The sequence below is a fragment of the Curtobacterium sp. TC1 genome, from assembly GCF_019844075.1.
Taxonomy (GTDB): domain Bacteria; phylum Actinomycetota; class Actinomycetes; order Actinomycetales; family Microbacteriaceae; genus Curtobacterium.
In genome coordinates this window covers 1,994,430-2,049,225 of sequence record NZ_CP081964.1, presented here as the reverse complement: position 1 = coordinate 2,049,225, position 54,796 = coordinate 1,994,430, and the positions used below count along the sequence as shown (strand labels likewise).

63 protein-coding genes and 1 pseudogene are annotated in these 54,796 nt (G+C 68.4%); 26 read left to right on the top strand and 38 right to left on the bottom strand.

Annotation, left to right across the window (positions count from 1 at the left end; translation table 11 throughout):
• Positions 1 to 91: 91 nt before the first annotated feature.
• The 5 genes from KZI27_RS10820 to KZI27_RS10800 form a co-directional block, all read right to left on the bottom strand.
• Positions 92 to 1,042, bottom strand: a complete 951-nt coding sequence (locus KZI27_RS10820; RefSeq protein WP_181437404.1) for an AEC family transporter — start codon at positions 1,040 to 1,042, stop codon at positions 92 to 94.
• Between the two features lie 73 nt (positions 1,043 to 1,115).
• Positions 1,116 to 3,401, bottom strand: a complete 2,286-nt coding sequence (locus KZI27_RS10815; protein ID WP_261783864.1) for a beta-glucosidase — start codon at positions 3,399 to 3,401, stop codon at positions 1,116 to 1,118.
• The gene (locus KZI27_RS10810; protein WP_222657659.1) at positions 3,398 to 4,705 is read right to left on the bottom strand and encodes an MFS transporter; all 1,308 of its coding nucleotides are present in this window, start codon (positions 4,703 to 4,705) and stop codon (positions 3,398 to 3,400) included. Before KZI27_RS10810 ends, KZI27_RS10815 begins: the two co-directional genes overlap by 4 nt.
• A 106-nt stretch (positions 4,706 to 4,811) precedes the next feature.
• Positions 4,812 to 6,164 carry a TetR/AcrR family transcriptional regulator gene (locus KZI27_RS10805; RefSeq protein ID WP_222657658.1) on the bottom strand — a complete coding sequence of 451 codons (1,353 nt, stop codon included), beginning with the start codon at positions 6,162 to 6,164 and terminating at the stop codon, positions 4,812 to 4,814.
• Positions 6,161 to 7,030 (bottom strand): methylenetetrahydrofolate reductase, encoded by an 870-nt coding sequence (locus KZI27_RS10800; protein ID WP_222657657.1) that lies wholly within the window; start codon positions 7,028 to 7,030, stop codon positions 6,161 to 6,163. Before KZI27_RS10800 ends, KZI27_RS10805 begins: the two co-directional genes overlap by 4 nt.
• A gap of 83 nt (positions 7,031 to 7,113) precedes the next feature.
• Between KZI27_RS10800 and KZI27_RS10795 the strand changes: the two genes are divergently transcribed.
• From KZI27_RS10795 to KZI27_RS10785, 3 genes are all read left to right on the top strand, one after another.
• Positions 7,114 to 8,097 (top strand): zinc-binding alcohol dehydrogenase family protein, encoded by a 984-nt coding sequence (locus tag KZI27_RS10795; RefSeq protein WP_222657656.1) that lies wholly within the window; start codon positions 7,114 to 7,116, stop codon positions 8,095 to 8,097.
• Between the two features lie 273 nt (positions 8,098 to 8,370).
• A complete protein-coding gene (locus KZI27_RS10790) occupies positions 8,371 to 9,474 on the top strand; it encodes an NAD(P)-dependent alcohol dehydrogenase (RefSeq protein WP_111084102.1) in 1,104 nt (367 codons plus the stop codon).
• An 86-nt stretch (positions 9,475 to 9,560) separates the two neighbouring features.
• Positions 9,561 to 9,836 carry a hypothetical protein gene (locus KZI27_RS10785; protein ID WP_111084103.1) on the top strand — a complete coding sequence of 92 codons (276 nt, stop codon included), beginning with the start codon at positions 9,561 to 9,563 and terminating at the stop codon, positions 9,834 to 9,836.
• 108 nt (positions 9,837 to 9,944) lie between these two features.
• Here the strand turns inward: KZI27_RS10785 and KZI27_RS10780 are convergent, their stop codons facing one another.
• The 4 genes from KZI27_RS10780 to KZI27_RS10765 form a co-directional block, all read right to left on the bottom strand.
• A complete protein-coding gene (locus tag KZI27_RS10780; protein ID WP_222657655.1) occupies positions 9,945 to 10,583 on the bottom strand; it encodes an alpha/beta hydrolase in 639 nt (212 codons plus the stop codon).
• 272 nt (positions 10,584 to 10,855) lie between these two features.
• Positions 10,856 to 11,920, bottom strand: coding sequence for an LLM class flavin-dependent oxidoreductase (locus KZI27_RS10775; protein WP_222657654.1), 1,065 nt, complete (start codon positions 11,918 to 11,920; stop codon positions 10,856 to 10,858).
• 87 nt (positions 11,921 to 12,007) lie between these two features.
• Positions 12,008 to 12,583 carry an NADPH-dependent F420 reductase gene (locus KZI27_RS10770; protein WP_222657653.1) on the bottom strand — a complete coding sequence of 192 codons (576 nt, stop codon included), beginning with the start codon at positions 12,581 to 12,583 and terminating at the stop codon, positions 12,008 to 12,010.
• Between the two features lie 62 nt (positions 12,584 to 12,645).
• Positions 12,646 to 13,851, bottom strand: coding sequence for an alpha/beta fold hydrolase (locus KZI27_RS10765; protein ID WP_111084107.1), 1,206 nt, complete (start codon positions 13,849 to 13,851; stop codon positions 12,646 to 12,648).
• Between the two features lie 590 nt (positions 13,852 to 14,441).
• Here KZI27_RS10765 and KZI27_RS20265 point away from each other — a divergent pair.
• The 4 genes from KZI27_RS20265 (at position 14,442) to KZI27_RS10750 (ending at position 16,783) form a co-directional block, all read left to right on the top strand.
• Positions 14,442 to 14,762 (top strand): cation transporter, encoded by a 321-nt coding sequence (locus KZI27_RS20265; RefSeq protein ID WP_261783863.1) that lies wholly within the window; start codon positions 14,442 to 14,444, stop codon positions 14,760 to 14,762.
• Between the two features lie 129 nt (positions 14,763 to 14,891).
• Positions 14,892 to 15,305 (top strand): hypothetical protein, encoded by a 414-nt coding sequence (locus KZI27_RS20260; protein ID WP_261783862.1) that lies wholly within the window; start codon positions 14,892 to 14,894, stop codon positions 15,303 to 15,305.
• 443 nt (positions 15,306 to 15,748) lie between these two features.
• Positions 15,749 to 16,072: a M23 family metallopeptidase gene (locus KZI27_RS10755; RefSeq protein ID WP_111084189.1), complete on the top strand. Its 324-nt coding sequence runs from the start codon at positions 15,749 to 15,751 to the stop codon at positions 16,070 to 16,072.
• 21 nt (positions 16,073 to 16,093) lie between these two features.
• On the top strand, positions 16,094 to 16,783 hold the full coding sequence (locus KZI27_RS10750) for a DsbA family protein (protein ID WP_222657652.1): 690 nt from the start codon (positions 16,094 to 16,096) through the stop codon (positions 16,781 to 16,783).
• A gap of 219 nt (positions 16,784 to 17,002) precedes the next feature.
• On the opposite strand, the gene KZI27_RS10745 is transcribed toward KZI27_RS10750, so the two are convergent.
• The 3 genes from KZI27_RS10745 to KZI27_RS10735 form a co-directional block, all read right to left on the bottom strand.
• On the bottom strand, positions 17,003 to 17,521 hold the full coding sequence (locus tag KZI27_RS10745; RefSeq protein WP_222657651.1) for a hypothetical protein: 519 nt from the start codon (positions 17,519 to 17,521) through the stop codon (positions 17,003 to 17,005).
• A gap of 639 nt (positions 17,522 to 18,160) precedes the next feature.
• Entirely contained in the window at positions 18,161 to 18,892 is a 732-nt protein-coding gene (locus KZI27_RS10740; protein WP_222657650.1) for a GAF and ANTAR domain-containing protein, read from the bottom strand.
• A 15-nt stretch (positions 18,893 to 18,907) separates the two neighbouring features.
• Positions 18,908 to 19,615, bottom strand: coding sequence for a GAF and ANTAR domain-containing protein (locus KZI27_RS10735; protein WP_222657649.1), 708 nt, complete (start codon positions 19,613 to 19,615; stop codon positions 18,908 to 18,910).
• 554 nt (positions 19,616 to 20,169) lie between these two features.
• Between KZI27_RS10735 and KZI27_RS10730 the strand changes: the two genes are divergently transcribed.
• A complete protein-coding gene (locus KZI27_RS10730; RefSeq protein ID WP_222657648.1) occupies positions 20,170 to 20,715 on the top strand; it encodes a DMT family transporter in 546 nt (181 codons plus the stop codon).
• Positions 20,624 to 22,582 (top strand): carboxylesterase family protein, encoded by a 1,959-nt coding sequence (locus tag KZI27_RS10725; RefSeq protein ID WP_261783861.1) that lies wholly within the window; start codon positions 20,624 to 20,626, stop codon positions 22,580 to 22,582. The genes KZI27_RS10730 and KZI27_RS10725 overlap by 92 nt, the downstream gene beginning before the upstream one ends.
• A 74-nt stretch (positions 22,583 to 22,656) precedes the next feature.
• Here KZI27_RS10725 and KZI27_RS10720 read toward each other — a convergent pair whose 3' ends face one another.
• Positions 22,657 to 24,045, bottom strand: coding sequence for an MFS transporter (locus KZI27_RS10720; RefSeq protein WP_261783860.1), 1,389 nt, complete (start codon positions 24,043 to 24,045; stop codon positions 22,657 to 22,659).
• A gap of 75 nt (positions 24,046 to 24,120) precedes the next feature.
• A complete protein-coding gene (locus tag KZI27_RS10715) occupies positions 24,121 to 24,999 on the bottom strand; it encodes an NAD(P)H-binding protein (protein ID WP_222657645.1) in 879 nt (292 codons plus the stop codon).
• Positions 25,000 to 25,064: 65 nt separating this feature from the next.
• Here KZI27_RS10715 and KZI27_RS10710 point away from each other — a divergent pair, with 65 nt between their 5' ends.
• Both KZI27_RS10710 and KZI27_RS10705 read left to right on the top strand, forming a co-directional pair.
• Complete coding sequence (locus tag KZI27_RS10710; RefSeq protein ID WP_222657644.1) at positions 25,065 to 25,688, top strand: TetR/AcrR family transcriptional regulator; 624 nt, start codon at positions 25,065 to 25,067, stop codon at positions 25,686 to 25,688.
• Positions 25,689 to 26,581: 893 nt separating this feature from the next.
• A complete protein-coding gene (locus KZI27_RS10705) occupies positions 26,582 to 27,745 on the top strand; it encodes an MFS transporter (RefSeq protein ID WP_222657643.1) in 1,164 nt (387 codons plus the stop codon).
• Between the two features lie 694 nt (positions 27,746 to 28,439).
• On the opposite strand, the gene KZI27_RS10700 is transcribed toward KZI27_RS10705, so the two are convergent.
• Positions 28,440 to 28,955 (bottom strand): hypothetical protein, encoded by a 516-nt coding sequence (locus KZI27_RS10700; protein ID WP_222657642.1) that lies wholly within the window; start codon positions 28,953 to 28,955, stop codon positions 28,440 to 28,442.
• A 1,045-nt stretch (positions 28,956 to 30,000) separates the two neighbouring features.
• Between KZI27_RS10700 and KZI27_RS10695 the strand changes: the two genes are divergently transcribed.
• Complete coding sequence (locus tag KZI27_RS10695; protein ID WP_222657641.1) at positions 30,001 to 30,711, top strand: hypothetical protein; 711 nt, start codon at positions 30,001 to 30,003, stop codon at positions 30,709 to 30,711.
• Between the two features lie 262 nt (positions 30,712 to 30,973).
• Here KZI27_RS10695 and KZI27_RS20470 read toward each other — a convergent pair whose 3' ends face one another.
• Positions 30,974 to 31,168: a universal stress protein gene (locus KZI27_RS20470; protein WP_410004033.1), complete on the bottom strand. Its 195-nt coding sequence runs from the start codon at positions 31,166 to 31,168 to the stop codon at positions 30,974 to 30,976.
• Between the two features lie 255 nt (positions 31,169 to 31,423).
• Here KZI27_RS20470 and KZI27_RS10690 point away from each other — a divergent pair, with 255 nt between their 5' ends.
• Positions 31,424 to 31,717: a hypothetical protein gene (locus tag KZI27_RS10690; RefSeq protein WP_222657640.1), complete on the top strand. Its 294-nt coding sequence runs from the start codon at positions 31,424 to 31,426 to the stop codon at positions 31,715 to 31,717.
• 62 nt (positions 31,718 to 31,779) lie between these two features.
• Here KZI27_RS10690 and KZI27_RS10685 read toward each other — a convergent pair whose 3' ends face one another.
• The 6 genes from KZI27_RS10685 to KZI27_RS10660 all read right to left on the bottom strand — a co-directional run bounded on the left by KZI27_RS10685 (position 31,780) and on the right by KZI27_RS10660 (position 35,324).
• Entirely contained in the window at positions 31,780 to 31,947 is a 168-nt protein-coding gene (locus KZI27_RS10685; RefSeq protein ID WP_222657639.1) for a hypothetical protein, read from the bottom strand.
• Between the two features lie 522 nt (positions 31,948 to 32,469).
• On the bottom strand, positions 32,470 to 33,348 hold the full coding sequence (locus KZI27_RS10680; protein WP_222657638.1) for a DUF1963 domain-containing protein: 879 nt from the start codon (positions 33,346 to 33,348) through the stop codon (positions 32,470 to 32,472).
• Positions 33,349 to 33,394: 46 nt separating this feature from the next.
• A complete protein-coding gene (locus KZI27_RS10675; RefSeq protein WP_222657637.1) occupies positions 33,395 to 33,568 on the bottom strand; it encodes a hypothetical protein in 174 nt (57 codons plus the stop codon).
• 275 nt (positions 33,569 to 33,843) lie between these two features.
• On the bottom strand, positions 33,844 to 34,380 hold the full coding sequence (locus tag KZI27_RS10670; RefSeq protein ID WP_222657636.1) for a hypothetical protein: 537 nt from the start codon (positions 34,378 to 34,380) through the stop codon (positions 33,844 to 33,846).
• Positions 34,377 to 35,033: an SMI1/KNR4 family protein gene (locus KZI27_RS10665; RefSeq protein ID WP_222657635.1), complete on the bottom strand. Its 657-nt coding sequence runs from the start codon at positions 35,031 to 35,033 to the stop codon at positions 34,377 to 34,379. The genes KZI27_RS10670 and KZI27_RS10665 overlap by 4 nt, the downstream gene beginning before the upstream one ends.
• Before the next feature lie 63 nt (positions 35,034 to 35,096).
• Positions 35,097 to 35,324, bottom strand: coding sequence for a hypothetical protein (locus KZI27_RS10660; RefSeq protein ID WP_222657634.1), 228 nt, complete (start codon positions 35,322 to 35,324; stop codon positions 35,097 to 35,099).
• Positions 35,325 to 35,905: 581 nt separating this feature from the next.
• Here KZI27_RS10660 and KZI27_RS10655 point away from each other — a divergent pair.
• Entirely contained in the window at positions 35,906 to 36,196 is a 291-nt protein-coding gene (locus KZI27_RS10655; RefSeq protein ID WP_222657633.1) for a DsbA family protein, read from the top strand.
• On the opposite strand, the gene KZI27_RS10650 is transcribed toward KZI27_RS10655, so the two are convergent.
• The 8 genes from KZI27_RS10650 to KZI27_RS10615 form a co-directional block, all read right to left on the bottom strand.
• Entirely contained in the window at positions 36,193 to 36,411 is a 219-nt protein-coding gene (locus KZI27_RS10650; protein ID WP_222657632.1) for a DUF4190 domain-containing protein, read from the bottom strand. The genes KZI27_RS10655 and KZI27_RS10650 overlap by 4 nt on opposite strands.
• 80 nt (positions 36,412 to 36,491) lie before the next feature.
• Positions 36,492 to 36,641: a hypothetical protein gene (locus tag KZI27_RS10645; protein ID WP_222657631.1), complete on the bottom strand. Its 150-nt coding sequence runs from the start codon at positions 36,639 to 36,641 to the stop codon at positions 36,492 to 36,494.
• 28 nt (positions 36,642 to 36,669) lie between these two features.
• The gene (locus KZI27_RS10640; RefSeq protein ID WP_222657630.1) at positions 36,670 to 37,182 is read right to left on the bottom strand and encodes a hypothetical protein; all 513 of its coding nucleotides are present in this window, start codon (positions 37,180 to 37,182) and stop codon (positions 36,670 to 36,672) included.
• Positions 37,183 to 37,233: 51 nt separating this feature from the next.
• Positions 37,234 to 37,638, bottom strand: coding sequence for a hypothetical protein (locus KZI27_RS10635; protein ID WP_222657629.1), 405 nt, complete (start codon positions 37,636 to 37,638; stop codon positions 37,234 to 37,236).
• Positions 37,631 to 38,044 carry a hypothetical protein gene (locus KZI27_RS10630; protein WP_222657628.1) on the bottom strand — a complete coding sequence of 138 codons (414 nt, stop codon included), beginning with the start codon at positions 38,042 to 38,044 and terminating at the stop codon, positions 37,631 to 37,633. Before KZI27_RS10630 ends, KZI27_RS10635 begins: the two co-directional genes overlap by 8 nt.
• Before the next feature lie 31 nt (positions 38,045 to 38,075).
• Complete coding sequence (locus KZI27_RS10625) at positions 38,076 to 38,774, bottom strand: hypothetical protein (protein ID WP_222657627.1); 699 nt, start codon at positions 38,772 to 38,774, stop codon at positions 38,076 to 38,078.
• Positions 38,775 to 38,838: 64 nt separating this feature from the next.
• Complete coding sequence (locus tag KZI27_RS10620) at positions 38,839 to 39,555, bottom strand: hypothetical protein (protein ID WP_222657626.1); 717 nt, start codon at positions 39,553 to 39,555, stop codon at positions 38,839 to 38,841.
• 11 nt (positions 39,556 to 39,566) lie between these two features.
• Complete coding sequence (locus tag KZI27_RS10615; protein ID WP_222657625.1) at positions 39,567 to 40,058, bottom strand: hypothetical protein; 492 nt, start codon at positions 40,056 to 40,058, stop codon at positions 39,567 to 39,569.
• Positions 40,059 to 40,102: 44 nt separating this feature from the next.
• Here KZI27_RS10615 and KZI27_RS10610 point away from each other — a divergent pair, with 44 nt between their 5' ends.
• Both KZI27_RS10610 and KZI27_RS10605 read left to right on the top strand, forming a co-directional pair.
• Positions 40,103 to 40,534 (top strand): hypothetical protein, encoded by a 432-nt coding sequence (locus tag KZI27_RS10610; protein WP_222657624.1) that lies wholly within the window; start codon positions 40,103 to 40,105, stop codon positions 40,532 to 40,534.
• On the top strand, positions 40,531 to 40,767 hold the full coding sequence (locus KZI27_RS10605) for a hypothetical protein (RefSeq protein ID WP_222657623.1): 237 nt from the start codon (positions 40,531 to 40,533) through the stop codon (positions 40,765 to 40,767). Before KZI27_RS10610 ends, KZI27_RS10605 begins: the two co-directional genes overlap by 4 nt.
• 3 nt (positions 40,768 to 40,770) lie before the next feature.
• Here KZI27_RS10605 and KZI27_RS10600 read toward each other — a convergent pair whose 3' ends face one another.
• Positions 40,771 to 41,355, bottom strand: coding sequence for a hypothetical protein (locus KZI27_RS10600; protein WP_222657622.1), 585 nt, complete (start codon positions 41,353 to 41,355; stop codon positions 40,771 to 40,773).
• On the bottom strand, positions 41,352 to 41,534 hold the full coding sequence (locus tag KZI27_RS10595; protein WP_222657621.1) for a hypothetical protein: 183 nt from the start codon (positions 41,532 to 41,534) through the stop codon (positions 41,352 to 41,354). Before KZI27_RS10595 ends, KZI27_RS10600 begins: the two co-directional genes overlap by 4 nt.
• Positions 41,535 to 41,713: 179 nt before the next feature.
• Between KZI27_RS10595 and KZI27_RS10590 the strand changes: the two genes are divergently transcribed.
• The 3 genes from KZI27_RS10590 to KZI27_RS10580 all read left to right on the top strand — a co-directional run bounded on the left by KZI27_RS10590 (position 41,714) and on the right by KZI27_RS10580 (position 44,233).
• Positions 41,714 to 42,766 (top strand): contact-dependent growth inhibition system immunity protein, encoded by a 1,053-nt coding sequence (locus tag KZI27_RS10590; protein WP_222657620.1) that lies wholly within the window; start codon positions 41,714 to 41,716, stop codon positions 42,764 to 42,766.
• Positions 42,767 to 43,157: 391 nt separating this feature from the next.
• Positions 43,158 to 43,625, top strand: coding sequence for a phosphohydrolase (locus KZI27_RS10585; RefSeq protein ID WP_222657619.1), 468 nt, complete (start codon positions 43,158 to 43,160; stop codon positions 43,623 to 43,625).
• Positions 43,626 to 43,639: 14 nt separating this feature from the next.
• Positions 43,640 to 44,233 carry a hypothetical protein gene (locus KZI27_RS10580; protein WP_222657618.1) on the top strand — a complete coding sequence of 198 codons (594 nt, stop codon included), beginning with the start codon at positions 43,640 to 43,642 and terminating at the stop codon, positions 44,231 to 44,233.
• A 6-nt stretch (positions 44,234 to 44,239) separates the two neighbouring features.
• Here KZI27_RS10580 and KZI27_RS10575 read toward each other — a convergent pair whose 3' ends face one another.
• Positions 44,240 to 44,782, bottom strand: a complete 543-nt coding sequence (locus KZI27_RS10575; RefSeq protein ID WP_222657617.1) for a hypothetical protein — start codon at positions 44,780 to 44,782, stop codon at positions 44,240 to 44,242.
• A gap of 674 nt (positions 44,783 to 45,456) precedes the next feature.
• Between KZI27_RS10575 and KZI27_RS10570 the strand changes: the two genes are divergently transcribed.
• Together KZI27_RS10570 and KZI27_RS10565 are read left to right on the top strand one after the other, a co-directional pair.
• Positions 45,457 to 45,912, top strand: a complete 456-nt coding sequence (locus KZI27_RS10570) for a pyridoxamine 5'-phosphate oxidase family protein (protein ID WP_222657616.1) — start codon at positions 45,457 to 45,459, stop codon at positions 45,910 to 45,912.
• 596 nt (positions 45,913 to 46,508) lie between these two features.
• On the top strand, positions 46,509 to 47,048 hold the full coding sequence (locus KZI27_RS10565; RefSeq protein ID WP_222657615.1) for a hypothetical protein: 540 nt from the start codon (positions 46,509 to 46,511) through the stop codon (positions 47,046 to 47,048).
• 47 nt (positions 47,049 to 47,095) lie between these two features.
• Here the strand turns inward: KZI27_RS10565 and KZI27_RS10560 are convergent, their stop codons facing one another.
• From KZI27_RS10560 to KZI27_RS10550, 3 genes are all read right to left on the bottom strand, one after another.
• The gene (locus tag KZI27_RS10560) at positions 47,096 to 47,572 is read right to left on the bottom strand and encodes a hypothetical protein (protein ID WP_222657614.1); all 477 of its coding nucleotides are present in this window, start codon (positions 47,570 to 47,572) and stop codon (positions 47,096 to 47,098) included.
• Positions 47,569 to 48,783, bottom strand: coding sequence for a hypothetical protein (locus tag KZI27_RS10555; protein WP_222657613.1), 1,215 nt, complete (start codon positions 48,781 to 48,783; stop codon positions 47,569 to 47,571). The genes KZI27_RS10560 and KZI27_RS10555 overlap by 4 nt, the downstream gene beginning before the upstream one ends.
• Before the next feature lie 107 nt (positions 48,784 to 48,890).
• The gene (locus KZI27_RS10550) at positions 48,891 to 49,295 is read right to left on the bottom strand and encodes an SDR family NAD(P)-dependent oxidoreductase (RefSeq protein WP_261783859.1); all 405 of its coding nucleotides are present in this window, start codon (positions 49,293 to 49,295) and stop codon (positions 48,891 to 48,893) included.
• Positions 49,296 to 49,414: 119 nt separating this feature from the next.
• Between KZI27_RS10550 and KZI27_RS20370 the strand changes: the two are divergent.
• The 4 genes and pseudogenes from KZI27_RS20370 to KZI27_RS20240 form a co-directional block, all read left to right on the top strand.
• Positions 49,415 to 49,579, top strand: a pseudogene (locus KZI27_RS20370) (AAA family ATPase); the annotation flags it as partial.
• A gap of 373 nt (positions 49,580 to 49,952) precedes the next feature.
• Complete coding sequence (locus KZI27_RS20250; RefSeq protein ID WP_261783858.1) at positions 49,953 to 50,333, top strand: hypothetical protein; 381 nt, start codon at positions 49,953 to 49,955, stop codon at positions 50,331 to 50,333.
• A 129-nt stretch (positions 50,334 to 50,462) separates the two neighbouring features.
• Positions 50,463 to 50,744, top strand: a complete 282-nt coding sequence (locus tag KZI27_RS20245) for a hypothetical protein (RefSeq protein ID WP_261783857.1) — start codon at positions 50,463 to 50,465, stop codon at positions 50,742 to 50,744.
• A 152-nt stretch (positions 50,745 to 50,896) separates the two neighbouring features.
• On the top strand, positions 50,897 to 51,034 hold the full coding sequence (locus tag KZI27_RS20240; protein WP_261783856.1) for a hypothetical protein: 138 nt from the start codon (positions 50,897 to 50,899) through the stop codon (positions 51,032 to 51,034).
• A 397-nt stretch (positions 51,035 to 51,431) separates the two neighbouring features.
• Here KZI27_RS20240 and KZI27_RS10540 read toward each other — a convergent pair whose 3' ends face one another.
• On the bottom strand, positions 51,432 to 51,857 hold the full coding sequence (locus tag KZI27_RS10540) for a hypothetical protein (protein WP_222657612.1): 426 nt from the start codon (positions 51,855 to 51,857) through the stop codon (positions 51,432 to 51,434).
• A gap of 91 nt (positions 51,858 to 51,948) precedes the next feature.
• Positions 51,949 to 53,751, bottom strand: a complete 1,803-nt coding sequence (locus KZI27_RS10535) for a hypothetical protein (protein WP_222657611.1) — start codon at positions 53,749 to 53,751, stop codon at positions 51,949 to 51,951.
• A gap of 442 nt (positions 53,752 to 54,193) precedes the next feature.
• Between KZI27_RS10535 and KZI27_RS10530 the strand changes: the two genes are divergently transcribed.
• Positions 54,194 to 54,775 carry a hypothetical protein gene (locus tag KZI27_RS10530; protein WP_222657610.1) on the top strand — a complete coding sequence of 194 codons (582 nt, stop codon included), beginning with the start codon at positions 54,194 to 54,196 and terminating at the stop codon, positions 54,773 to 54,775.
• Positions 54,776 to 54,796: the final 21 nt, after the last annotated feature.

The following is a 54,796-nucleotide window of genomic DNA, read 5'->3' as shown; positions in this document are numbered from 1 at the left end:
GACGGCTCCACGTCCGGTGAATGCGCGGTCGGAGCGCGACGTGCCGCGAAGCCGACGGGACCGAAGACGTCGCTCCGGCTCAGGGCCCCGGTCAGCCGAGGAACGTCGCTGCTGCGAGTGCAACCGGGAAGGAAACCCCGGTGCTGACGAGCACGATCCGTCGAACGGTGCGGGCTCCGACCCCGAAGTCCGCTGCGATGGCGTAGATGTTCTGCGCGGTCGGGAGCGCCGCGATGACCACCAGAGCGAGGAGCGGGGTTCCCGAGAGGCCGAACAGGAGACCCGTGCCGAGTGTCAGCGCAGGCACGACGAGCACCTTCACGACGGTGGGCACGACGACGTCGGCCGTCGCCCGTGCTCGTCCGCTCCCGGACGGCTCCTCGACCGACCGCCGCCCGGCGAGGGACATGCCGAACGCGATCAACATGATCGGGATGGCGGCCTGCCCGACGAGGTCGACGGGCCGCAGGACCGGGTCGGGCACGGGCACACGGGCGAGGAGGACCGCGACCCCGACGACCGCTGAAACGATGATCGGGTTCCGGAAGGGTCGTCGGAGCACCGATCGTAACGGGGCACCGCGGTCCCTCGTCGTCTCGAGGACGATGAGCAGGGCCGGTGAGACGACCAGGACCTGGATGAGGATCATCGGTGCGATGAACGTCGCCGACCCGAGGACGGCCGTGGCGATCGGTACTCCGATGTTGCCCACGTTTGTGTAGATGCTCGTCCCGGCGAGCACCGCGACGTCGGCGAACCGCCGCCGGCCGCGGACGGCGAGCGCAGCAGTCGTGAGGAGCGCGCCGCAGACCAGGGGCAGCAGCGAAGCGAGCGTGAACGACGACACCAGGGTGTCAGGGTCTGCCCGCACCAGGATCGTGAAGTACAGCGCGGGAGTGGTGACGGCGAGTGTCAGGCGGTTGAGGACAGCCTCGGAGGAGGCCGGCACGACGTTCCCCCGGCGGATCGCGTAGCCGAGGACGAGCACCACCGCGACCGAGCCGTACCCGGTGGCGACCGACGCCGCGTTGGCGAGGTTCACCGTACCGTCCCCGTGCGCGGCCCCGCCGAAGCCGTGGCGTCGGCCATCCGAGGGCGGTCGCTGCCGCGTCCGGTCAACCGATCTCCCGGAGGAGGCGGTCGACGTCGGCGGCAACGAGCGGGACCCCGGGGAACTCGACGATGGTCGCGAGCGGGAACCCGACTGCCGAGTCGCGGCCGGCCTCGTCGGCGTACAGGTCGCCGATCCGTCCACCGAGCCCACCGCGCTCGTCGATCAACGCCGTCAGGCGGGGCCCGGCTTCCGGGTGGTCGAGCCACTCCGCGAAGGTGGACTCCGGGGTGAGCGGCACGACCACCGGGGTCCCCGGGACGAGGACCCGACGATCCAGCGCGAGCGCTGCCGAGGAACCCCCGACGTGCACCACGAGCGGCCCACCACCGAACACCCATGCGCCGACACCGGTGTGCCAGTGCCGCAGCGTCTCACGCCGGACCGGAACACGGACGTCCTTCGTCTCACCGACGTCGAGCCGCACCTTCGACCAGCCGCGCAGCTCGAGCGCGGGCACGGTCACATCGCCGGTCTCGTCGGTGACGTAGACCTGCACGACCTCGCTCCCCGCTCGTCCGCCCACGTTGCGCAGACGGACGACGACCTCGAACGCCGTGTCGTCCGCTTCGTCCCGGACGTCCACCCGCAGGTCTTCGTAGGCGAACTCCGTGTAGGAGAGTCCGTGCCCGAACGCGTGGTCCACCGCCACGTCGCGGGTCGCGTACCAGCGGTACCCGACGTGCACCCCCTCGGAGTAGCGCACCGTCCCGTGCTCTCCAGGGAACTCCGAGAACGAGGGGGTGTCCTCCAGCCGGACGGGGATGGTCTCCGCCAACTTGCCACCGGGGTTCGCGTCGCCGAGCAGCACGTCGGCGATCGTCTCGCCGTTCGCTTGTCCCGTCAGCCAGAACTCGACGATCGCGTTGACTGCTCCTCGCCATCCAGCTGTCGTCACGGCCGATCCGTTCGACAGGGATGCCACGACGGGCGTGTCGACGTCTCGGAGGCGTTCGAGAAGCTCGAGCTGGTCGGCGGGGAGGTCGATGTCCGTGCGGTCTCGCCCCTCGGCCTCGTACTCGCCCGGGAGCCCGAGGAAGAGCAGGACGACGTCCGCCCGCTGTGCCGCGGCAACGGCCGCGTCGAGGTCCTCCTCGGTGGTCGCGCCGCGCTCGAGCGAGTAGCCCGGGACGAACTCGACGAGGGCTTCCGCGGCGTGTGCGCGACGCGTGAGCTCCTCGACCGCGGTCACGACGCGGGTCGGGTTCACCCGTGAGCTGCCGGCTCCCTGGTACCGCGGAGCACGCGCGAGCTCCCCGAGGACGGCGACGCGCAACCCCGCGCGGAGCGCCACCGGCAGCACGCCGTCGTTCGTCAGGAGCACGGCCGACTCGGCTCCGGCGCGACGGGTCAGCTCGTGGTGTGCGGCCAGATCGGGCGCCGGAACGTCGCGACCGTCGCTCCGTGTTCGGTCCGCCAGGAGCCGCAGGCGTTGGATCGAAGCGTCGACAGTGGCTCCGTCCAGGGCACCGTCCGCGAGCGCCTCCGCGACCCGTGGGTCCTCCGGCCGACCGGGCATGCGGAGGTCCAGCCCCGCGGCGACGGCTGCGACCGGGTCGTGCACCGCGCCCCAGTCGGACACGACGACGCCGTCGAACCCCCACTCCTGCCGGAGGACGTCCGTGAGCAGCCAGCGGTTCTCGGACGCGAACACGCCGTTGATCCGGTTGTACGCCGACATCACCGACCACGGTGTCGACTCGACGACCGCGATCTGGAACGCTCTGAGGTAGATCTCGCGCAGTGTCCGCTCGTCGATCTCGGCGCTCACACGGAGTCGATCGGTCTCCTGGTTGTTCGCCGCGAAGTGCTTCAGGCACGCGGCGACGCCGACGCCCTGCAGTCCGTTCACCATCGCTCCGGCCATCACGCCGGCGAGCAGTGGGTCCTCCGACATGTACTCGAAGTTGCGCCCGCACAGCGGGCTGCGCTTGATGTTCAGGCCCGGTCCGAGGACGATGTCGACACCGGCGCCCCGGGCCTCGCGCCCGAGCGCTGCGCCCACCTGTTCGACGAGTTCGGGGTCCCACGACGACGCGAGGGTGACGGCCGGCGGGAAGCAGGTCGCCGGAGCGGACCGTTCGAGTCCCAGGTGATCGGGGTTCTCGTCGTCCTGGACTCGGAGTCCGTGCGGTCCGTCGGCGAGCCGCAGGCTCCGGACGCCGAGGGCCTCCGGTGTCGTCCAGTAGTCGGCGCCGGTCGTCAGCGCCGCACGGAGACGGTCGATCTCACCCGTCTCGGGCATTTCGGGAACGGCTGCGTCAGCACGGGCGGACATGGTGTCGGTCATCGGACCCCTCGGATGAACTGGATGAGCAGCGCGCCGGCGAGCGAGAGTGCCGCCGCGCACAGGTACAGGGACGTGTAGTTGCCTGAACCGCCGTCGGACGCGATGAGGAGGAGCGCCGGCGCGAGGAGCGGGGCGATGGTCTGCGGGATCGTGCTCGACAGGTTGAACACGCCCATCCCCTTCGCCGCAGCCACCGAGCTGTCCGGGAGGATCTCGGCCACGAGCGCGTAGTCGACCCCGAGGTAGAGGCCGTTGCCGAGCCCCGCGATGGCGATGCCCACGAGGAACATCTCGACGCTGGTCGAGAAGGCCACGACGAGCATCGCCGCGACGAACAGGAGCGACGCGAGGATCACGAACGGCTTGCGGCGGCCGATCCGGTCCGACAGCCAACCACCGCCGATGCTCGACACCGCGACACCGACCGCGAGCACGAACATCGCGAGGGTGAGGATCGGCGCGACGTCCTCGGTGGTGTACCCGAGGTGGTCGATGAGGAAGTACGTCTTGTAGGTCGTGAGCAGGTAGAGCGAGGTCCACGCCAGGAACCGGCCGGCCCACGCGAAGCCGAAGTCACGGTGCTGGAAGGGGTTGATCCAGAGCGCGGAGAAGACGGTGGAGAGCGTGAAGCAACCGACCTCGTCGCGGCTGCGCGGGTGTTCGCGGAGGGTGAGCACGAACGGGAGCACGAGCAGCGCGCCGACGACCGCCGGCCAGATGAACATCCCGGCCCCGTCGGTACCGACGATCTGGGCGAGGAAGGTCCCACCGACCACGCCGACCTGGCCGGTCATCCCCATGAAGCCCGAGACCCGACCGCGCAGCGCAGTGGGGACGCGCTCGGGCATGACGGCGATGAAGGCCGCGAGCGCCGCGTTGAACGCGACCTGCGCGAGGGCCCAACCGACGGCCACGAGGGCGATGTTCGGTGCGAACCCGATGGCGAAGACCGCTGCGCCGCCGATCACGAAGCCGGTGATGATGTAGGGCCGGCGTTGCCCGAACCGCGATGTCGAGCGATCGCTCATGGCGCCGAAGATCGGGTTCGCGAAGAGCGCGGCGGCTGCTCCGACACTTGCGACGAGAGCCAGCGAGCCGGCCTTGCCGTCGGGGTCGAGCTGTCCGACGCGGATCGCGAGGGTCACCGACGCGGGCGTCACGAGGGCGACGTAGATGCCGATCATCGCGGCGATGTACCGCGCGACGAACCAGCCGCCGATCTGTTGGCCGGTCAGTTGGATGTTCCGAGTGGGTGTGTCCAGGGCGCGGGATGCCGCTGCGGTGGGCACCGGGGAATCGATCATGGCTACTCCGTTGTGCGAACCGATGTGAGAGCGACCAACAGATAGGTCGACCGACCTGTACGTTAAGCCGTCCGTTCCGAGATTGCAACCACCCTCACGGAAGGGATCAGCGAGCGGCCGCGATCTCGGCCCGCACCAGGTCGGCGACCAGCTCGACACCGCCGACGAGGTCGACGGAGGGATCCCGCAGCCACTGCATCTGCAGGCCGTCGCTCGTGCCGACGAGGACCGTGACCGCGCGGTCGATCCGGCCCCGTGCAGACGGACCAGCGACGCCCCGAGCACGGAGGATGGCTTCGGTGAAGCCGTGCCGTACCCGTCGGTACCGCTCCTCGAAGAAGGCGTGCGCCGGGTGGTCCTCGGTGAGCGACTCCCCCGTCATGACCGAGAAGAACCGGACCAGCACCGGGTCGTCGACGTTGTGCCGCACGGCACGGAGCATCTCGTCGACGAAGTCGGTCTCCCCTGCGGCGATGGCAGCCATGTCGGGGCGGTGCTGCCCCGTCGGGTAGTGCGCCTCGAGCGCCGCGGCGAGCAGGCCTTCCTTGCTGCCGAAGTGGTGGTGGAGTGCGGACTGGACGACGCCGGCCGCCCGCGCGATCTGGTTGAGGGAGGTGCCTCGGTACCCGTTCGCCCCGAAGAGCTCGACCGCCGCGTCGAGCGCGGCCGCCCTGGTCAGCTCGCCCTGCTGGGCGATGCTCTCTGCGCGCGGTGACATCGTGCCCCTCCCGATCGGTTGCCGTCCGAGCGTACCGACCACCGGCGCACGACGCGCGCCGCCCCACGTCGGGGTTGTCAGCCGTCGCGTGCTTTCCGAGACGTACAGGTCGGCGAACCAGGCACGCGTGCCGATGTCCACCCAGATCCCGACCGCCCCGGACGGCGCGCCCCGGTGCAGCCGCACCGTGTCGACCGTGACGATGCCGTCGACCTCGACGGCCACGTGGTCGTCCGTCACCGAGACAGCGAGTCGGTGCCACTGTCCCGGACGGACGTCCGCCGGAGATTCGTGGGGCCCGTCCGGCCACCGCTCGCGGAGGACGTCGAACGACCAGTCCGGGTACGCGAAGTACTGCACCGCGTGACGGTCGCGCGGTGGTGGCGGCAGGAGACCGGTGCCGTTGCATGGTCGGATGTACACGCACTCGAAGGTGCCGACCGCATCGTCGATCCCGAACGCGATCCCGGCGAATCCTCGCGCGTACTCCGGCGCATCGGCGTGGGTCTCGGCCGCGACGGACACCTCGATCCGACCGGTCCGGAAGTGCACCGGGAGCGCGAGGAACGTCGGTTGGTCGATGTAGTCGACGCCGGGCACCCCGTCGCGTTCCACCGCCGCCGTCAGGCGCACCCGGAGGGCACCGGTCCCCTGGTGGACGTCGGGATCCACCCGGACCGACCGCGCCTGTGCACCGTCCGGGACGGAGTCGAGCGGGAAGGACCACCGGGCTGCACTCACGGCCGCACCGCGAGGTCGGTCGCCGCGCCGACCGTTCGCTGGTTCGCGACCCACCGTGCGGTCGCCGCCGCGTCACCGAGGGCGAAGACGTGGAGGCCGAGCGAGCCGTGGCGACTCTGGTCGAACCGGGCGCGGATCGAGTCGACGAAGCCGTCCGCTGCGACCACGCCGTCCGCGGTGACCTCGCGACCGGCGTACCGGGCGATCGACGCCGGCCCGTGGGTGCCCCTGAACTGCGACGCGAACTGCAGCACCGCCGCCGTCCGAGCGGGCCCGGGCACCCCGATCCGCACCGGCAGTTCGACGCCGCGTCCCCTGAGCCGCTCGATCCAGTCGAGCACCCCTGCAGCGTCCAGGGTGACCTGGGTGATCATCTCCCCGGCGACGCCCCGGGCGGAGAGTGCGCGGACCTTGCGGTCCAGAGCACGGTCGAGTTCCGCGGTCTCGACGTCGGGGTGCCCGTCCGGGTACCCGCCGATCCCGATGGTCGTGGGTCGGTACCGGGCCAGGACGTCGGAGTCGAGCACGTGGAGGGCTTGGTCGTACGGGCCCAGCGGGGTCCGTGGGTCCCCGCCGATGACGAAGAGCCGGCTGTCCGCCCCGACGGCACGGAGCGCCTCGAGGTAGGTGTCGAGCTCCCCCGACGAGACGAGGCGGCGAGCGGCCACGTGCGGCTCGGCGACGAAGCCGGCGCGGACGACCCCGGCCGCAGCGACGACGCGGTCTTCCATCGATTCACCGTCGACGAACCCGATGTTGACGACCGTGCCGGCCTCGAGGGCCCCCACCGCGACGAGTGATCGTGCCTGACCCGCGGTGACACCGATCGAGATGTCGGCGATACTGGTCGTCGTCGGCCAGGTCATGGCGTCTCCTTCATGTAGGTTCCGTGGAATCATCTTCCGTGTAATACTAATGGGCGACGGCGGTCACACGACGAGGAGGATCCATGACGGCGACGATGCGTGCAGTGGTGCTGGACGGTCCGGGCAACCCTGAGGCCCTCAGCATCCGGGACGTCCCGCGCCCTGAGCCACGGGACGGCCAGGTCCTGATCCGCGTCGAGGCGTTCGGACTCAACCGTTCGGAGCAGCACTTCCGCGAAGGCCTCGGATCGTTCGGCTCCTTCCCGCGCATCCCGGGCATCGAAGCGACCGGCACGGTGGAGTCGGCGCCCGGCGGGGAGTTCGAGCGCGGTACCAAGGTCGCCGCGCTGATGGGCGGGATGGGCCGCACGATCGACGGTGGCTACGCCGAGTACGTCGCCGTTCCGGCATCGATCGTCGTCCCGTTCACGAGCACCCTCGACTGGGCGACGCTCGGAGCGCTCCCCGAGATGATCCAGACCGCGCACGGCTCGCTCACGACGGGCATCGACGTCCACCCGGGCGACACCGTCCTGATCCGCGGCGGCACGTCGTCGGTCGGACTCGCATCCGCCGTGCTCGCGAAGCGACGGGGTGCGACCGTCGTCTCGACCACCCGTTCCGCCGAGCGGGCCGACGTCCTGCGCGACGCGGGCGTCGACCACGTCGTCGTGGACGACGGCACGATCGCCGACGCGGTCCGGGCCATCGCACCGGACGGCGTCGACGGTGCGATCGAGCTCGTGGGCACCGGCACCCTCCGTGACACGCTCCGCGCGGTGCGCACGCACGGGACCGTGTGCTTCACCGGGATGCTGTCCAACCAGTGGACGGTGCCCGAGTTCTACCCGATCGACTTCCTGCCGAACGGGGTCCGCCTGACGGCGTACTCGGGTGAGGCGAGCGACCTGCCCGCCGCGGTGTTGCAGGACGTCATCGACGCCGTCGACTCCGGGTCCCTGCGGATCCCGATCGGACGCGTCTACGCCTTCGACGAGATCGTCACCGCGCACCGCGACATGGACTCCGGAGCGGTACACGGCAAGCTCGTCGTCCAGACCCGCTGATCGAGTTCCGCGGGCACCGTCGCCCGGGAACCGCTCGACCTGCTGGTCGCGGCGAGCTCGACGACCGCGCTCGTCGGGTCGTCAGGTTCCGGCAGGACGACGCCGGTCCGTACCGTCAACCGCACGGTGCGGACGCACGCCGACGACTGACCGCACGCGAACGATTGACCGCACGCGAACGTCTTCATCTGGCGTAACATAGTTCCACGGAAGATTCGTCACGGATGACGCCGACGACTGACGCCGACGTGGAGTCGAAAGGGAAACCCCATCATGCAGATCACCGCCGCCGTTGCCCGCGAGCACGGCGAACCACTCTCCGTCGAACAGCTCGAGCTGGACGACCTGAAGCCCAACGAGGTCCGCGTGCGGATGGTCTCGGTGGGCGTCTGCCACACCGACGCGATCGTGCGCGACGGCATCTACCCGACCCCGCTCCCCGCGGTGCTCGGCCACGAGGGCGCCGGCGTCGTCGAGGAGGTCGGCTACGCCGTCCGCAGCGTCGTCCCCGGCGACCACGTCGTCCTCGGTGCCGCGTACTGCGGGTACTGCCGTCGTTGCCGTTCCGGTGAGATGGCCTACTGCGAGAACCTGTTCGCCGAGGACTTCGGCGGCCGCCGCCGCGACGGCAGCACCTCGCTGTCGAAGGACGGCGAGGTCATCTCGTCGCACTTCTTCGGACAGTCCGCCTTCGCCACCCACGCGAACGTGGTCGAGGAGAGCGTGATCAAGATCGACAGTGACGTCCCGCTCGAGCACCTCGGGCCGCTCGGGTGCGGTCTCAACACGGGTGCCGGGACGGTGCTCAACGAGCTGCAGCCGCCCGCGGGCAGCAGCATCATCGTGTTCGGCACCGGCGCCGTCGGCAGCGCAGCGGTCATGGCGGCCGGCGTCGCCGGGTGCACCACGATCATCGCGGTCGACATCGTCGACTCCCGACTCGAGATGACGAAGGAGCTCGGAGCGACCCACGCGATCAACTCGAAGACCGAGGACGTCGCGGCCCGGATCGCCGAGATCACCGACGGTCGCGGGGTTGACTTCGCCGTGGACACGACCGCCCGTGGCGAGATCCTGCGGACTGCGTCCGAAGCGCTCGGCGTCCGCGGGACGCTCGCCCTCGTGGGTGCTGCGAAGCCCGGCACCGAGGTGGCCTTCGAGATCGGGAACTCCCTGGTCAAGGGGTGGACCTTCAAGACGGTCGTGCAGGGCAGCTCGGTTCCGCAGGTCTTCATCCCGCACCTGATCGACCTGTGGCGCGAGGGCAGGTTCCCGTTCGAGAAGCTGATCGGCGAGTACGACCTCGAGCACATCAACGACGGGTTCGAGGACTCCCGCAACGGCAGCGTCATCAAGCCGGTCGTCGTCTTCCGCTGATCGCTCACCGCGAGGCGCCCCGTCCGGCTCGGGCGGGGCGCCTCGTCACGGCAGCACAGAGAACCATTCCATGGAAGAATCACGGGATGGAGCACGACGGACTGGCACTCGCCGCAGACGAAACCAACCACCACCAGCCGGCAGCGCCCGGGCTCGCCTCGGTGCACGTCCGGGCGCTCGTCACCTGGATCTCCATCTTCCCGATGGCGATGCTCGGCATGTTCGTCGAGTCGTTGGTGATCCCCTCGTGGCCCATCCCGGCGCGAGCGCTCGTCCTCACCGCGGTGGTCGTCCCGCTCGCGGTCTACGTGCTGGTCCCCCGGCTGCTCGTGCTCACCCGTCGCCTCTTCGCGCGGCGCTGACGGGTCCACCACCACGACGCACGTGCAGTCACCCTCGCGTCCACCGAGATGCGTCCGGCTCCCACCGTGCTGCGCCCTGCGGACCACCGAGCGGCGAAGGGTGTCGGTTCAGCCCACGGATGCGACGACGGTGCGCACGAAGGTCCGCACGTCGGCGACCTCCTGCGCGCTGATGCCGTGCGCGAGGCCCGGGTAGACGTGCGTCGCGGCCGAGACGTGCCGCTCGACCCAGTCGGTCGTGCGGACGACCGCGTCGGCGGTGATGACCGCATCGTCCGCGCCGCGTCCCCAGAACAGCCGGGGTCGGCCCGCCGCGAGTTCGTCGTCCCCCTCCTGTACGGCACCGAGCACGAACCCGCCGAGCACGACCGGCGCGACCACGCGCTCGGGCCGCGTGCGAAGCAGCTGCGTCGCCATCAGACCACCCTGCGAGAACCCGATCGGCAGCACACAGGTGCCCTCAGCGAGGTGCTCGTCGACCCACGCCCAGATCATCTCGGTCGCCTGCAGGACGGGAGCGGCCTCGGGGTTGCCGGGGGTCGAGATCGGGAACCACGCCGCACCCCCGTTCGGCGTGTCGACGGGTGCACGGAGTGAGGCCCACGGGAGGTCGAGGGCGAGGGCGTCGAGCAGACCGACCAGGTCGCGTTCGTTCGACCCGTAGCCGTGGAGGGCCAGGACGACCACGTCCGATCCCGAGAGTGACGCACCGGTGGCGACCGCCTTGAGCGTTCTGTTTGATGACACGTCACCATCCTAGTCGGTCGCTCCGCGACCACGGTCTTCCGGGAGACACTGCGCCGGCCCGGTACAGCGCCTCCCGTCCGTCGCACTCGACGGATCAGTGCGGTCCGCTCAGCCCGCCACGTGCCCCGCTGCGAGCGTGTGAAGACGTCGCCCTTCCGGGGCTCCCCCGGGTTCGAGGAGCAACCCCGTCGTCGACTCGTTCTGGGATCGTTCCCTTCCCCTCCGGGCGGGGAGCCCCTCAGGGGACGATCACCCACGTGCCGCTCAGTCGCTCACGCACGCACGGCGGAGGTCGCTCCGTCGTGCCGCAGTGCTGCGCGGACCGCCGGAGCGACCTCGGTCGCGAGCAACTCGATCGACCGGAGTGTGGCGTCCTGCGCGACCGATCCGAGCCCGACCTGCGCGAGGAATCGTTCGTGCCCGAGGACCTCGTGCTCCCACAGGATCTTGTCGACGATCTCCGCGGGGCTCCCGACCACGAGCGCGCCGCGCGGACCCGCCCACGCCTCGAATGCCGGCCGGTCGAGGCGTCCGACCCTCGGCATGTTCTGCCCGATGTACCCGGCGTACGGCTCGTGGAACTCGTCGCGCGCGCCCTGTGAGGTCGGGGCTGCGTGGAAGTGGCTCGTGACGCCCACACGCGCGGACGCGAGCGCTGCGGGACCCGCCTCCGCTGCGGACCGACGGTACAGCTCGGCGAGCGGTGCGAACCGATCGGGCGCACCGAGCACGGCCAGGTAGGTGGGCAGCCCGAGGCGACCGGAGCGGACCACGGACTGCGGCGTCCCGCCCACCGCCACCCAGACCGGCAGGTCGCCGACGGGTCGAGGGTGCACCGGTGCACTGTCGAGCGGCGCCCGCGTGGTCCCGGACCAGGTGACGTCCTCGTCCCGCCGAAGCGCCAACAACAGGTCGAGTCGGTCCTCGAAGTACTCGTCGTACCGCTCGAGGTCGAGTCCGAAGAGCGGGAAGGACTCCAGGTAGGCCCCGCGGCCGGCGGTGATCTCGGCACGCCCGTCGGACAGCAGGTCGACGGTGGCGAAGTCCTCGAACACCCGGACCGGGTCGGCGCTCGACAGCACGGTGACCGTGCTCGTCAGCTGCACGCGGGCGGTCTCGCGGGCGATCGCGGCGAGGACCACCGGCGGTGACGAGATCGCGAAGTCGGAGCGGTGGTGCTCCCCGACGCCCACGACGTCGAGGCCGGCCTGGTCGGCCGTTCGCGCCCACCGCAACACCTCCTCGAGCCGCTCGCGTGGCGCGACGGCGGAGCCGTCGGCGCGGCGCGTCCGTTCACCGAACGTGAAGATCCCGAACTCGAACCGTTCTCCGGACATGATCGCCTCTCCTGGATGGTGCGGAAACTGCGGACGGGAGGCGCGGTGCGGGCGTGCACCGTGCCTCCCGTCCGGAAGGGGGTCGCGTCAGCGGACCGCGGTGAAGCCGCCGGTCCAGGCGATCTGCTCGCCGATCGCGAGGCCCATCTGCAGGTAGCCGACGGACTCGAGCTGCGTGGCGCGGCTCAGGTCGCCGGCGTCCAGGACCTGGGCACCGCTGGCGGCGACGAGCTCGACGAAGGCCTGCTTCGCCTCGGCCGCCTCACCGGCCACGAGCACCGTGAGCGGAGCGTCCCCGACGGCACCCGCGGTCAGGGTGGCGGCGAAGTTGGTGTTGAAGGCCTTGAGGACGTGCGAGTTCTGCAGCAGTGCTGCGAGCTCGGTCGCGGCGTTGCCGGCCTCGATCGCGACGGGCGTGAAGTCGCTGAAGTCGACCGGGTTGGTGATGTCGACGACGGTCTTGCCGGCGAGGCGCTCGCGGCCCGATGCGGCGATCTCGGCCAGGGCCGGGTACGGCACGGCGAGCACGACGACGTCGCCCTCGATGGTGGCGGTGCCGAAGTCGCTGTGGGCGATGGTCTGCACGATGGCACCGCTGCGCTCGAAGAGTGCGGCGAGTGCGGAGCCCATGTTGCCGGTACCGACGATGCTGACGGTGCTCATGATTCCTTCTTCCGGTTGGTTGTTCCTACAAGCAATGACCGTACGCCCATTCGGGTGACGCGTCAACTACCTGCAGTGTCCCGTCCGGTCGGGACGGACAGTGGGACCCCCGCCGCGCCGGCGTACGTGCAGACGATCTCGGCACGTTCGTCTCCTGTGAAGCCTCGGTGTTCGTCGCCGACGGACTCGGCGAAGGCGTCTCCCGCGCGGAAGACGTGCTCCACGCCGGCGATGCTCTGGAGCGTGATCGACCCCGAGATCACGAACGCCGTGTTCGGGGCGTCGTGCCGGTGCCACGGCAGCGAGCTGTGCGGCGGGATGCTGTAACGCACCACCGTGAGCTGCGGACGTCCCGCCGGGTACGACTCGTACCGCGTCCCGTTCCACGCGGTGTCACTCCGGAGGCGGACAACACTCGCCGCTGCATCCGGATCCCGTATCTTGCTCGAGACCTCGACGAAGGAGCGAACACTGTCCGCGACCATTCCGGGCGCCGCGGCACCGGCGTCATGCCCCTGCCCTTCGAGTTCGACGAGCGATCCAGCGGGGATGAGGCCAGCAATCTGCTCGCTCGAGTGGCGAAGCCATGCGGCGCTCTCGGTACCGCGCAGCACCAGCGTCGGGACACGGATGTCGGCGAAGTCCGCCGGAACGACGGCGAGCGTGTCGAGTGCACGGAGTTCACGGGGCCACGTGTCGACGAGCGCGAGTTGGTCGCCCCACGTGGGCGACGCATGCGCCGCACGTATGGCGCGATCCGGAACGCCAACGACCTCCCGCCAGCCGGTCTCGAGCACCCGCTCGAAGTCACCATCCACGAGGGCGCGCTCCATGATGCCGACCGTGGGGCCACCGACCGGACCATCCAGTCGGAGACCGGGTTCGTAGAGAACGAGCGCTCCGAGTTCGGCACCCCGCGCCACCTCGGCCGCGACCGCGCCGCCGAACGAGTGACCGATCAGAACCGGTCGATCGCCGACTGCGGCGAGCACGGCTCGGACGTCTTGGATCTCCCGCTCGATGGAGTAGTCATCCGCATCACCGCTGCCCCCTCGACCGCGCCTGTCGAAGACAGTGACGCGGTACTGGTCGGCGAGGAGTTCGGCGACGTGCTGCCAGGCAGCGCCCACAGCCAAGCTTCCGTGGACCACGACGACGGGGTCTCCCGAACCGACCGTCCGGCAGGCCAGGATCGTGCCATCGTCCGAGATGACGGTCCAATCTTCCGCAGGCCGGGCTTGCGCTGCGATTGCCGCTTTTGATTCCATGGAACTATCTTAGCGTCTGATAACCAGGGTCTCTCGGAGCGCAAACGGTTCCAGCCCGGGAGCGGAGGGGCCTCCTCGACTGCCCACCCACGACCGGATGCCATCGGGACCCACTGCGGAGCCGACAGTCAGTTCCCCGAGCAGGCGAAATCGGAAGAGTTCGGCTCATCCGGTCCAGGGACTCGAAGCCTGGCGGGGTCTTGACGAACCCGCTGCGCCGAGACGACCGAAGATGACCGATGATCCACGGACACTCCCACACTGCGACGACGAACCGCACACGCCCCGTCGTGGCGATCGCGATCGCCAGCACGTTCGTCGTCGCTGAGATCGTCGCCGCGGTCGGGACCGGGTCCTCGCGCCGTTGGTCGACGTCCGCCACATGCTCACCGATGCGGGCAGCCCCGGGGTTGCCCTGCTCGCCGCGACACCGGCGATGCGACCGGCGGTCGCTCGCCGCACGTTGGGATCCGCCCGCGCCGAGGTGATCGCCGCCACCGCGCAAGCCACCGTGCTCCTCGTCGACGACCTGCTCGTGCTGGTCGAGGGCGTCCAGCGGCTGGCGACGCCGCAGGAGATCCCATCAGCGGTTGCTGCTGTTCGGCGCGATCGGCCCCGCGGGGAACATCGTGTCGATCCTCGTCCTCGCACCAAGACGGAACGCGAACCTGAACCTGCGGGCGGCGTTCCTCGACGTCGTCACCGACGTCCTCGGCTCGGCCGACATGATCCCTGCGGCGATCGTGATCGCCGTCATGGGGTGGAGTGGCGTCGATGCCATCGCGGTGATCCTGATCGCTGTGCTGATGCTGCCGCGCACCTTCGCGCTGCTCCGCGACGCGGTCGACGTGTTGCTGAATCCACCCCCGCCGCCCTCGACCTCGACCTCGACCTCGACGACGTCAGCGTGAAGCACTCCACGTTCCGGCTGGAACCGGAAATGCACTGTGAACACGAGCAGACACCGCGTGCATGCATTGTGCGGTTTGACAGCATCGGTGACGATGACTGTGGCCGTCTCGAACCGGTCACTTCTCGCCATGACGACTCTTCGCCTCCTCTCGCTGCGACTGCTGCGTGCGGTCACTGCAGTCGCGGCTGCCGTCTTGCTGCTGCTCGGCGCTGTCACGTTGCAGACCAACACGGCGCACACCGACACGCCCGTCACCGCACTCACGACGACGGTCGCCGACGGGGTGACGGCGATGCAGGCGGACCCGGGGACGGCGTACCTGGACGCCCACGACGGCTCCGCTGGGATGTTCTGTGCCCTGCCGGGGTTCGCGGCACTCGTGATCACCGCGGCGGTCACGCTGGCCCTCGCCTGCGCTGTCGCAACACGCAACCGGCCGCTGTTCACGCTGTCCGGACTCCTCGCCCGGAGCCGCCCACGGCGGGTGTTCGACCGCTGGTCGACGGTGTCGCTGACCCGCCTTGCTGTCTCGCGGATCTGATCCCCCTTCCGGACGTCCCCTCTGGGTCGTCAGCTGCGCCTGCCCGCGTTCGCCCGGAAGCCACTGATCGGGACCGTGACCTCTCTCCAGCTCGACTCGTCCCTGCCCATCTCGTATCCCACCCACCGCCGCGGCGGCGGCGGAGACCCAGGAAGCGGTCAGCGCTCCCTTGGGTACCGCGCAAACGCTGATCGTTGCCGCTTCCGCACTGGGATCGGCGCTGCAGCGTGACAGCTTCTCCGTCACCCGAACGTCCTGGTCGCAGTGATCTCGAGCTCGCCGTCCTCCGTGACCGGACCCTCAGCACCGAGGCCGCCTACCGGGAACCAGATCGACGCCGAGCAGCAGCGTGCGCGACAGCCGCAGTGGAAGCCGCCCAGGCAACGCGGACACGGCCGAGGCCGTCGACGACACCCGGCGCCGTGTCCGCGGCGGGGTCGACGATGCCGATCAGCTCCTACGGGTCGTTCCAGCCCTCCGGCAACCGGCTACACCCGGTTCTGGGCTACTACTCCATGCACGCCGGCGACGACTTCGGTGCCGCATGCGGCACCGGCCCGTACGCCGCAGCCGGCGTCACCCCCGACGACGCACACGTGTTCCCGGCCGGTGTCCTCGTCCGCCCAGGGCAACGCGTCACTGCGGGACAGAACATCGCCGAGGTCGGCAACGCCGGCCTCTCCGCCGGCTGCCACCTCCACTTCGAGGTCCGACAGAACGGCACCGCGACCCCGCCCACGCCCTTCCTCGACGCCCACGGCGTCTGACACGCAAGGAGCCCTGCCCCCATGACCCGAAGCACCCGCATTGGCATCATCTCCGGCGCTATCGCCGGTGTCGTCATCCTCATCGTCGTCATCGTCATCGCCGTCGTCCTGCGCCTCGCCACCGCACCTCCCGCGACGGGCACCCGCGACGTGACCACGTCCGACGTCACACCGCTGACTCGCGGTGACACGCATGTCCTCGGCGAACCCGGCGCCAGCGAGGTCACCGTGGTCGAGTTCCTCGACTTTGAGTGCGAAGCCTGCGGCGCGTTCTACCCCTATGTCGAGCAGCTGCGGAAGGACTACGCCGGCGAGGTCACCTTCGCGTTCCGCTACTTCCCCCTCCCCGGGCACGGGAACGCCCAGAACGCCGCCGCAGCCGTCGAGGCCGCGGCCCAACAGGACCAGCTCGAACCGATGTACCAGCGCATGTTCGAAACGCAAGCCGAGTGGGGTGAGCGCGGTAGCGACTCGCAAGCCGATCGGTTCCGCGGCTACGCGAAGGACCTCGGTCTCAATGTGACCCAGTACGACCGCGACGTCGCCAGCGGCAGGGTCGCAGACCGCATCCAACGCGACATCGACGACGGAACCGCACTCGGCATCCAGAGCACACCGTCCTTCTTCGTCGACGGGAAGCTCCTCCAGCTCACCAGCTACGACGACCTCGACACCGCGATCGCGGACGCGCTCGAACGGCGCAGCCGCTGATGCGCCGTTCGAGCGGAGACTCCCCACGGCGGAGCACACGCCGGTGGGAAACGGCCGCCGCTGGACCCGGTAGCAGCACTGGCCGTCACCGGGTGCACGAACGGGTCTGCTGCACGATTCGGTGTCGTCGTCACGCCACGAGGGCGAAGAGGCTCCGCATCGCGTCGTCGTCGCCGCCGGAAGCGACCCTGTCCGTCGATCCGATCATGCTGTGGCGGGTCAGTGCCTCCGCAGTCCCCGGCTCCGAGATTGCGATCCTCTGTCCGAGTGCAGGACGTGACCGGTCCTCATCGCGCAGAGGGAGAACTTGCCTTCACCGGTGTTGTGCTCGGCGATTTCGGTCGGCCACAGATGGTTCGGTGCCTCGGGCGTGAACACATGCCGGATGCAGCCGCTCTCGTCGGTCACGGTGCACAAGTCGTCGTAGACCGCCGGGCTGGGCTTCTTGACGTTCCTGCCGCGTTTCTTCCCCAACCCGCTCCACCAACGGTAGTCCGGAACGATCGTCCACGCCGTCCGGTCTGCCACGTGCTCGCCGGCGCCACGGGCCTCGTCCGCAAGGAGCCGGTACCCGAACTCGGGATCATCGCCGCGAGCTCGCTCACGAGCGCGGAGAGCCTTTCCCGGCAGGTTCGCCTGCGACAGGTACGCCGCCGCACGAGGGAGTACCTCGGCTTCCTGCTTGAGGAGCCGGTTCCGTCGCCGCAGCTGGCGGACTTCATCGGACTCGACACGCATCGCTCCGCGGCGCCCTCGTCCTCCACGGCGGTGCGGCGCAGCCACTTCGGCACCGTCATCGGGTGGACGCCGAACTCCGTGGCGATCTGCTCACTCGTCACTCGTGGCTCGCCGTTCCGAGCCACGCGCACGACATCGTCGCGGAACTCCGGCGGGTAGGGGTTGAGCACGAGTGCATCTCTCCGGGCCTACCCGCGATGCACGGACAGTTCAGATGTCACCTGTCCGTGCAGCAGACCCGACCCAGGCGCTGGAGCGGTAGCCATCGTGATGGGTGTCGCCCCTGAAGCTCTTGTACAAGGTGATCTTCAGCCACGGGTCGTCCCAGCGGACAGGGTTTCGGCAGCGTGGGTTTCGATGAACGCGACGGCGACCGCCAGGCGCGCCGGCATTGGCGTGTTGATCGGGGTGGTGAGACCGGTCGGGTACTCGTTCGGGTCGGCACCCGACCGGTGGCTCGGGGTACCCGATACCGGAACGTCGAGGGAACAACGCTGCGATGTCACGATGTCCTCTCGGTCGTCATCGGAATGGGGTGGTGTTCCGGCGACCAAGGGCTGGGGCAGCTGAGACGCAACCGTAGGTGGTCGGTTCCCGCTCACGCAAGACCAGCGTCGTGATCTGGAGAACCGCGCAGTGTCACGCGTCCTCGTTGACGGTGGGGATGACCGTCTCGCGGCGCACGACCGAACGCGCGAGGTCGGCGAGCCGGATCTGGTGCGAACGGGCGTAGCCGCGGAGCAGCTGGAACGCTGTGTCCATGTCGACGTGGTGCGTGTGGGAGACGAACCCCTTGGCCTGTTCGATGACGACGCGGCTGTTCAATGCCTGCTGCAGTTGCGCCTGCGCCAAGGTGGCGTGGTCGACGTTGCGCTGTTGCAGGATGCTGATCGTTGCGACGTCGGTGAGTGCCCGCGCCGCGATCGCGTCGTCTTCGTTGAGTGCGCCGGGTGTCTCGCGGAACAGGTTCATCGATCCGAGGACGGTGTCGCGCAGCCGCAGCGGGATGGAGTGCACGGAGGTGTAGCCGGCTTCCTGCGACGCTGCCGCGAACTGTGGCCACCGTCGACGCATCTCGTCGGCGTCCTGCACGGACACCGGTGACCCCGTCGTGAACGCCTCCACACACGGCCCCTCCCCGGCTTCGAGCTGCAGCAACCCGACGAGCGCGCTGCGCTCACTGGTGGAGACCACCACTTCCAGGTCCTGCGACTGGTTGACGAGCAAGATCCCGGCCGCAGTCGCGTCGAACAGATCGGTGGCGTTGTCGACGAGGGACTGCAACAGTTCGACGACGTCGTACTCGGCGACGAGTGTGTCGGTGAGGGTGACGAACGCGTCAACGAGTCGGTGCTCTCGAGTGTGTGCCAAGGTCTGCCTTCTTCCCTACGATCCTGCGTCGTGGTCGGTGAAGTCCACGACCCGGGCGACCACGTCAGCGGCCAGGTCACGGACAGAGCGGCCAGCTGCGTAGGCGTGGCCGCGGAGGATGAGCAGCGAATCATCGACGTCGGCGTCGGTCTGCGCTGCGAGCATGCCAGACGCCTGGTGTACTTCCCGACGCGAGTAGCGTCCGGCGTCCGTGACCGGACGACCGTCAGCATCTGACTCCGCGCGCTCCAGTGCCTGCCGGAGCACCCGCCGTGACACAGCTGCCGTCAACGCGACCGCACGGGCCTGGTGCTCAGCAAGCAGCGCGCCGGGTACGTCCGTGTACAGGTCGACAGCACCGATGTCGAGTGCGCCGAACCGCATCGGGAACGCGAACACCGCGCCGAGCCCAGCCGCTTGCAGCCCCTGCAGTGCAACCGGCCACCGCCTCGAGGCGGCACCCTGCACATCCTGGACGAGTACCGGGGATCCCGTCCGGATCGCCTCCCAGCACGGGCCTTCCCCGAGGTCCAGCTGGATCTCGTCCAACCGTGCGGCCGCGGCGTCGCTGGCGCAGATCGTCTCGGAGCCGAACGGGTTCCCCACCGTCGAGATAGCAACTCCCGTCACCGGCAGCATGTCCAGGAACGGCACGCAGAGGTCACCGTCGGTGTCCCTGCCGTGCAGGGCGGCGACGGCCGCTGCGAGATCGTCACCATCCATCAGCCGCACCCGTCCGGGGTGCAGGCAACAGCAACCGAACCTGCACAGCACCACCCCCGAGAGTTCCACCAGCGCGGGGTCCGGGCACTGAACGTTGCTCCGACCGTAGCGCCTTCCGCGCATCAGCGACAAGCGCGCGGAACACATCGTCTTCCCTGCGACGGTGCCGCATGGGTCGTACTGTGAGCAACAGCTGCCCCAGCCCCTGGCCGCCGGAGCCACCACACTCCGATGACGACCGGTGACGACGTGAGGACGACGCAGCAGACTCCGCACGAATCCCACCGCACCGAGTACCGGGCGGGCGCAACCCTGATCCCGTGCCCGCCCGGCTGTGGGGGTCGGAGGAACCTGATGAAACCGACGACCTACCGGCCGCCAGCCCGACCAGAACAGCTCCCCACCACACACGAGGCCTGGCGACAGCGGACAGGCCTCACCGATCCAGCAGTGATCGCCGTGCTCGTGGAACGCCGGCTCGCCGCGATCCCCGGCGAACGCCGCTACCCGATCGGCATAGTCGACGCGTGCAGTCCGTCAGGATCCACCGTGTCGTGACGATCCTCGCCAGCGTCTTCTTCGTTGCTGCGTGGTCGTCGGGCTTCCTGGTGGCGAAGTTCGCCACATCGGACGCATCGCCCCTCACCTTGCTGTTCTGGCGATTCCTCCCCCTCGCGCTCGGTCTCGGCCTCTGGGTGGGCGTTCGCGGCGGCTTCCGCGGTATCACCGGCCGTGACCCGCGCCGCCAGTCCGCGATCGGGCTGCTCGCGCAGCTCGGGTACTGCGTGTTCGTCTACGCCAGTGTCTTCCACGGCGTTGCCAGCGGCACGACAGCGCTCACTGACGCCGTCCAGCCGATCGTGATCGCCACGCTCGTCGGCCCCCTGCTGGGCGTCGCAGTCGGGTACGATCGAAGCTTCCCCGCTCGCCGTGCGGTTACCGCTTGCAGCGATGGGCTGCCTCATCGCAGCGACATTGCTGGATCGTCGGTTCCCGACGAACGTGTCCGTGACCGCCACACTGGCGGTACACGCCATCGCGACGACGGTCGCGCTCGTCGTGCTCTGCGCGATCACCCGGTCCTTCACGCCACCCGATGACGTTCGCTTCTGGCTGGCTACCCTGGTCGCCGCTGTCGGACCGACGCTCGCGGGCTACGCCGCCTACTGGTTCCTCCTGCGACGTGTCGGGGTGAGGGCACTGAACGGAATGCTGTTCCTGGTCGCACCCTCCACCGCCGTCGCCGGAGCGGTTCTCTTCGCCGAGACCCTGACCATCGCCACTTGGACGGGGTTCCTGCTCTGCACCGCTGGTGTCACCCTCGTCCTCGCCTGGGGATCGCAGCGGTCACGGAATCCTTCTCCGGGACGATCATCGCCCCGGACCAGGTGTCCGAGGAACTCCGGACAGGTCAGCAACGAGGAGTCGGGGTGTCGCGTCGGTATGCTCCGAAACGGAAGAAGGGTGCAGGCGTTGTCACAAGAGAACACACCGGAGGACACACTCATCACGGCGCCCGCAGGTGTCCTACGAGGTCAGGTGGTCGATAGCGGCGTCATCCGGATGCTGGGTGTGCCGTACGCGGAGGCACCCGTCGGTCCACGCCGATTCCAGCGCCCGGTTCGCCGGGCGCCGTGGAAAGGATCGCTCGACGCCACCGGTTACGGTCCGACCGCCCCACAGTCTGCCGCGACCGGTCCCCTCCGCGAGCTCCTCCCCCGACGCATCATCACTGGTGACGACTACCTCAACCTGAACCTCTGGGCGCCCACGATCGGTGACGGCCATCCGGTGATGGTCTTCGTGCACGGTGGCTCGTGGACGAGTGGTTCGGGCGCCGTCGGCGGCTACGACGGTACCCGTTTCGCACGAGATGGCGTGGTGCTCGTCACGATCAACTACCGGCTCGGTGCGGACGGCTTTGCCTGGTTCGGTGACGGACCGGCCAATCTCGCGCTCCTGGACCAGATCTGCGCGCTGGAATGGGTGCACGACAACATCGCGGCGTTCGGAGGCGACCCCGGGAACGTCACGGTGTTCGGTGAGTCCTCCGGGGCGATGAGCATCGGTGCGCTGCTGGCGATGCCGGCAGCACGAGGGCGTTTCCGGCGGGCGATTCTCGAGTCCGGGAGCACGTTCCACAGCATCAGTAGCGAATCCGCACGACTCGTGGCGAAGCGTATGAGCGAGATCCTGCATGTGCGCCCAACCCGAGAGGCACTCGCGGAGGTGCCGCTCGATGCGCTTTTGGACGCGCAGACGCAGTTGGCCGCCGAGGTCTCCAAACGTCCGCGCCGCTCGCTGTGGGGTGACGTCGCGGTGAACGGGCTGGTGTTCGAACCCGTCGTTGATGGGCGCTCGTTGCCGACTTCGCCGATCGAGGCGTTGCGAGCCGGCGCTGCAGCGGACGTCGATCTCCTGATCGGATGGAACAGGGAGGAAGCCAACATCGCTCTCGTCCTCGAGGGACCGGATCGCATGAGGAACTGGATGGTGCCGCTGGCAGCCGCCCGCACCAAGCTGCCACTCGGGAAAGGCACCCGAACGTACCGGCGAGCATTTCGTGGAGAGCGCGCGGCGGCAACCATCGGCGGAATCCTCACGGACTGGTTGTACCGGATCCCGGCGATCCGCACAGCAGAGGCACATCCCCGAACACACCTGTACGAGTTCGCATGGCGGTCTCCCGCCTTCGACGGACGGCTCGGCGCCTGCCATGGGGTCGAGCTCCCGTTCGTGTTCGACAATCTCGACCATGCGGACTGGGAAGAGCTCGTCGGAGCATCACCTCCACAGCACCTCGCCGACGACGTGCACGGTGCCTGGGTCCGTTTCGCCCGGACAGGGGACCCCGGGTGGGACCCCTATTCCAGCACCCAGCGCACCACGCACCGCTTCGACACTGCGGGCATCACCCTCACTGATCCCGATTCAACGAGACGAACGATCTGGGAAGACCGCCGCTGACCGCGTCAGGCTGCGTCCTCGACACTCCGCGATCACCCCCCCCGGACGGGTGCACCACGACACGGGATTCTCCCTCAGGCTGTTCTCCGAGTGCGAGGGACAGCGGTCGCGATGACGGCGAGGGCGATGAGCCCGGTCGCGACGAGGAAGGAGAGTCGGTACCCGCTGACGAGGTCTCCCGTCGTGTCGGTGCTGGCTGCGGCAATGGTGGCCAGGACCGCGATGCCGATCGCGCTGCCGACCTGTTGCCCGGAGGCGAAGAGCGCCCCTGCGATGCCGCGCTGATGTGGGGGCGCCTCTGCGGTGAGCGCGAGGGATGCGGCGGGCAGGGCGAGTCCCATTCCGGCTGCGGTGAGCAGGATGCCGGCCAACACATTGACGACGTAGCTGCCGGTCGCTGTCACCTGGGAGAGCCACAGCTGTCCCGCACCGACGAGCAACAGAGCCAGCAGAAGTTGCCGCCGGAATCCGAGGCGTGGCAGCACGCGGCGGGCCACCTGGGTGGAGACCACGAATGCGGTCAGGGTGGCAGGGACGAGGGCGAGGCCGGTCTGCAGTGCCGAGAACGCGAGCACGTGCTGTAGGTACATCGACACGAAGTACACGTAGCCGGCGAGCACCGCTCCGATCACCAAGATGGCGACGAGCGCAGCGGGTCGTCCGTCACCGCGCAGGAGCGAGAAGGGCAGCATCGGGTCGGCGATGCGCCGTTCGACGGCAACGAATGCGACCGCGAGCACCGCGGCCGCCACGAGGGCGATCCACGAGCTCGGACTGCCGAAGCCGTTCTGCTGGCCCTGGCTGACGCCGAGGATGAGCGCGGCGGTCGCACCGGTCGCTGTGAGCGCGCCCGGCAGGTCGAGCCGGATGCCGCTGTGGCCGGGGATCGCCGGCACACGCCAGAGGATGAGGGCGATGAGGACCAGGATGAGCGGCGGATTGATCAACAGCACCGACCGCCACCCGACGTACTGAGTGAGGACCCCGCCGAGAACGATGCCCGCGGACGCTCCCGCCGCCACGCTGCCCTGGAAGATGCCCATGGCTCGGATGCGCGCCCTCGGCTCAGGATGAGCATGGGCCAGTAGCGCGAGCGCGGCAGGCGCGATGAGCGCCGCACTGGCACCCTGCACCATCCGGGATGCGACGAGCACTCCACCGCCGGTCGCGAGGCCGCCGGAAAGGGAGGTGAGAGCGAAGAGCGCCAGGCCGCCGATGACGGCGCGGCGGTAGCCGATGAGGTCACCGAAGCGTCCGCCGACCAGGAGCAGTGCGCCGAAGGTCAGCGCATAGCCGGTGACGACCCACTGCAGGCCCGCCTCGGTGAAACCGAGATCGCGCTGCACGGTGGGCAGGGCGACGTTGACGATGGCGAAGTCGAGCTGCAGCACGAACTGGGCTGCAGCGGTGAGGGCGAGAACCCATCCGGAGGAGAGTCTTTCAGGCACAAGGGCTCCAGGCATGCGGGACGGGTCGGAGCTCCCGTCGCGCGATCGCGAGGGGAGCTCCGACGGAGGTGATGGGGATGCGGCGACGGTTCAGACGCTGAAGGCGGGCTTGAGCGTGTCCTCGACCCACTCACGGAAAGTCGTCGGGGTGGTGTTCTCACGGGTGCGGGCGACCGCGTTGTCGAGGCCGTTGTCCTTTGCGACGGCCATGTCGACCATCCCCGCCGCCATCGCCTCGGAGTAGCCGCGACCGAGGAAGCCGTCCTTCTGCTGCTGTGCCGGGACCTGCTGGAATCGGATCGGGGTGCCCAACACATCGGTGATGATCGCAGCCATGTCGTTGAAGGAGAGGTCCTCCGGGCCAAGCACGGGGACGTCTTCGCGGCCGGTCCAGGTCGGGCTCAGCAGCAGGCGTGTGGCCTCGGCGGCGATGTCGCGGGTAGCGACGGCGGGCAGCTTGAGGTCACCGCCGATCGGGGAGAAGAACGCGCCGGCGTTCTTCATCGCGCCGACCTGCCAGATCAGGTTGTCCACGAACGAGGGCATGACGAGTGCACGGAGGTGGACGCCGGTGCTCGCGATCAGGTCCTCCATCGCGTTCGACGCGGAGGCGTAGCCGGCGTAGATCTGCGTGCCGCGTCCGAGGGCGGAGACCGTGACCACACGCTTGACGCCATGGCGGACGATCGCGTCGGCGGCGGGGATGCTGAAGCCGACGTAGGCGTGGTAGACGCTCAGGGCTCGTTCGTCCGCTGGCACGAGCCAGAACACCGAGTCAGCACCCGCAAAAGCCCTGTCGACCACGGCGGCGTCGCGGTGCGAGCCCTCGATGACCTCGACCCTGTCGCGCAGCTCGGCCGAAAGCCGGCTGGCGTCGCGCACGATCACACGAACGGGCTCGTCTCCTTCCAAGAGCCCGGCGAGAACTTGACTTCCGATGAGGCCTGTTGGGGCGGTTACGACGATCATGGGTGGATACTCCTCGTTCACTAAGTAGACTCTACTGTACCGTTTACTTCAACGGAAGGCAACACATGGCGCGCCGCGGTAACGAGCTTCGCGAGCACATCCTCGCCGAGGCCAAGAACGTCTTCCTCGAGCTCGGGTTCGACCGCACGTCCATGGACCTCGTCGCCCAAAGGGCTCAGACCTCGAAACGGTCCCTGTACGCACACTTCGAAACGAAGGACGTACTCTTCGTCGCCGTGATCGGACGCATTCAGGAACTCTTCGACGGGCGGATGAAGACCCCAGAGCGCTACGCCGACGACCCTACGGAAGCGGCAGTCCTCTTCTGTGGACGATTCGCGCAGATGCTCACCTGGGCGCCCATCTTGCGGACCTGCCGACTCGGCATCGCCGAGGCAGAACGGCTCCCCGAGGCATCGTCGGGACTTTACGAAGCGTTCTTCGGCAGGGCACACGCACGCTTGTGCGCGTTCCTCGAGGAGCGATTCGCGTTGGACGGCGCGACGATGACACTGCTCGCCGATCAGGCATTGACCAGCGCCGTCCAGCCTTGGTTCACGCGCGCGCTGTTCGGACTGGAGGAACTGCGCGACGAGGTCCCCGATCAAACGACCATCACCACCGACGTCGAACTCGCCCCGCTCCGGGCGTCGATCGAGATCTTCATCCAGAACCACGTCGGCGCCTGAAGACCTCCGAGGGTCCAGCTGCTCGTCGACCGCGATGCGGTCTGACGTGGGCTGGTCCGGTGAATCCGCGGCGGTACGGGCATACCCGCAGGCTGCAGAGCGATCGGGAAGTCTCAGGAGGGGATCCTCTCTGCAGCGCCGGACGTGTGGGCGTGAGCGGTGAGGCCGTGGCCGGCGTCGACGAACTCGACCCGACCGTCGCGGAATCGCAACCGGGCATGGAAGAGCGCTGCGAACGCGGATGCGCGTTCGAAGTGGTCTCGGGTCGCGGTCTCCGCGGAATCGACGGCTTCGCCCGGGGGGCTCGTGGTGGAACACCTCGAGGCCGCCGAGCAGGTCCGCGGTGAGCACCCCAGAGGCGAGCCTTTGTCCATGACGCGGTCCAGAGTGACGTCGGACAGGGCTCCGGAGATCCCGCGCGCCGACCGTGCCGTCGTTGCGATCGTGGAGCCCGCGAGCACGGCGGGAGCAGCACGCATCGCTGCCCCACGATCTGTACTCACGACAGCGGGCCGGCGAAGGCGTGCGGAATGTCTGGGTCATTCCGCACACCATCGAGACAGCACCTGTAACCGAGCCTTCGGCCTCGGCGGCTCGTTCACGACCTGTACCAGCCGGCTCCGGTAGCGGATCGGCTACCGGGCTGGCATCGGGTGTCTCGAACGTGGGATTGCATCGCATCGGCTGCGGTGGTTCCGTTGATCGGAGAGAAGGGAACGCGCGTTCCTGCATGCGCTGCTGGCGGCGCATGCGAAGGAACCGGCGACAGTCGATCAGATGTCACGGCGTCGACATGGTTGGCTCTGTGTGTGTACGATCTGCACAGTCGGCGACTCCGCTGATGCGTGGGGAGCGTGCCTCCCGGGTGGGTGGGCTCCATTTGTGGAGCTCCCATGACCGTCGTCTACCGACGCCTGCTCGCTGACCGTCCTTTCACGATCGGTGTCGGAGCGGTTGCGCTATCGGCCGTGGCTCTCGGGATGGTTCCACTGTCGCTGATCTTGTCTTCCGGCGATTCCCTTGCCTGTCGGGCGGCCGCTGCTGGCGCATTCGGGTTGGCGAATGCCGTGGGCGTGCCGGTTCAGGGGGCGTTGATGTCTCGCGTCCCTGCGCGCTGGGTGGTGAGCATCGGCGCGGGTGTCAGCTGCTGCTTCATGCTCTTGGTGGTCGCATCCCCGTCGTCGACAACGCGGTCGCTCCTCCTTGCTGGGGCCGGGGTGTCGTTCCCGGCTCTGGCTGCAGCCCTTCGCGCATCCATCCCGCGCTCCTTCTCCGAGCCTGCGGAACGATCCGGTGCCTACGCGCTGCTCTCAGTCGCGTTCCAAGCGGGACTCGCGACGGGGCCGACGGTGGCAGGCCTGCTGGTGATCTCGGCACCTCGGCGCCTGACCTTCTTGGTCATCGCCGCGGTCATCGCGGCCGCAGGATTCCTGCTGGCAGTGACGATGGGCAGGACCGAATCTCCGCTGCCCGCCTCTTTGCCACTTCCGCTGGCTGGTGTGGCGACATTCGCTCGAATCCTCGCGATCGGTGCTCTCGTGAGCGTGGCGACGGGGTCGTTGACGGTGATCGTGCCGGCAGTCACGGATGCGGCCGGGAGGCAGGGACTGGCAGGACCGGTCTTGGCGTGCCTGGCGATCGGGGAAGCGGCTGGTGCGCTGCTCTATGGTGCGCGACCGGTTCCGGACATTCGGCGGGCGCGACTCCTCACCGCCCTGGCGCTCACCGCCAGCGGGTACGCGACGTTGGTGATCGTCGGCGACCGGGTTGTTCTCCTGGCCGCCATGGTGTTCGTGGTCGGGTGGCTGTCGAGTCCAGTGGCGATCATCCTGACCACCGCCCTCGACGTCGTTGTGCCGCCGCGCTTGATCGCCAGCGCGTACGGCCTCGTCGTCGTGGCTGCTGTCGGAGGCGCTGCGCTCGGGACGAGTGCCGCGGGGCTCGTCGTCGAGAGATCGGGTGGCGTCGCTGGTGCAGCGATCATCGCCACCGCGGTAGTCGCGATCGCAGGGGCGCTTTCTGTTCGACACATCGAGCGCAGAACGAAGTCGCAGTGAACCCCTGGCTGCCGAGATCGTGTTCGCGCGGGTCCGGGAAGGAGCAACGACGATTCGCAGGTACGTGCTGTGGAACGCCTCGGTAGCTCGTCGCATCCTGCGCGCTCACCACCAGGAGTGGGGCACGCTGTGGGAGCAGCAAGTGGCGCGTAGTCACCTTCGAGTCGGCCGACCAGCGGTCACGGTGCGCACAGTGCGCGGATTCACTGCCCGAGCGCACACTGATCACCGCGAAGGAGTTTCCAAGCCGACACGATCGCGCCATGGTCACCCACCCACCCAGCCAGCCTCGCAGCGCGCGAGATCGGCTCGCACGGGCGTGCGCGGTCGATGAGCGGGATGCCGGCACCCCTTGGCTTCGCCGGTGATCGAACCACAGCCCGGAGGTGACCGGCCCGAGCGCCACAGTGGTTGTCGGCCGAACATCGCAGGGGACGAAGAGAGCCCCGGCCGGACCTGACGGTCCTTCCGGGGCTCCTGCTGTGGGCGATACTGGGATCGAACCAGTGACCTCTTCCGTGTCAGGGAAATGCATCACCGGGGAACTCGTCCGCCGTTGCTGGCATCTGGCCGGAGTTCCGCGCCGGTGCGGGCTTCCGAGCTGAACCGACATCAACGGTGATGAACGGCTGTGCGTGCAGATTCGTGCCAAGAACCGTGCCAAGGTCTGCCAGTGGGACGATCTCGTCCGGCATCAGACCGGTGGGCGGCGACGGCCCGCGCGGACGTCCTGCCAGAAGTCGAGAGCCTGCTCTGACGTCCAGTAGTCGTCGAGCAGAGGGGCGTCACAGGGCATCATCCACCCGAGGACAGAGGCAGCTTGCCACGGCGAGAGGATCTCAGCCTGGCGAACGACGGCGGTCCAGGTCGGAGAGAGCGTCAGTCGGAGGACATCTCGAGGCTCGTCGCGCAGTGCGATGCGCTCGTACAACGACACGTCTCCGGTGTCGTCCCAGAGTTCAACGATGACGCCGTAGCCGACACCGAGGGAGAGCACCTGCGCTCGCCCGCGTACAGCGGCGTCTTCGGCGTCGGTGTCGCGACACTCGATGATGAGCAGTTCCCCGCCCGGACCGAGCGAGTGAGCGCGGAGCGCCTCGCGCAGGAGGAACCACGGCAGCTCGCGCCATTCAGTGCCCGACGCGCCGTCCAACGTGACGAGGACACCACCCCAGTGCTCGATCGTCTTTTCGGGGTGTACCTCGGTCAACGTGTCATCTCCGTTCCGGAACCCCGTCCTTGACGGACGTCGTTCTCGGAGCATCTATGCGCGGAGCGAGGCAACCCACGTCGATTCACCAGAACTCGATGACGCCTGCATCAGCGAGCAGCCGCAAGCACGCATCGGGCGCTCCGCACACCCGCTCGGTGAGACCCCTCGGGAGCGGTCGGTCGCCGAGCTGCGTTTCCGTCAGATACAGCGGCGGGACTCCTAGCCACCGCGATGGAAGCGACCCGTCGAAATGGGTGTCCTTCGGTGCTGCGTATAGCCGGTGCTGCGAAGCGGACATCCTGTGGGCAGCGACGCACCGCCGGATCTGCTCATAGTGCGCTCGCTCCGCGGCCTGAGCGGCCTCAGCAGTCCGGGCGGCGAAGTCTGCCCGAGTGGTCGCCTCGGGAACAACCACTTCACTGCGGTCGTCGCATCGTCCGCGACCGCGCAGTCTCTGCCACAGCTGATGATGAGCGTGGTCACCGGGACTCCAACCGCGGTCGTGAGGTTGATGGGTTCGGTTGCGAGCTCGGCTCCCGGGAAGCGCGAGAGTCCTGAGGTGAACCGAGAGAGGCGGGTCGTGCTGGACATGCCCTACACGATGCGGCGAAACCCGTGTCGATCCAGCCCCTGGCTTGCGAAGATCACGACTGACGCTCAACGCGTGGAGCGGTCTGACAAGTCAACCGGATCCGCAGCCTGCTGCGGAAGTAGGGCCCCTTTTCTTCTTCTTCTTAAGTTCTTGAACAGTGAAAGAGATCTGAAGAAGAAGAGAGGTACATCTGCCCTCCCAGCCCCTCGTACATACAGATCTCCTATCCATACCTCCTACCCCGCTCGGCGAGGGACGAGATGCAGCTGGCGATCCCCCGCCGATCGGCGACCCAGTGCGGATCCGGCTGCCTTCTGACCATGAAGTCGACGGGCAAGCCGGGTTCGCGGACCGGGCGGTGACCGCTGCGACTCCCCGCTCCCGATGTTTTCGCCGCATACATGTCGGTGAGGTCGTCAACAGGTCGGCCCAGACCATCAGGAGCCCCAGATGACCACCAGCACGAAGAACGTCCCCGTGGCCGAGACCATGACCCTCCGCGAGCTCGCCGACGCCGTCGGAGTCGCCATGGGGAGCGCCTACGCGTGGTCGTCGAAGGGCAAGCTGCCCGTCGGTACCTACCGGGACGAGACCGGGAAACTGCGCATCCCCCGCACCAGCGCCGAACCGTTCATCGAAGAACGTCGATCCGACAAGCGCCGGTTCTACGGCTACGGCATCGAACCCTTCCCGGACGACGTCGAGACCGTGGACCTCGCGTGGATCGCTGCGCAGCTGAACATCACACAGCGACGTGTCTGGGTGCTCAGCTCCGAGGGCGCACTTCCCGACTCGGCCCGCCGGATCGGTAACTCGATCCAGGTCCCGATCGACGACGCTCGCCAGTTCGTCGAGGAACGCCGCATCACCCGCCGCCGACCGTTCCCACGTCACCGCCAGCCGGATCGTTCCTCCGTCGGCCTGGGGTGGATCGCTGACGAGATCGGAGTGCCGCGCCGAGCGCTCTACTACATCATCAACGTCGTGCCGCTGCCGGACTCGGCGTACTACGTCGGCAACGAGTTCCGTGTGCCGAGACTCGACGCCGAGAGCTGGGTCCGTAGGTTCTGCGACGGACTCGACGACGACACAGCGACCGCCCGTCGAACGCGCCGAGTCTGGGAACGAGCACTGGGCTCCGCCTCGGCGCGAGAGGAGTGACCGAGTCTCCCTCAGGCCACTTCGTCGACGTAGGCCGGCTGGCTGTACGAACGTCCCTGCCACCGCACTTCGAGCGGCCACCAGCCGCCTCGTGTGACGACACCTCGCTCACCGCTGCGAACGAAGGACCGGCTCACGCCACCGTGGTCCTGGACGGCGACGACCAGCGAACCTGCCTGCACCATGTCTGCTCCTCCTCCGAACCGTCGTTCGGTTCAAGGGAGGTATGCGCGGACACCAGGCCTAGTGTGCGATTCACGCGTCAGAGGTCTTCAGCGGTCTCGTCAATGAGATCTGGCACCGCACACGTCGGGACGGGGCTGTGGTGCACCAGGTGCTCCGCCACAATCCCGAGGACTTTGCCCGCGACGGCCGACCGATGACGCCGTCCCGCGTCGATGAGAGCGGCGGCGGTTTCGCCCCGACGGAGCGCATCAGCAGAACCTTCCTGCCGCAGCCCCGCGCGAGCCCGCGATTCAGATTCGGGACGGCCTCGCAGTCGACGGACGCTGGATCACCTTGGGGTGGCCGAGGACCTGGCGGGGTACCCATCGGACCTGGAGGGCCTCATCGGCGCCCGGAACACGTCGATGCTCGCAGCAGCGGAGACCCGCGCGTCCATCGGGCAGATGAAGCAAGTGTTCGGCGCCGCGTCGGGGCAGCGCACACGGCAGATGTTGGACCAGGCGCCGCTGCCGGAATCCGCCCGTTGGTGCGGTTCGTGGTCTGCTCGACGCGGAGCGACTTCGTCCCGAACTTCGCCTTCCCGCTGTCGGAGTACGCCTGCCCTTCGAAGTACCCATTCACGCCGCAGTCGAGGGTGCTCACCATCGTCTCGAAGCTGCTGCACGTCATCAGGTTCGTGGTGGTGGGGCCTGATCCGGTGTTCCCGGTCATAGCTGCTGCGGCGGCTGCGAGCGCGGGGAGGTCGGTGCTGGCAGAGCACGTGGCTGCGCTGATGGTGGTGTCGGCGGTGGGCAGCGGATGTGTCGACGTTGCGACGTAGACCTTGCCGGTCGCGGAGCGTGCGGCGGCGATCCAGCCGGCGGGACAGGCTGCCGCTGTGCTTTAAGTACCGGCGGATGGAGTGAAGCAGACGGTCGCGCGTTCGAGGGATGGGTCGGAGACGCTGTCGTAGCCGATGTAGGGGCCGCCGTCGACGCGGATGAATTCCTCCGCGGTCGCGATGAAAGCGAGGTCTTTCTGCGCGTTGACGTTCTTCGCGTTCGCGAGCATCGCGGTGAAGGTGCCGCCGACGAGGAGGACCAGCTACACGGCGATGGCCGCGATGACCAACACCGGGTCGGTGGCGGCACGGTCAAGCCGGAAGAAGCGTCGCATGCCGGGAGACATGCGGCGGCGGCCGCGGTGGCACGCTGACTGGTGTGACTGGTGACGCTGATGAACGACGCAGGGCGGGACAAGCCCACCCCGCGACGTTCATCTGGGAAGCGCCTCGATAGGCGCTCCTGATCCGTCAGCTCGGCCGGTCGAACACTACCCGAGGGGCCCTCAGGAAGACGGGGCTGTCACGTCTGGGTGAGCATCTTCGTGATGCCGGCGCCGTTGGTGAAGAGGTACGCGGCTCCGCCGCCGAAGTTGAAGCCGAAGGATTGCTCCTCGAGCGACGCAACGAAGGTGCGCGCGTCCGCGGGTGTCTCGTCCGCTTGGATCCACTCAGGCGCCCCGCCGTACTGCCCGGCGACGGTGACTCCGGCTCGGGTTGCCGCGGCGGCTGCCTCCGTGGGTGACCCTGCCTCAAAGGTGCGGACGCCGAGGAGGAGCGGCTCCCCCCGAAGCGATGGCGTCGTCGGTCGGCGGTGTCGCGAGCTGGAGCGCACGCCCGGTGACGGCGATGACGGCGTTGCAGCCGGCGTCCGGGTCCCACGTTTCGCAGGAGCCGGGGTCGGTGTTGCACATGATGACCAGGAGCAGTCGTTCGTGGTCTTCGACCTGTGCGAGGAACTGCATCGTGGTGTGGTGCTCGGCGCAGGTCGGCCAGGTGAAGTCGGCCGGTGCTGCGGGACGTCCGCCGAGGCGGGATGCGGTGATGGACGCTTCGGCGGTGTGTGGGTGCGCGCCGAGGATGCTGACTGGGTGCATCTGCTGCCGTTCGATGGGAGCTGATGTGGTGGCGAGCTCGAGGGTGACGGTCTCCGGGGTTCCGGCGCGAATGGCGGTGACGAGCACAGCCGGGTCGTCGGTTGGAAGCGTCCAGGTCAGCATCGGCTGGGGTGGGAACTTCCCCTGCCCGGTGTACGGCTGCAGTCCGTTGTCGTTCGCGGTCAACATCCGGCGGAGCGGACCCTGCTGCAGGCGTGGGAAGCCGGCGGCAGCGGCTGCGGCGTTCACCTGAGCCACGACATCATCGAGCGCGCGGCGGCGTCTGGTGCCGCGGCCTCGGCTGGTGAGGAAGTGGATGAGGTGCGCGGCTACAGCGAACGGGGTCGTCCATGCGAGTGCGATGAGGTTCGCTTCGGTGACGTCGCGGTACTGCCAGGCGTTCTCGTAGACGCTGATGGCGATGAACGCGATGACCCCGAACAGGTAGGCCATCGCGTAGATGCCGTTCCAGGGGTTCTTCGTCGCAGATGCGCGGACCCGTGCGGCTTCCTCTGTTCCGGCTGTGACACTCACGAGCGTCTAGGCCTGGTGAGGGCGGCGATGATGAGGCCGACGAGGGTCAGCGTGACTGCGCCGGCAACGCCCATCCGTCGAGAGCGGCGTGGCTGCCGGTGACGGCGATGTTGACGGCGACGAGAGCGCCGGTAGTGACCCCGGCGATGGCGATGCTGAGCGCGCCAGCGACGTACCGGTTGATGGCTCGTCGTCTCCGCGCTGCACGGCTTCTGATCATGTCTTGCTCCCCCGGGGCTTGCACCGACATACGGTACCGGCAGATGCGGCCGAAGTCAGCTGGCCGGGCTGTTGAACGCGGTGACGAGAATGGCGGCGGTGTCGGCGTCGAGGGCCCATGGCTCGTCGAAGCGTGGGACGAGTCGTAGGCGCGCCGGCACCGCTTGGACGCTCGGGGGTGTCGGATAGCGTCCTCGACAACACGACTGGCGTCTGCTTCCGGATGGAAGGGGCGCCAGTTTTCTTGTGCGCCCAGCCGACGGCCAGGGTTTGCGGTCAGCTGCTGGCTGCTCGCTGCCAGTCGATGTTCGCGTCCGTGAGGTGCGGGTACACCTCGAGCATCCGGTCTGGTTCGACTTGCCACATGTCGTGGTCCCAGTCGCGGGTGCCATCGTCGTGGGTGTAGCCGGCGTACGTCTCGCGTCGGTCGGCGACGTTCGACGCAGCGATGTCAGCCCGGGTCCGCTCCGACAACCGTGTGAGGGCGCCTGCGTCGGCGAGCCAGGCGACGACGGAGTCCATGACGGCGCGTTTCGGGCCCGTCCCTTTCGTGTCGTCCATGAGCGCCGAGTACACCCGGCGGGGCATGATGAGCCAGCCGTTCGTCGGGAACGGCACCCCGCGGGCGTCCACCTCCCGGCCCCAGGAGCGTGCGTCGACGATCTCGCGGAGGAGGTACGTCTCACATGCACCGAAGGCGGCGAGGTCACGGCGGCTGAGCTCCGGGTACGGGATGGTGGCACGGCCGGAATCCCAGACGGATTGCTGGGGCTTCGCGTTCACCCACTTCCACCAGTCGCTGAGCCGGCTCACGTCGTGGTGATCCCGGTCGGGTGGAACAGCTTCGACTGCGGTCCCGACAGCGTCCAGTCCGGGTCGTCTTCGTCGTTCGACGGGGTGACCGCACCGGATGTGATGAGGGCGGTGACCTGCTCGAGGTACGACAGCAGCGACGGGGCGAGGACCTGGTGCTCGTCGTCGTCACGCCCGAAGGTGATGACCTGCCCGACTGTGCCAGCCGGTCCGGGGTTCAGGTCCACGCCGATGTGGTTCCCGCCGCCGTCGTGAGAGAGCGGGATCCATCCACGGGTGGAGTACTTCGGCTGCACGAAACCCTCAGGCGTGGAGGAAGCGAAGTCGTCCATGTCCTCCTCCGCTTCGAACCCCTCCCACTGGTCCCAGCTGAACAGGACGTCGTGCAGTGGCAGCAGCGGCAGACCGGTGAAGATCCCGGCGGCGAACCGCGGGTCGGCCGCCGAGTACTGGTGCTGCCCGTCGTGCAGGAGGTACAGCGCACGGACGTCGTCCGGAAGCTGCTGACCGAGGTGCGCTTCAGCGACGGTGAGATCCGCTTCGGTAGCCGGCGGGCGGAGCATCAGGTCGCCGACGATGCTGTCCGTCAGGCGGTGGAACGCTTCGTGCACGCGTGCGGTCACGTCGTCGGGCTGCGTCTCGTTGGAGTTCATCGGCCTACCGTATCGGCGGCGACCTGCCTGCTCAGCGTTCACGAACAGCGGTTGATGCGGCGGTCAGCGGAGGTGTTCGATGAGCCGGTCGATGTCCTCGTCAGCGTGGCCGTCGGCAGCGGTCAGCGCGTCGGCCATGATGCTGTCGAGGTCTCCGCGGCCGAGTGCCGCTACCTCGGTGGCAAGGAGCCGGAGACTGGCTCGCGTCTCCGCTTGGATGTCCGGCAGGTCGATGGCGACGGTGCGCAGCGGGCTACGGAGCGCCTGGGCGTGCTCGATGATGTGTTCCATTGCACGGACGGTATCGGCCTCCACCGACGCTTCCGGCATAGGTCCTCCCGTGCGGGCGCATCACGGCATCCGCGGGACGTGGAAGGGCCCGGCATGGGTGAGACGAAGAAGCAGCGGCGGGAGCAGGCGCGGGAGCACGCCCGCGCGAACCGAGAGCAGGTGAAGCGCCGGCACCGATGGTTCCTGCAGGGCAGCATCGGTGCAGGCATCCTCGCAGCGGCCGGGGCGACGCTGCTCATCGTGTCGTCGGTGAACGCGCCCGCACCCGCCGGCGCCATCTCGTTCCACGGTGAGGACAGCGCGGTTGCTCCGACGGTGAAGAACCCGACCGTGACGGTTGCACCGACGGCGGAGAAGCCGACGAAGGTGGACCTGTACATCGACTGGTCCTGCCCGGTCTGTAAGCAGTTCGAGACGGCGACGTCCGCGGATCTGCAGACCCTCGTCGAGTCGGAGCAGAGGACCCTCGCTGTGCACCCGGTCGCCATCCTCGACCGGTCTTACCTCGGGTCCCGGTTCTCCTCCCGCGCCGCGAACGCTGCAGCGTGCGTCGCTGACCACTCCCCTCGTCGTTCCTCGACGTGCAGCAGCAGATGTACGACAACCAGCCAGAGGAAGGCACCCGCGGGCTCACCACCGGCCGCATCCTCGAGCTCGTCCACGCCGGCGGCGCATCCGGCGCCGCCCTCGACTCCTGCATCCGCGACGAGACGTACAAGGGGTGGGTGCAGAAGTACACGGCGAAGGCCGTCGCCGACAAGGCGCTCGTCAACCCGTCCACCGGTGGTTTCGGGACCCCGACTGCACTCATCAACGGGAAGCGGTGGAACGGCGGCCGCGACTTCATCCGCTCCGTCGAAGACGCCGACTAGAAGTAGGGGTGGGGTACGACAAGGAGGCCGATCGTGCTGATGATGCCGACGACCAGTCCCGCGAGCGTGAGTTTGTGACCCCTGAGGTTGTTCTTGCGGGTGTCCCGGATCCCGATGATGCTGACGATGACACCGGCGATGGGAAGCAGGAACGCCAACACAAAGCCGACGATGCTGTACGTGCTGAAGTACGGCTTCGATGGAGTGGAGGTCATGGGCGTCCTTCGTCGGATGGTTGGGAGTCTGACGGAGCTACGGCTGCAGCGGAGAACGTTGAGCCATACAGCTGTCAGCGTCAACCTGATGCGGCGGAGCCGCGGTAACTGGTGACGTCTGCCTCGTTAGTGATGTTGAGGGCGAAGGCGGACATCACCAAGGTCAACCCGACGAGCACGGCGATGATGCAGGCGACGAGGATGACGGTACGGCGACTTTCCGGGGTCAACTCGACCCTTGCCGCAGGCGCCGGGCGGTCACTCGTCTTCTCCGCCGAAGTAGATCCACACGTCGGTGTTGCCCCACTGTTCGAGGCCGGCTTCGACGACTGCCGCGAGGGCGACGTCGGTCGAGCCGATGCCCCATCGGTTGGGGCGGGTGAGCACCAGCGTCGGTATGCCATCGGCGAGGATGGTGCGGAGAGCTGCTGCGGCGGTGACGTCCCCGATGACGGTGGCGGTGAGGTCGTCGAGGTGGAGGACGTCTCCGCCGTCGATGCCGGCGAACGACGCTGCGTCGCAGTCGTCGGCGATGGTGGCGAGGAGGTTCCGCTGCGACGTCGGGGCATGGACGAGGTGCCCGGATGCAGCGACGGCGGTGAGGGTGCGCTGCTGGTCGTCGTAGTCGATGCCGAACGTCGCCGACCACCGGTGGACGGTGTTCAGCGCGGCTGAGGCGGGGAGGGTGAACGTCGCCCGGCCGTCGAAGGAACCAGACCAGGACGCGGCCGCGTGGCGGAGGTCGGCGGCAGCGTCGGCAGAGTCGTACATGGAGAGGGGGTTCCTTCCGTGGTGAATTGGCGGCGGAGCCGGGAAGCGTTGCTACTTTGTGGCGTGGTAGACCGCTTGGACGACCGCTGCGTAGAGCAGGAACGCGGCGAGCCCGCCGGGGAACAGGGCGATGATGGCGGCGGGGACTGCCCACAGCTGGTGCAGCCAGGGGTGACCACCCGCCTTCGTGTGCGCCATCGCCTGGAACGAGGTTGCGGACACGAGCACAGCCCATGCCGCGGTCATGCAGATGATGGCCGGGGAGTAGTAGTCGCCGGAGAGCAGTGGGATGAGCAGCGGGAGGAGGAACATCACCGGCGCGACGATGAACCCCGCCCGTGCCGTCACCCGGAAGGCCTTCCGGCGCGTGTTCATCATGGCGATGGTGCGCTGCTCAGGTTCCGCTTCCGGCCAGGAGCCGGACGGGAAGGCGTCGTTAGTCGAGGGGTCAGGCACGGTCGGGTCCTTCCTTGAGTGATGACGGGCTGATGTTCGAGGCTCGGTCTCTCGTCGACGCGGCGTGCGCCTGGCTCAGCAGGGACGTGATCATCGCGCGCAAGCCGAACGAGAGCACGGCCCCTGGGAGCAGCGCGAAGATGGCGACCGGCACCGCCCACAGTTGGTGCGTGCCGGGGCTGCTGCCGGGCGGCGTGTTCGCCATCGCTGCGAACGAGGACGCTGAGATGAGCACGGCGAATGCGGCGGTCATGCAGATGACGACCCACGGCTGGTACTCGCCGGTGACCATCAGGTAGATGAGCGGCAGGAAGAACATCGCTGGAGCGGCGACGAAGCCGTAGCGTGAGACGAGCCGGTACCGGTCTCGGTTCGTTGCAGCGGTCGTTCGCTGGTGATCCGTCATCGTGTTCCCCCTGCCGGCCAGGTTACCGACGTCAGTAGGGGTGGCGGCTCCCGGAACGCTGCGGGTTCTTCGCCGACCGGTGACCGTCCATGCGCTTCGGGTTCCGCTTCGGCTGGTGCAGGGAATCCATCAGGTCCTGCACGCCGTAAGTCAGTTCCGTCTTCTGGCGAAGCGGGGTGATGAGTGTCGCGACGGCGGCGACCTGTCGGAACACGCCGGCGCTTCGCTCCTCGAGCGGCCGCTGGTACTCGGCGGCGAACATCACCCAGCAGGTCAGGGCGGGCATCAGCCGGTGGAGTGGCCCGGACCCGTCGCCGGTGGCGCCGACGCCCTTCCGGGCTTCCGTGGCGTACTCCTTCGAGTCCTGCACGATGAGGCGGGCGGTCTCGATAGTGGCGACGGTTCGCCGGGCGGCCGCCGTGCGGAGCGGCGTCGCGAGGTGCTCGGGGAGACCGGCGCTGATGTCCTTGAACGCTCGGGCGAGCCAGTCGTCGGCGATGTCCCACCGGTCAGCGTCGAGGTCGTCGGCGGTGTGCTCGACAAGGAGGTTCACCTGCTCCTGCCACGACGGCTGGTTCTGCAGATCGCGGGGTGTGTCGATGAGCAGCAGCGACAGGAGCCAGTAGACGGTGTGGGACATCGTCGGAGCGGGTCCGCTCTCGAACCCGGGCGGCATCTCCGCGCGGTAGAGCACCTTCGGCTCAGCGGTGTTCGTCTGCTGGTCGGTCATCGTCGCTCCTCGTCGTTCGCGCGGTCGTGATGGCTATGCGCGGATGGGTGGCGTTCCCGTGCGCTCAGTACATGCCGTCGGTGAGCGGTGACGGGTCGCGGCAGGCGGAACGACGACCGTCGGCGCGCTTCGGGTTGCTGCGCGGGAACGCGAGGGAGGTCAGCAGCCCATCGATGTTGTGGCTGATGGGCGTGGTGCGTCGCAGCGGCGTGAGTTCCGCTGCTGCGTTCGCAGCGGACCGGAGCACTTCCGGGTGCCGGTCGCCGGCGGGCCGGGCGTACTGGCTAGTGAACAGCGCCCACCCGTCGAGTGCCCAGTACAGCGACGTGAACGGTCCGCGCTCCTCGTCGGATGCGGATTCCGCGGCAACCTCGGCGGAGTGCATGACGGCGTGACGGGCCGCCTCGATGGCGTCCAGCGTCCGCAGGCGGGCGGCTGCGCGGACGGGGTTCGCCATCGTGCTGGGCAGTCCGGCGCTGATGTCCTTGAACGCTCGGGCTAGCCAGTCTTCCAGGATGTCCCAGCGGTCCTCGTCGAAACCGTCGGCCGTTTCGTCGGCGAGGATGCGCACGCTCATCTGCCACAGCCGCTGGTCCTGCACCTGCTGCGGGGTGACGAGCAGCGCCATCGACAGCCACCAGTAGACGACGTTGGACATCCCGGCGGCGGGGCCGTCTGCGAACCCGGGCGGCATCTCGAAGTCGAACTCGCCTGAGTTCAGGTGCTGACGGACGTGGGCGTCATTGGAGTGCGACGGGTTCTCGTCGGGGGCGGCGTTCACGGTGACTCCGTTCAGTGGGGTGCACCGACGGTATGCGCGGACGGGAACAGCAACGGCGCCTGCCGTTCCAGGAGGAACCGGTCAACGTCGGTCTCGATGAGCGGTGAGCCGTCGGGGCGCTTCGGGATGGTGAGGTCCGTGTACCAGTAGATGCGCCGCCCGCCCTTGTCGGTGTGCTGCTGCGCGGTGGCGCGGGCTTGCGCGCGGGTGAGCAGCCAGACGGTGTCACGTTCGAGGAGCACGAAGGCGAGCAGTTGCGCCGGGGTGTTGTGCGGGAAGTTCCACCCGATCGCCATCTTCCCGGTGCCGCCGGATGGTGTCGCCCGGTCGACGGTCTTCACCTGTACGGTCGTCGCCTCCTGCGCGCCGGGGGCGTACACGACGAGGTCGATACCGGCGTCGGTGGTCATTCGGGCTGAGTCGATGCCGAGTTTCAGCAGCTGGTACTGGACGAGGAGTTCCCCGCCAGCGCCGATGTGCAACGGGTTCCGGGTGAGCGCCATGCCCGGATCGTAGCGGGCCGTCGGCGACGCCCTACGCTGAAGCGGTGCTGTCCACCACTCGGAACCTCACCGTCCGTGACCTGCTGCAGTTCCACGAGAGGGACGTCGCGAGGTGGGTGGAGTCGTGTTCGGAGGAGGAGTTCGTCCGCGTGTGCGATGTCGCCGACTTCCTCAGCCTTCATGGTCCGGTGACCTCGTCGGGTGCGTCGATGATGCTGGCGAAGTGCGTCGCGTTGGCGGCGGTGTACATCCACAACGGTGCGCCGCGGGCGCTCGCCCGTGCGAAGCGGGACCCGAAAGCGGTCGTCCCGCCCATCGACTCGTCGTCGCCGTCCACGGACCTGCAGCTCGCCAGGTCATGGCCGCCGTACTTCGCTGTCGGTGACGACGCCATCGACTTCTGGGCGGAGCATCCAGAGCGGGTGCGGGCCCGGAAGGCGGCGTTCGCTGCTGAGCACGCTGGTGGCGCATCATGACCGACGAGAAGCTCGAGAACCTGGTCGCTCGGGTTGTTGCGGAGCGGGCGATGCCGATGCAAATGGTCGCACCGGTCCTCACTGCGTTGCACGCAGCCCAGGCGTCCGCGGGCGGCTCGGACGCTGAGCGGTACGGGTTGGAGAGCGCCGCACACGTCATCTCCGACACGTGGCCGACGACGTCGGCGCTCGGGGCGGACATCCTTGCGTATGTGCAAGGCCGCCGTCGGTGACCGCTACGGGTGGTAGCTGACCCAGCACCACCGGCCGCCGAAGTCGGTGCGGAGCGCGCCGAGGAGCTCCGGGACGAGGTCCCATCCATCGCCGGAGAGGACGATGCCGACCGGGCTGATGACGATGCTGCCGGATGTGTCCTGGTCGCCCATCAGTGCGCTCTTCCCACAGTTGAGGCAGGTCAGTAGCGGTTCCGGGCCCTCGAGCCATTCGTTGAACGCGGCCCAGAACGGGTCGTGCTCGAACTCCTTTCCGCAGTAGCGGCAGTTGGACGGGCTGGTGCTGTCCCCGAGGAACCAGACGCGGTGGTCCTCGTCGTGCGGGACGTGCACGTAGATGAACGACCACTGCGGGTTGTAGTCGGGCCGGTCGGACCCGTACGGTTCCGCGGTGAACGCCGGACCGATGAGGTCCGCCGGCAACGGCATCCCGATCTTGCTGGTGTTCGGTGGGACGGGGTCGATGGCGTCCGGGTGTGGGACCGCGAACTGTCGGTCGCGGATGAACGTCCGCAGTCGGCTGGCGACTGCTTCCGCGTCGGCAGGTGCGACGTCGAGGGCAAGGATCTGCTGCCGGTCATCGCTCACCGGTCGCCGGGCTCCCCCGCCGGGTCCTGCAGGTGGGTGGCTGCAAGGGCACGCTGTTGATAGCGGCGGTTCCCGTACGCGAGGAGGAACCCGACCAGGCCGAGCAGCGGCGACACCACCCAGAACACGAAGCGCATCGATGCGAACGCCGGGATGGCGCCGAGCCCGAGGAACATCATGCCGGTGCCCCGTCGAGACGCAGTTGGTCCTCCCGATTCTCGATGTGCACTCGACCCCCTTGGTTGTGTCGCGGCCGAGTCGCGGAACCCAGCCTGCCGCCGCTACGGTCGAGCACGGGGATACGGGCCGGCAGCGCCCCGGACGCCCTCGTTTTTGCACGACCGATGCTAACGGGGGCATGACGGCGATGACAGACGACAGGGCAGCAGCACCGACGCTACGGACGGGCACCACGCGCTTCACGGTAAACGACCGGGAGGTCCGGGCGCTCGCCGACGCCGCCCTGCGCGCCAACCGGGAACGCATCGACGTGTGGGTCGGACGCGGGATGGTGCGACCGATCCGGCTCACCTTCCGCCCCGAGCCGCACCGTGTCGTCGGGGTGGGCACCGCCTTCGGCGTGGAGGCACCGCTCGACACCGTCAGGGTCGTGCTCGCGGTGCGCGCCGGTGACCCGTGGCGGCACGACATCGTCGCGGTGTACCCGTCGTTCGACGGTGGCACGAGCGATCGCTTCCCCGCTCTCGACGGCTTCGTCGGCGCGTACTTCCACCGTTCGTGGGTGGACACCGAGATGGGGCCAGAGGACGTGATGGCCCACTTCCTCGCCACGGCCACACGGGACGAGGCGCTCGCGCTCGGGAGCGAACTCGACGACCTGCTCGGGAGCGACGACGACACGATCGCCGCGACCCTGGTCGCGCTCGACTGCAACCACGACCCGGCCGACGTCGGCGCGACGGACCGGGAGTGGTTGACGTGGATGCGGCGGCAGCTCGGTGTGCGGTCGGCCGAGCTGGCACCACCGGCATCGGCGGACCTCGGTCGTGCGGGCTGGCAGCGGTCGTCACGGCCGGTCCGGGGAGCGGGTCCCCGCGTCGCCGTCGTGCGGTTCGTGCTGCGGGCCGCGTCCTTCGACGGCAGGGCGAGCCGGTCGGAGTTCTGGTGGGCGCGCTCGCTCTGGGCCGCGGTCTGCGGGCTGCTCGTGACCACCGTCGCTGTCGTGCCGACGGCGGCCCGAGCGCCGTTCATGGTCGCGCTGCTCGTCTGGTTGGTCGTGACCCTGCTGCCGAACCTGAGCCTGCAGTGCCGTCGCCTGCACGACACGGACCGGAGCGGGTGGCTGCAGGTGGTCCAGGTCGTCCCGGTCGTCGGCGCCGTCACGCTCCTCGTCTGGAACCTGCTGGACAGCGAGCCTGGAGGCGGACGGTTCGACCGGGACGCCGAATGACGGTTGGTGCCGAGCCGCCCGGACGATACGCGAGCAACCGGCCGACCGGGGACATGGGGGCGTCCCCGAGTGGGCGACCGCTCGCGGTCTGGGGAGTGGCGACTCAGGAACTGGAACCTCCGCTGTGTCGGGCGCGACCGTCCGGGCCGCGGTAGCGGTGGTTGCTGCGCGTCCCGCTATTCACCAGCTGTCCGTGTCCGCTTCGGGCGTCACTTCGGACGTCCCGTCGGAGCGTCGGGCTCAGCAGGTGGTCACCGCGTTCGAGCGGACAACTCAGGACCAGGACGGCCAGCGGGTGTCCGTGTGGTGGCCTGACGAGTACGGGAGCGAGGTGTCCGGTGTCGTCGGGTCCGCGCGGTGGCCTGCCGGCCGGTCGTGCCACGCTGAGGCCATGACGGACATGGTGGAGCTCGCGCGGAACGTCGCGACCCGGGCGCACGCGGGACAGGTGGACAAGGTCGGCCGGCCGTACATCGAGCACCCCGCCGCGGTCGCGGCCCGACTGTCCACCGCTGACGAGCGTGTAGTCGGCTGGTTGCATGACGTCGTCGAGGACACGGACATCACCCTCGCCGAGCTCCGCGCGATGGGGTTCACCACCGAGCAGGTACTCGCGGTGGACGCGATGACGAAGCGCCGCGGTGAGACACTCGCCGAGTCGATGGTGCGGGTCATGGCTGACCCGGTCGCGCCGAGGGTGAAGCGCGCCGACGTCAGCCACAACGGAGACCCGGCCAGGCTCGCTCTGGTGGAGGACAACGCGACGCGCGCCCGACTGCAGACGAAGTACGAACGGACGGCCGGCCTGCTCGGGACGACGCTGAAGGACGTCCTCAGTGAGTTCGGCGTCCGCCGGTGACCAACGAGGAGTGGATGCAGCCGCCGGCTGTCCACCCAGCTCGTGGCGACGACCAGTTCGTCGGGGTGCCGGCGACGGTGGCGGACTTCTGGCAGTTCGCGCTCGGTGACCTGCGGATGAACAACGCCCGCGGCTACCTGGCGGAGTTCCTCGTCGCGAAAGCACTCGGCATGTCCGATGTGCACCGGGTGGAGTGGGACGCGTACGACCTGCTCGTCGATGACCGGATCCGAGTGGAGGTGAAGTCGTCGGCGTACCTGCAAGCCTGGGAGCAGCGGCAGCTGTCCCGCATCGAGTTCAGTGGCCTGCGCGGCACCCGGTACCACCCGCGGCACGGCGACGACCCGACCGGTCGACAGTTCAACGCGCACGTGTACGTCTTCTGCGTGCAGACGGCGCAGACCCATGACGAGTACCGGCCGCTCGACGTGGCGCAGTGGGACTTCCACGTCGCGTCGAAGGACGCGCTCGAGCGTGCACAGGTCGGCAGGAGCGTCGGCCTCGCGACCGTGCGACGCATCGCCAAACTCGCCGACGCGACCACCCTCCGGGACACTGTCCTCGCGGCGGCGGATGGGCAGCACGTCAATGACGAACCGTGGTGGTGACGGCGGCTACCTCCGGCCGAACAACCCACGCTTCTTCGGCGCGGGCTGCGGTGCCGGCGCTGATGGGTCCCGTTCGTGTTCGGCGAGGTGGTAGCCGACGGCGTCCTGCACTCCTTGGGTGACGTTCCCCAAACGGTCGGGTTCCCCGTCGATGGCTGGAGCGAACCAGAAGAGGTCACCGTTCTCGAACTTCCGGTACGTCGGCGACCCGAGCTCGTGCAGCGGTGAGTACACGTTGCTCTGCCGTTCGTAGAGGCGGCCGTCGGTGGTGCAGAAACTCACCGGCGCGAACCGCTTCCCACCGGCGTCAAGCTCCCAGCCGACGAGTTCATCACCACGCGGGCCCGGGACGGTGACCTGCTTCTTCATCGTCGGGACACCGGCGGCTGTGAGCGCCGCGGCAATCTCCCGGCCAAGAGCCAACGCCTGCTGCTCGAACGACGCCTTCGCAGCCGCGTCCGCGGCGGCCCGGTCACGCGCGGCAGTGTCGGCAGCGTCGGCAGCGTCGAGTTCCTCATGTGCACGACGTCGTGCTGCGTCGAAGTCCAAGGGTATGCGCTCACCGTATCGGCGGACGCGCCCCGATGTCCCGCGGTCGCGGTGTCCCGGCGTGAACTTCCCGGGACGCGAAGCGGCCCGCGGGTCCGGCGGTAGCCGCGAGGGCTGGAGCGAGATTCCAGGGAAGGGATCTCCGGACGGGACAGGTGAGATCAAGGAGGGGAAGAGCAGTCGGACGTGAGACAAGTGGAAAGCGAGAAGAGACACCTGCCCAACCGACCAGCCTGGACACCTGAGCGAGCACTTCTGAGCGAGTGATCGGGACAAGCTGACGTCCGCCCGCGACTTCGTCAAGGGCGAGCAGGCGCGACGTTCACGGACCGGCAGCCGGGGCGGGTCAGCGGGGCGGACTCTGTCCGGGTCCGCTGGCGCGTCACCGGCGTTGCCGGTGCGTGTTCGGAGTGTCCGCGTGACGTCTGCTTGTCCCGCTGTCCGCTTCGCTCCCAGCGGGTGGTGGCTGGTGCCGTCTCGACGTGGGCGTCTCGTCGGCGGGGCTCGCACGTTCCTCGCTCGGGCTCCCCTGCGGGTCGCGGGATTCGCTGGGGCTTGTCCCCCTGCGCCGACCTGCCATCGAGGAAGGCACGACGATGCAGACGACGAACCCGCCCGCGGGAGCACCAGACCACGGGGTGCCAGAGCGCCGGGGTCACTCTGACGGGACTCCGTTGGACGAACTGGTCTTCGTGCTGGATCCCGACCAGTGCTGGTGCCATCTGCGCAGCGAGCGAACAGCGCGCGTCGCGTCCCGAACCGACGAGTCGCTGAAGGTCATCCCGTTGAACTTCGTCGCCGAGGACCGGCGGCTGTTCTTCGCGACGTCGAGCAACGTGATCCTTGACGCCGTATACGGAGGACGCGAGATCGTCATGGAGATGGACGAGCACGACGGTTCGACAGCGTGGAGGGTCGTTGTGCGAGGCACAGTCCACATCCCCCACGCGAAACGTCACCGCTCGGCGGATGCGATCGATGCTCGCGACGCCGAAATGAGCCACCATCGTGCTGGAGCCGACCAGCATCACGGGGCGGCTCTTCAACCAAGCTGCTCCATGACCGCAGTCAGCGACGACGAACGGTCCGCACCACCGCTCATTCGGCCATCGCTGTCACCCCTGGAGTAGCGCACCTCGAGATAGTCGCAATTGCGCTCGGCGACGAGCATCGCGGCGACGACGCAAGGCGGTGCGAACCAGGACACGAGACGAGCGCACGACCGGACACGGGACACGGGACACGGGACACGGGACACGGGACATGCTTCCGCACGCTGGGTCGGAGGTCGGCCACCTGCCGTGGAAGTGAGAGAGGCCTACAGGGTGAATCGGCTGGCCTCACGGGCGGAATTGGGCCCATCTGGAGGGCGTCCTCGACTGTGACCTCCGCCCATTTTCGACGCCACGGCAGTGCCTTCGCGTCGTCCACTGATGGTGCCCTCAAGACGAAATCGGCTAGCCGACAACGATGTGCGCCGAGACCGACTCCGGAACCCGTGCTCGGCCTCGCAAGCGAGCGAGCCGGCGCCCTTTGACCCCGAGCAGTTGACGCGCAGAGCTGCCGGCTCATGTCAGGCGGTGATCCACAACGAGCGCGTTGGTCTCGTCACCTGAGTCGGCCACGCCCCGACGTCGTCGGGACCGATCTTCGTGAGCTCCCGAGAGCGGCAACGACCAGGCTCGCTGATGGCGCACCTGCACGCGCCACAGTTCACGGTCCGCGCATGTTCCGAGACGTGCAGACAGAAGAAGCCGCCCGTCGCCGGACAGGCCTGAAGGAAGCCTGCCGTGCGGTCGAACGAGTCGCGTTGTCGCTGTCCGAGAACGGCCCCCATGAGGAGCTCGCGTTCGAGGGCATCCGCCGCGCTCGTCGCGTCGAGCGGATCGCTGTCGAGGCAGACACCCGTTCCGCCATGGCGGCGGCGCAGCTGACCCTTGAACGCGCTCTGGCTCTCCTCCAAGTCGGCGCACAGCGGGGCATCGCCACCATCGAGTTCTTCATCGCGGTGGTGGTGAGCCTCGGCCCCGAGACGACCGCGCAATCGCCCTCCCCTTTCCTGCAAATGCATGAGGAGGGCAGAAGGCTGACGGCGGAACTCGCACCGCTCCTGCGCAACGCGGACAAAGCTGATCCGGTCGTTCGAGCACTGAACGCGGTCCAGCAGGAACTCTGGGCGACCGCTGCAACCGAAACAGCGGCCATCGCCATGACGCGGAGTCGCCTCAGGACGAGGCGCGCGGCCCTTCGGAGGATGCCTGGTTGAAGGTGATGGATGGGAGACCGGTCGGGGCGCAGAACGGCACAGCACCGTCAGACGAGGCGGGTCGCGTCCCCGCCGCCTCCGCCGTCATCGCCGTCACCGAGGAGGACATCGAGGTCGCCGCTTGTGAGGACGGGGATACCGAACAGGCCTGCCATCGCGCAAACCGCGTCGTCGTTGGAGATGATCGCCCAATCATCACCAAAGAGGCCTTCGTTCTCTTCACTCACGGCGTCCAGAGCGCAGGCTACGAGCATCGGGTCGGCGTTGCCCTTGCCGCTGTAGAGGTTGACCAGGCGCACGTCGTCGACGGCCACACGCTCCATGACTTCCTGGAGGCGCTGCAACACTCTTCCGGTCGTTCGGTACTCGAGCGCAACGAGGGACCCGGCGTCCTGGAAGAACCGAGCTTCGTACAACACCTCTGACGGGACACGACAGTTTTCGCGGATGAAGGACCTGGACCGCTCTTCCTCGCTGAGACGCGAGAGGACGTTGTTGTCGAGGAGGTATCGGTGACCCATCATTCGAGTGCTTCTCGGAAGTCGCGGATCTGGTGCGGCCTGATCTTATTCGCGCACGCGGCTCTGCAGAAATCGCCAGGCGAGACCTGCCCGGCGTCCAGTGCCCTGACCATACGGGCCGAGAACTCCCTGCCGTTGTAGGTACGGATACCGTTCACTGGCTTGGGTTGCTGTGCCCGACTGGGCGGCCGGGCGGCGAATTCTCGACCGAGGGCGTTCAGGTGGGCATTGGCAGTCGCCGGGGTTACGAGACGCAATCGCTGTGCTCGGACGACCAGGGCGCTCGGGGTCACCTTGAATCGATCCGCCTCGGTCTTCACATCCTCGAGCGTCTGCAGGTCGAGTGCGCGGACGGCAGCCTCTGGCATAAGGATCTCGCCGACGATGTCGTACTCTCGGCCGGGCCCGACGGCGGGACTCCGGCCGTCGTACGTCACAGGGGCGAAGATGCCCCGTGCGACGAGAACGGCGAGCAACGTCAGGGTGAAGAGCTGCCGGCCCTCGGGCTCCTGGTCGTCCCCGTGGTCCCCGCGTGCGAGGAAGATGTACGGAACCTTCTTGTCTTTCACGGTCAGCCCGCTGAACTTCACCTCGATGAGCTGTGGCATGAACCCGCGAACGCTGAGCGAGACGAGGACTTGCCGCGCTTCCAGTCGCTCGGTCATGATCTCGAGCGCGCGCTTCTTCGTCCGCGCCTGGGCGAGGGTGTCGCGTTCGAGCCCGAGAGCGTCGAGCAGCACTCGCGCATCTTCCGCCGCCGTCCCTCGCGAGTTCTTGAGCAGGCCCACGATCCGATTGTCTTCAAGCCCAGGATCGTGCTTCCGGAGCAGCATCTGCTTCCGGATGAGGTCCTTGATGATGAGCTCGACGTCCCTCACATCGATCGTCGTCCGCGAGTTGAGCGCGAACGTCTCCTTGCTCACACCCTGGAGGAGCTTGGCCGTCTTGGTCGCGATCTGCGCACGGACGTGATCGTGGGGAGCGAAGAACAGCGGGTACGGAATGTCTGCCTTCCGCGACAGCTCGACAAGGTCACTGAACGTAATCTGGGCACGATCGAGCGCTCGCCGGTAGGGGGCGCGGCCACTGACGACAGAGTTCTCGAAAAGGTCCTCGAACACCTGACGGTCGATCAAGGTCCGAGTGCCGTTCAGCGCCACGGCGATTTGACGGACCGTCCCGAACTGCTCGCCTCGAGGCTGCTCCGACGTCATTCATCGACGATCGCTCGTTCCTCGGCTGATCGCGACCCCGAGTTCGAGGCACGACCCGAACAGGAGCCGCGCCTCACTGTCGATGCCATCGCATGCCTCCGTCCTGCTCAGGTTGTGCACCAGCCGCCGCCCGACGGCGGCACCTCTCGGGTGACGTTCGCCCAGTCGTCGCTCAACAACCACGTGACTGCAGCAGCGAGCTGTCCGGCTGGGGCGATTGGAGGCACGTTCGTCTGCAGGTACGGGCCGAGCCGATCTCCGGCGTACAGCGACCGAAACCGTGCCTCGACGCTCGTCGCGACGGCTCCCGGTGCGACGGCATTGCATCGGATGCCAGCAGGTACGGAGAAGAACGTCGTGCTTCGCATGAAGCTGTTCACCGCGTGCTTCGACGTCGTGTACACGGTCCCGGCCGCAGAGCCCCGCAAGCCGGCTTCGGACGACACCATCGCAATGGTCCCCGCGCTTGCCCGGACCATCGTGGGAAGAACGGCGACGCCGTTGCGGTGCACGCCGACCTGGCATCGGTCCCCGCGGCGTCGCCCTCTGGCCGGAGCTCTCGGGTGGCGAGACGATCGACCTGCTCACCGCCCTGCGGGGCGGTGCGAACCGGGCACTCCGGGACCGCCTCGTGCGGGACTTCGACCTCGACACCCGGAAGCGCGCCCGCTCGTACTCGAAGGGCAACCGGCAGAAGGTCGCGTTGATCGCAGCGTTTGTCCGACCGGCGCAGCTCTACGTCCTCGACGAACCCGCCAGCGGGCTCGACCCGGTGATGGAGGAGTTGTTCCGGGACGAGGTGCGCCGCGTCCGCGCGGACGGCGCCACTGTCCTGCTGTCGAGCCACCTGCTCGCCGAGATCGAGGCACTCTGCGACCGCGTCACGATCGTGCGCGCCGGACGCGTCGTCGGGACGGGGACGCTCGCCGAGATGCGGCACCTGACGCGCAGCGCGGTGTCGGACCGGATCGACGCTCCAGCCGACCGGATTGCCGCACTCGAGGGCGTGCACGAGCTCGTCCGAACGGCGACAAGCTCCGCTTCGGTGCCGAGCCAGCGGCGGTCGCCGCGGTCCTCGCCGCCCTCGGCGGCCACCGGGTGGACGCTCTCACGATCGAACCCCCGTCGCTCGGGGAGCTGTTCCTCCGCCACTACGGCCGGGAGGCACGGTGAGCGTCATCGGGACCGCGCTCCGTCGGGAGCGGGTCAGGATCCCGGTCTGGGCGCTCGTCGCGGCGCTCCTCGCCGGTGCGACGGCAGCGGCGGTACCGCAGGCGTACGGCACGCTCACCGAGCGCCGGTCCCTGGTCGAGGTCATCACGGCGTCTCCGAGCCTGCTCGCGCTCCGCGGTGTGCCCGACGGCACCGGCGAGGGCGCCTACGCGTTCTTCGAGGTCTTCACGTGCCTCGGACTCACCGGCGCGACCTCGGCGCAGCGCTGCTGCCGGAGCGGCCTGGCCGAGCGACCGGGCGACTGCACTCGTCGCTCGGCTTGGCGTTCCGTCTCCACCGCGGCACAGTCGCGGCGTGGGCGGTCGGGGGTGCGCTGACGGGGCTGCTCGCTGGCGTCCTCGGCACCACGGCGATCGACGCGGTGCGCGGGGACCCGTCGGTCGTCCGGCTGCTCGGCACCCTCGTGCCAGGGGGGCCGCGGTGCGCTCCTCGAAGAGTTCGTCGCCGTGGTCGTAGGCATCTCGTCCGTCCTCGCCGCCGCCGCCGCCGCCGCCGCGAGCATCGGCGGCGTCCTCCGCGTCGTCGAGGACGACCGGACGGGTCGCACAGAGCTGCTGCTGGCGGCCCGGGCCGGACGGGTCCGGCACCTCGACGAGTGGGCGACGGTCGGGGCGGTCGGAGCGCTCGCCGTCGCGTCCACCACGGGCGTCGTCGGCGGGGTGGCCTTCCTCGTGACCGGCGCCGGACCCGACCGGTTCTGGTCCACCGTGATCGCTGCACTGGTCTAGCTGCCAGCAGCGCTCGTCCTCGCGGCTGTCGTCGCGGTGATCGCTGCGATGCTGCCGCGCGCGGTGTCCTGGGCGGGCTGGGTTGCCCTCGGTCTCGCGCTGGTCCTCGGGCAGTTCGGGGCCTGCTCCGGGTGCCGGGGCGGGCGCGGCAGGTGAGCCCGTTCACCCACACCCCCGGCGTCCCGGCGGAACTCGTCGACTGGTCGGCAGCCTGGTGGCTGCTGGCCGTCGCCGCGGTGCTCGGAACAGTGGCGCTCGTGCTCGCCCATCGACGAGAGGTCCGCTCGTGACGACGCGCGCCACACCGCCCCCAGTGGCAGTCCTAGCGGCGGCGCGACGGCACCAAGGAGATCGTGCGAGGCGGTCTCGATAGCTAAGGATTCACCGCACGAGCCGGAGCGTTGCTGCCGAAGTACCAGATAAGGATCGCGAACCGCGACGCGCTGGAAACGTCCCTCCAGACCGAGCGTGAAACTAACGACGCGCTTAGGGCAGAGCTTCGTCAGCTGAAGGAACACCTTCATCGCTACGCAACTGTCGTTTCGGAACTTGCTGCAGATCTCGCCGAAGCCCAGGCCCGTGTCGAAGCGCTTTCCTCGGTGCGGACACTGCGACCACGAGCGTGACGAACGGCATCCGCCCTGCCCTTGACGAGCATCGGACGCGCATGCCGAGAGAAAGGGTCGTCTACCTGGGGAGTGCGCGGCTCGCATCGACGAGCGCACGCGTCACGTCCTGCAGTTCCGGCGCGAGGAAGCGTCGGGGGACGCTGTGGTCAACGGTTCCGAGCGCCTGCTTCCCGTCATTGGCCATGTAGGTGACCGCGTGGACGACCGCATTCCGCTTCCGGGACGCGGGCCTGCCGGTGTTCACCACCCAATCCACCTGGTCCGCGCGTCCTGCCGCGGTGGCCAGTTTCTCGAGGTCGGCGATGGCGCCACCGAGTGTTTTTTTGGAGGGAGCGTCGGATGCAGCACCCACGTGGCTGTTGATCACGTCGCGGACCGCTGCATGCAGGCGGGCCGCGGCCCACGCGACACGACCGATGTCAGCGAGGAGAGCTTTGTCGCTCGGCATTTCCGCGATGTCAGGGGGAAGGCTGGGTTCACTCATGCTGAGAGTCGATCGGATCCGCAGTTCTGGCGTGAGTCGCCGCCAGCACAGGCGCCGTCGCGCCGACCGACTGCGACGGCGCACCGCACCCTCACCGCTCTCGCGTTGACGCGTCCTCGTCAGCCCAACTCGTGCCGGCATCCATACGATGCATGCGGGTAATCCAGTCCTGCGCGGGTCGACCTACCCGGGCCGGGCCGTCATCGTCAGCGACGTACCAGTTCAGAGCGATGTTCAACCCAGTCCCTGAAGTGTGCTCCGCGTAGCTACGAATGCTGTGGAGCGCCGCAGCGTTGAGCGGTAGGGCGTGATTGATGGCGTTGCGAACCCGTCGGTGACGCAGTTGCAGCACTCGGGTGTCTTCCTGCGCCTGCTCCATGAGACGCCGTTCCGCGGCCGGTTCGGTGCATACCTTCACGGCGGCCTCGAAATCGGCACGTTGCAGATCGCTCATCGGCAGCATTCGAAACTCCTCAAGATGCGCAACGACTGCGGATACGGACACTAGCCGAGCTCCGCGCTCGTACGTGATGACCTTCCGTTCGAGTTCGTCGTGCCTCTGACGCTCCTCCTCGTTCCACTGCCGATCGAACGGGGCGAGCAGGCCATCGGCGGTGGACCGTCGCGCTCGCCTCAGACCCTCATGGATGTTCAGCGCGTCGGCAAACACCTTGCCCGAGGTGCCCATCGCTGCAGCGAGTAGCTCCATCGCGTGGTCTTCCAGCGCCGTGGCAATACGCGGACTCACTTCACGGGCACCGTAGAACAACACATCGCGGTGGTTCGTCATTCGCGCTTCCCGCAGGGTCGTCAGCGCCTCTACGAGCGGCGCCGGCATCGGCCGAGACGACAGCGGAACGTTCAAGGTGTCGATGACCCCCGTGACGACCGTCGCGGTGTCACCCATTCCCCAGGTGTCTCGAATGTCGACGGGCTCGTGCAGATCGGGCATCCCTGTCGACATCCGTACCGCGTCGTCGAGCAGCACCACGCGTGAGCCGGTGTCGAGCCACGATGCGCCACCCGAGGTGATGACAACGCTGAGCACCGCTTCGACGCGGTTCTGTGCCTCCTCGAGAGCGCCGGCGATAGCACGCTGCCCCAGGTCGACTCGGACGAGCACAATCCGATTCTCCGGACGCAACGATGCCTCCAGGAGCGGGTCAAGCCAGAACGCGTCCGTGCGAATAGCGCGAAGCTCGTCGCGCTCAGGGAAGTCGTTCGGGCCACCGTCAAACGCGTTCGGGAGCGCCCAATCCGCTCGGAGGAACGTCAGAGGGCCGGCGACCATCCGCATCTCGGTGATCGCTCGCGTGTACGCCAACCAGACCACCACGTTGCCGGCCGGAGCTGTCCGCAGCGCCTGCAATGCAAGGTCGATCCGGTCTTGCTCGCTGAACGCCCGCGGGTGCTCGGGTGCGCCGCGACGACATAGATCCTCCTCGGGCGACACCAGCGCGTTCGCCGCTTCGGAAAGCGCGGACAAAGCGCCTCGGGCGGCTGGCCCGACCCGGGACGCGATCACATCTGCCAACCACCGCAACGACTCGGTCCGAGCGCCAGGTTGCTGCGCCGCGTCGCAGAGATCCCAGAACGCGTCGATGATGGTGGAGTCCCTGACCCACGCCTCGGTGAACCGATCCGTCAGCACGACGATGTCGTCACGGGTGCTCGCCGCGATGAGGTCACCCACCACTGCCGCGAGCGTATCCGTCAGTCGGGGCCCGATCCGAAGGAGCTGCGCACGCAACTCAACCCGCAGCGACTCGACCGTTCGCGTGGTCTGCCTACTTTTCCAACCTGATGGATCCGAGGCTCGCGCCCACGCTCCGATCTCGTGAACCGCGTCGCCAAGCGTGTACGGCAGCTCCGCTCCATGCGGCAACGGCAGCACTTGCGCGACCGTAAGCATCCACTCACTGACCGCCGGCCGGGTACCCATCCTCACTGGCTGCCTCCTGCCCTCGTTGACGACATCCGCTCTCGCTCGGTATAGGAAGACGTTGGCACGCCATGCTTATGCTGCCCGCTTTGACACCGTCTTGAAGGCGTTCCGCGGGATGTTCTCTGGTCCCCCGAGCACCCCGTGGTCGACCGGGGAACAGGTGACCTTCACCGACTGAGCTGCGCTCGTGTTACGGGGCTACTGGCAGGCGGTGGACTCGGCGTGCGGGTGGCAAGACGCGCTCCGAGCTCCGCACGAGTCGCCGCATGCGTGCATCTGACTTCCGAGCGGGCGCCGGCGTTTCCCGGCTCTCTGGGACGCTTGGCCCGACGTGGACTGGTCTCCCATCCGCGTGCGTGTCGCTGTCAGATGCTGCTGCAATGCTCCACGCATGGATGACGTCGTAACTCCTCAAGTCGCTCAACTCGCAACGCAACTCGCCGCCAGCGCGGCCCGCAACACGGCGACGGCAATCACTGACAAGATCGGGGCGCTCCGCGCGTCGAAGGACGCCGCCGCCCGTGCAGATGCGCTCGAGCAGATCGTCTCCGACCTCATCGCTGACAAGAACGAACTCACCCGAATCGCCCAGTCTTACCAGCATGAGCTCGTCGCGCAGCAGCTCACCCCTGGAGACGTCCGCTACATCGCTGACACTGTGGTGCCGTTACTTGTGCAGCTCGCTGAAGCGACAGAGAACGAAGCCGCCGGCGCCGCGATGAAGCAGCAGATCGAGACCTTCGCTCCGCTGCTCTCGGTCGAGACGGTCAACGTCCTGCAGCTGCTCGGCTTCAACTTCCGCCAAGGCGTCGGAAGTCCGCTCACCCGACGCGTTGGCGAGCTCATCGGAGGCGCGGTCGACGCGAAGGAGGAGCTGCAGCTCGAGCAGCTCCGTCATCAGCGCGCGGCGATGGAACTGTCGGTCGACCCCGATGCGTACGCGCGGTTTCGAGAGATGTTCCCCGGCAGCTAGGCGGCCTCGCACAGCGCTGCG

Bases quoted from the DNA above. Each gene is read 5' to 3' on its own strand.
- KZI27_RS10560 (WP_222657614.1), bottom strand. From the start codon at position 47,572: ATGATGGGTCACCGATACCTCCTCGACAACAACGTCCTCTCGCGTCTC.
- KZI27_RS10755 (WP_111084189.1), top strand. From the start codon at position 15,749: ATGCCGATCAGCTCCTACGGGTCGTTCCAGCCCTCCGGCAACCGGCTA.
- KZI27_RS10565 (WP_222657615.1), top strand. From the start codon at position 46,509: ATGTTCCGAGACGTGCAGACAGAAGAAGCCGCCCGTCGCCGGACAGGC.
- KZI27_RS10790 (WP_111084102.1), top strand. From the start codon at position 8,371: ATGCAGATCACCGCCGCCGTTGCCCGCGAGCACGGCGAACCACTCTCC.
- KZI27_RS10650 (WP_222657632.1), bottom strand. From the start codon at position 36,411: ATGACCTCCACTCCATCGAAGCCGTACTTCAGCACGTACAGCATCGTC.
- KZI27_RS10715 (WP_222657645.1), bottom strand. From the start codon at position 24,999: ATGATCGTCGTAACCGCCCCAACAGGCCTCATCGGAAGTCAAGTTCTC.
- KZI27_RS10580 (WP_222657618.1), top strand. From the start codon at position 43,640: ATGCAGCCGCCGGCTGTCCACCCAGCTCGTGGCGACGACCAGTTCGTC.
- KZI27_RS10710 (WP_222657644.1), top strand. From the start codon at position 25,065: ATGGCGCGCCGCGGTAACGAGCTTCGCGAGCACATCCTCGCCGAGGCC.
- KZI27_RS10810 (WP_222657659.1), bottom strand. From the start codon at position 4,705: ATGATCGATTCCCCGGTGCCCACCGCAGCGGCATCCCGCGCCCTGGAC.
- KZI27_RS10745 (WP_222657651.1), bottom strand. From the start codon at position 17,521: ATGCGTGTCGAGTCCGATGAAGTCCGCCAGCTGCGGCGACGGAACCGG.
- KZI27_RS10590 (WP_222657620.1), top strand. From the start codon at position 41,714: ATGACGGCGATGACAGACGACAGGGCAGCAGCACCGACGCTACGGACG.
- KZI27_RS10530 (WP_222657610.1), top strand. From the start codon at position 54,194: ATGGATGACGTCGTAACTCCTCAAGTCGCTCAACTCGCAACGCAACTC.
- KZI27_RS10765 (WP_111084107.1), bottom strand. From the start codon at position 13,851: ATGGAATCAAAAGCGGCAATCGCAGCGCAAGCCCGGCCTGCGGAAGAT.
- KZI27_RS10615 (WP_222657625.1), bottom strand. From the start codon at position 40,058: ATGGCGCTCACCCGGAACCCGTTGCACATCGGCGCTGGCGGGGAACTC.
- KZI27_RS10595 (WP_222657621.1), bottom strand. From the start codon at position 41,534: ATGATGTTCCTCGGGCTCGGCGCCATCCCGGCGTTCGCATCGATGCGC.
- KZI27_RS10625 (WP_222657627.1), bottom strand. From the start codon at position 38,774: ATGACCGACCAGCAGACGAACACCGCTGAGCCGAAGGTGCTCTACCGC.
- KZI27_RS10750 (WP_222657652.1), top strand. From the start codon at position 16,094: ATGACCCGAAGCACCCGCATTGGCATCATCTCCGGCGCTATCGCCGGT.
- KZI27_RS10770 (WP_222657653.1), bottom strand. From the start codon at position 12,583: ATGAGCACCGTCAGCATCGTCGGTACCGGCAACATGGGCTCCGCACTC.
- KZI27_RS10785 (WP_111084103.1), top strand. From the start codon at position 9,561: ATGGAGCACGACGGACTGGCACTCGCCGCAGACGAAACCAACCACCAC.
- KZI27_RS10660 (WP_222657634.1), bottom strand. From the start codon at position 35,324: ATGGAACACATCATCGAGCACGCCCAGGCGCTCCGTAGCCCGCTGCGC.
- KZI27_RS10605 (WP_222657623.1), top strand. From the start codon at position 40,531: ATGACCGACGAGAAGCTCGAGAACCTGGTCGCTCGGGTTGTTGCGGAG.
- KZI27_RS10775 (WP_222657654.1), bottom strand. From the start codon at position 11,920: ATGTCCGGAGAACGGTTCGAGTTCGGGATCTTCACGTTCGGTGAACGG.
- KZI27_RS10675 (WP_222657637.1), bottom strand. From the start codon at position 33,568: ATGATCAGAAGCCGTGCAGCGCGGAGACGACGAGCCATCAACCGGTAC.
- KZI27_RS10815 (WP_261783864.1), bottom strand. From the start codon at position 3,401: ATGACCGACACCATGTCCGCCCGTGCTGACGCAGCCGTTCCCGAAATG.
- KZI27_RS10540 (WP_222657612.1), bottom strand. From the start codon at position 51,857: ATGAGTGAACCCAGCCTTCCCCCTGACATCGCGGAAATGCCGAGCGAC.
- KZI27_RS10585 (WP_222657619.1), top strand. From the start codon at position 43,158: ATGACGGACATGGTGGAGCTCGCGCGGAACGTCGCGACCCGGGCGCAC.
- KZI27_RS10720 (WP_261783860.1), bottom strand. From the start codon at position 24,045: ATGCCTGGAGCCCTTGTGCCTGAAAGACTCTCCTCCGGATGGGTTCTC.
- KZI27_RS10665 (WP_222657635.1), bottom strand. From the start codon at position 35,033: ATGAACTCCAACGAGACGCAGCCCGACGACGTGACCGCACGCGTGCAC.
- KZI27_RS10630 (WP_222657628.1), bottom strand. From the start codon at position 38,044: ATGACGGATCACCAGCGAACGACCGCTGCAACGAACCGAGACCGGTAC.
- KZI27_RS10640 (WP_222657630.1), bottom strand. From the start codon at position 37,182: ATGTACGACTCTGCCGACGCTGCCGCCGACCTCCGCCACGCGGCCGCG.
- KZI27_RS10800 (WP_222657657.1), bottom strand. From the start codon at position 7,030: ATGACCTGGCCGACGACGACCAGTATCGCCGACATCTCGATCGGTGTC.
- KZI27_RS10705 (WP_222657643.1), top strand. From the start codon at position 26,582: ATGACCGTCGTCTACCGACGCCTGCTCGCTGACCGTCCTTTCACGATC.
- KZI27_RS10795 (WP_222657656.1), top strand. From the start codon at position 7,114: ATGACGGCGACGATGCGTGCAGTGGTGCTGGACGGTCCGGGCAACCCT.
- KZI27_RS10555 (WP_222657613.1), bottom strand. From the start codon at position 48,783: ATGACGTCGGAGCAGCCTCGAGGCGAGCAGTTCGGGACGGTCCGTCAA.
- KZI27_RS10685 (WP_222657639.1), bottom strand. From the start codon at position 31,947: ATGCTCGCGAACGCGAAGAACGTCAACGCGCAGAAAGACCTCGCTTTC.
- KZI27_RS10735 (WP_222657649.1), bottom strand. From the start codon at position 19,615: ATGGATGGTGACGATCTCGCAGCGGCCGTCGCCGCCCTGCACGGCAGG.
- KZI27_RS10695 (WP_222657641.1), top strand. From the start codon at position 30,001: ATGACCACCAGCACGAAGAACGTCCCCGTGGCCGAGACCATGACCCTC.
- KZI27_RS20260 (WP_261783862.1), top strand. From the start codon at position 14,892: ATGACGACTCTTCGCCTCCTCTCGCTGCGACTGCTGCGTGCGGTCACT.